Origin of the sequence: Pandoraea thiooxydans, from assembly GCF_001931675.1 — a bacterium.
Classification (GTDB): domain Bacteria; phylum Pseudomonadota; class Gammaproteobacteria; order Burkholderiales; family Burkholderiaceae; genus Pandoraea; species Pandoraea thiooxydans.
On the sequence record NZ_CP014839.1, the window covers coordinates 3,987,127 to 4,043,854 of the forward strand.

Here is a 56,728-nt window from a genome sequence, read left to right on the forward strand (position 1 = left end):
GCAAGGCGCTGGTGGCCAGCGGCGCGGTCAGCGTCGACGGCCATACGGAGACGCGCAAAACCTGCAAGATCCGCGCGCACCAGACCGTGGCACTGGGCGACGTGCGGATCCACGTGATTCCGGCGCGGCCATAATCTGCCCTGCCCCGACCGGCGCGAGAGACTCAGTCGGCGTTCAGGCAGGCGGCCGCACGCGCGGGCCGCGCCGGCCTGCGCGAGAGCTGCAGCATGCCCAGCGCGGCCAGCAGAAGCAGCATCGACGCCAACGGCAGTGCATGGGCGCCAGCCGCGCTATAAACGCGCCCGGCCACGGCCGACCCGGCCGACATGCCGATGTATAGCGCCGATGCGTTCAGTGCCAGCACTACGCCACGCGCGTGCGGCGCCAATTCGACCAGGCGCCGCTGCTGGGCGGGCACGAACACGTCATTGGCAACTGCCCACAGGATCAGCACGACAAAGGCGACAGCGCTCACGCCTGGCGCCACGTAAGCCAGCGCGAAAGTGCCAACCAGCACGCCCAGCGCGACCGCCAGCGAGCGCTCCGCACTCCAGCGGGTTGCCACCCAGCGCGCCGCCACGTTGCCCACGACGCTCGCGACGCCGAACACCAGCAGCGCGCTCGAGGCCTCGCCGCCCGACAGGCCGAAGCGCTCGCGCAGAAGCGGCACGATCAGCGTATAGCTGGCAAACAGTCCCGCCATTTGCAGGAACACCACGCTCACCCCGCTGGCGATCGCCGGCTGACGCAACAGCCCGACCAGTTCGCGCAGCGCCATGCGCTGACCTGCCTCGCGCACTTTGACGAACACCAGCACCGCGGCGATCACGCCGAGATTCAGTCCGGCCACCGCGACGAACAGCGGCCGCCAGCCGATATTGAGCGAGATCCAGGCCGATGCCGGCATACTGAGCACCGATGAGATCGTCATGCCCATAAAGACCGCGGCCAGCGCGCGTCCCTGCTGATGGCGCTCGACCAGGCCAGCGCCAAGCGCCGACGCCACCGGTCCGATCGCGGCCGCGCCCAGCGCGGTCAGCACGCGCGCGGCAAACAACACGCCGTAATTGGGCGCGGCGGCGGCAAGCAGCGCACCGAGCGCAGCCAGGCTCAAGCCCCCCAGCAACAGCGCGCGACGCTCCAGAAAGCCCAGCACCATCTGAATCAGCGGGGCCCCCACCGCGTAGGTCAGGGCAAACACCGAAATCAGATTCGCGACGGCGCCCCGACTCACGTGCAAGCCGTCGGCGATCGACGGCAACGCGCCGATCGCCGCCATGGTCGTGGTACCCATCACGAAATACGCGGCAGTCAATGTGGCGAGGGCATAAGCGCGTCGTCGGTCGTTCATGAGTCGTCTCCCGGACTGGCAGCTGTTGGCAAGTGCTTGTCACTGTAGAGAAGATCGACGTATATTAAAAATGGATTATTAATATACGACCCATAACTGAAATGGATTTACGCAGTCTCGACCTGAATCTGCTGGTGTCGCTCGACGCCCTGCTCGCCGAGCGCAACGTCACGCGCGCGGCCGCGCGCCTGCATGTCAGCCAGCCGGCACTCTCGGCTCAGCTCGCGCGGCTGCGCGCGATTTTCGACGATCCGTTGCTGATGCCCGCCGAGAGCGGGCGCGGCATGGTCGCGACGGCCCGCGCCGAGCGCCTGCAGACGGAGTTGCGCGGCGCGCTGCATCACCTGCAAATGGTCATCAGCCGCACGCCGAGTTTCGATCCGCGCAACGACATACGCAGCTTCACGCTGGCCTCCAGCGACAATGCCAGCATGCTGATCGGCCTGCCGCTGTTCGAGGCACTGCGCACGGCCGCCGGCGACGGTATCCGCATTGCCTGGCGCAGCGTCGACGGGGCACGCGTGGCCGCGCAGCTCGAGAGCGGTGAAATCGATTTTCTGATCGCCTCGCCCGACGTCATGCCGCCGGCCATGAAAGCCACCCGCGTCATCGAGGAGCACTTCGTCATGGCACAGCGCAAGGGGCATCCGCGCGGCACCGGACCGCTCGATCTGGCAAGTTACTGCGCACTGCGGCATGTGCTGGTCTCGATCAGCGGCGGCAATTTTCACGGCTTCATGGACGAGCATCTCGAAAGGCTCGGCGTACAGCGCACGGTTGCCGTTTCGGTTCAGCAGTTCGGCCTGGCCGCGGCAATCCTTCAGGTAACCGACTATGTATGTACGCTGCCGGTCCGACTGGTGCAGCGTTATGCCGACACACTCGATGCTTTCGAGCTGCCTTTCGCGGCCCAGGGGTTCTCGCTCTATCTCGGCTGGCATCCGCGCTTTCATGCCGATCCGGCCCATCGCTGGCTGCGCGACATGATCCTGCGCTGCGTGCGCTAAGCTCTCACCGGGCGATGCGCGCGCCGCGCTCAGGCGCGCCCAAGGCCCGTCTCGATCGATTCGCACTGGCATATATCGCATCGTCACCTAAAATATAGGCAGCTTCGCACTGCCAGAGCGCGCCACCCGCGTCGGGCAGTGAGGTCTGTGCGCCCTCTCTCAAGTGAGAGCATGCGTGCGGTCGATATGTGGGACACCGTCACTTCGAAGCAGCTTTCGCACAGCCCACCGGAACAATCTACCGAGCGACCTCACGCGTCAATTCAAAGGAGGTTGTATGGCTAACGCCACAGGGGTAAGCGTCACCGGCAAACTACGCCGGGATGCCGGGATCATCGGGCTGCTCTTTGCGAGTACCAGCAGCATTGTCGGCTCAGGCTGGTTGTTCGGGGCCTTCCACGCCTCGAAAATCGCCGGTCCGCTGAGCATCTGGAGCTGGATCATCGGCGCTTTCATCATCATGCTCATCGCCTTGTGCTTCGCCGAGCTGGCTGCCCTGTTCCCGCGTAGCGGCGCTCTGGTGCACATGAGTCACGCCAGCCACGGCGACGGCCTGGGGCGCATCTGGAGCTGGATGCTGTTTCTCGCCTATGTGCCCATACCGGCGGTCGAAGCTGAGGCGATCGTCACGTATGCCAACAACTACCTCCCGTATTTCATTCAGCCCGGCAGCCAAGGACTCCTAACTGTCGCGGGCTTTATCACCTGCGCCGCGTTGCTCGGTCTGATGGCGCTGCTCAACCTGATGACGGTGCGCTGGCTGCTCAACTTCAACTCCACCATTACCTGGTGGAAGATACTGGTGCCGGCCATCACCATCGTGGCGCTCATCGGCGCCAGCACGCACTGGGACGTGATGCACGCCGACCCGACCGGATACAAGTTCTCCGGCGTCTTCACCGCGCTGCCGGCGGCCGGCATCATTTTCAGCTACCTGGGGTTCCGCACCGCGATCGATCTTGGCGGCGAGAGCTCGAATCCGAACCGCAATATCCCGCTCGCGGTGATCGGCTCGGTGCTGCTTGCCGCCGTGCTCTACGTGCTGCTGCAGATCGCCTTCCTCAAGGCATTGGCGCCGGCCGATCTGGCGCGCGGCTGGGCCAACCTCAACTTCACCGGGCAGATGGGGCCGTTCGCCGGTCTGGCCGCGACCCTTGGCCTGGGCTGGATGGCAACGCTGCTCTACATCGACGCCTACATCTCGCCCGGCGGCACCGGTCTGATGTACATGACCGGCGGCTCGCGCGTGCTGTTCGCCGTCGGCGAACTCGACGCCGGTCCGCGTTGGCTGGCCAAGCTCAACAATAATCAAGTGCCGTGGGCCTCGGTGATCCTGATGTGGCTGGTGGGCGTGATCTTCCTGTTGCCGTTCCCGGCCTGGCAGCAAATGGTGAATTACATCACCTCGATTACCGTGCTGACCTATGGCCTGGGCCCCGTCGCACTGCTGGTCATGCGGCGCAGCCTGCCCAACCTGAAGCGCCCGTTCCATCTGAAAGGCGCGTGGCTCATCGCGCCCTTTGCCTTCGTGTGCAGCAACTGGGTCATCTATTGGACCGGCTATAAGACCAACACTTTCCTGTTCATACTGATCACCGTCGGCTTTATCCTGTATGCGCTGCACTACCACCTGGTTGCCAGAAAGCCCGCGCGCGACTTTGGCTGGCGCCATATTGCCTGGCTGCTGCCGTGGTTTGGCGGCCTGTGGGTTCTGTCGCTGCTGGGCGGCATCGGCGGCGGCAAGGACCTGCTTGGCTTCGGCTGGGAAGTCGTGTGCGTGGCCGTATGGAGTCTGATTGTGCTGTGGTTGGCGGTTGCCACCGCGCTGCCCAAACACGAAACGGCCGAGATCATGTCCCGCATGGAGAAAACCGTCTGACGGCTCGCGCGCCGCAAGCGTCGGTATCCGCTCGCCGTCCCCGGCGGGCGGGTACCCGGCGCCGGAGTACAATGCGCCCCTACGCCGTCAAGGACACATCGTGAAGAAAACCGATCTCGAGAAACTGAAAGGTCTGAAGCTGACCAATCAACTGAAGCAGAGCCAGACTCCGCGCGGCGGCAAGAGTGCGCGCACTCAGGCGGGGCAGCCGGTGCGCGCCAGCAAGTTGATGAACGCCCTGCTCAAAGCGCCGGAACCCGAAGCGGGCGACCGTCAGGCGGGCGACTGAGCGCCGCGCGCCGTCAAACACGGGTATCGGGTGAGGGCAGCGTCGAAATACCTTGCGCCCGCGCGGCCGCTTCCTGCGCCCGCAACGCGCGCGCGAATCCCTCCCGTTGCCGCAACCGTGACCAATAGGCCGCCACGGCGGGCGTGAAGTGCGACGCCAGGCCCAGGTGCTCGGCCAGCAGCAACGCATAGCCGACCGAGACATCGGCGGCGGTAAAGCGCCCGGCACACAAATAGTCCTGCTCCGCCAGCAGCGTCTGCAGGCTGCGCAAGCGCGCCAGAAACCACTTTTGATAATCGGCCGCGACCTGCGGCATGCGCCGCTCTTCAGGCTCGAAATGGGTGTAGCGCAACACCAGCGTCTGCGGAAAGGTCAGGGTCGCCTCGCCGAAATGCAGAAAATTCAGATAGCTGCCGAAGTCGGGCTCGTCGGCCTCGACCTGCAGCGTATTGGGCGTGTAACGCGCGGCCAGGTATTGGCAGATCGCGGACGACTCGGTCATGCGCGTCGCGCCGTCGAGCAGCAGCGGCACCGTGCCGAGCGGATTGACATCCAGATAGGAGCGCTCCCGCGCGCGCGGCGGGAACGGCAGCATGCGCAGTTCGTAGGGCAGGCCCAGCTCTTCGAGCATCCAGAGCGGACGAAACGATCGTGCGCTGACGCAATGAAAAAGCGTGATCATGGGCGAGCCGCCGCTCTCAGGTTTTGAGCCGATAGCCGGTCTTGAAAATCCACGCCACGACCGCCAGGAACACTGCCAGAAACACCAGCGTCATGCCCAAGCTGATGCCGATGCTCACATCGGCGATGCCGTAGAAGCTCCAGCGAAAGCCGCTGATCAGGTAGACCACCGGATTGAGCAGCGCCACGGCGCGCCAGAACGGCGGCAGGATGTGGATCGAATAGAAACTGCCGCCCAAAAAAGTCAGCGGCGTGATGATCAACAGGGGCACCACCTGCAGTTTCTCGAATCCGTCGGCCCAGATGCCGATGATGAAGCCCAGCAGGCTGAAGGTCACGGCAGTGAGCAGCAGAAACAGCACCATCCACACCGGATGATCGATGCGCAGCGGCACGAACAGCGTGGCGGTCGCCAGGATGATCAACCCCAGGATGATCGACTTGGTCGCGGCCGCCCCCACGTAACTCACGACGATCTCGAGATACGACACCGGCGCGGAGAGCAATTCATAGATCGTGCCGGTGAACTTGGGAAAATAAATGCCGAACGATGCGTTGGAGACGCTTTGCGTCAACAGCGACAGCATGATCAAACCCGGCACGATGAACGCGCCGTAACTGATACCGTCGATCTGCGCGATGCGCGAACCGATGGCCGCGCCGAACACCACGAAATACAGCGAGGTCGAAATCACCGGCGAAATCACGCTTTGCATCAGCGTGCGCCAGGTGCGCGCCATCTCGAACAAATAAATCGCGCGGACTGCGTACAGATTCATTGTCCGTCCCTCACTAAACTGACGAAAATATCTTCCAGCGAACTCTGCGTCGTTTGGAGGTCTCGGAACGGAATGCCAGCCTGATTCAGATCCCTGAGCAGCGCCGTGATGTCGTTACCCTCGGCGTGCTCGCCCTGGGTGTCGTAGGTATAGATCAGTTCGCGTCCATCGTTGGCCAGCTCCAGGTGATACCCGGCCAACGCCGCCGGAACCGCGTCGAGCGGTTGCTGCAGCTGCAGGATCAACTGCTTCTTGCCCAGCTTGTGCATCAGTTCGGTCTTGTCCTCGACCAGCATGATCTCGCCATTGCTGATCACGCCGATGCGATCGGCCATTTCCTCGGCTTCGTCGATATAGTGGGTGGTCAGGATGATCGTCACGCCGGAGGCCTGCAGCGTGCGCACCAATTCCCACATATCGCGCCGCAGCTCGACATCGACGCCGGCGGTCGGCTCGTCCAGGAACAGCACCCGCGGCTCGTGCGCCAGCGCCTTGGCGATCAGCACGCGCCGCTTCATGCCGCCCGAGAGCGCCATGATCATGTTGTCTTTTTTGTTCCACAGCGACAAATCGCGCAACACCTTTTCGATGTGCGCGGGATTGGCCGGCTTGCCGAACAGGCCGCGGCTGAACGACACCGTCGCCCATACCGTTTCGAACGCGTTGGAGGTCAGCTCCTGCGGCACCAGGCCAATGGTCGCACGCGCGGCACGATAATCGGTCACGATATCGTGCCCGTCCACCACGATGCTGCCTTCGGTCGCATTGACCAGGCCGCAGACGGTGCCGATCAGCGTGGTTTTGCCGGCGCCGTTGGGGCCCAGCAGCGCGAAAATCTCGCCCCGGCGAATCTCCAGATTGACATGCTTGAGCGCCTGGAAGCCGGTTGCGTAGGTTTTCGACAGATTCTTGATCGAGATGATTGGCTGCATGGACGCGACGATAGCACATGCCGGCGCATCGTTGGAAAACGCCCGCAAAGCCAGTCCTGGCCTGAAGATACGCCGCGTCCTGACTGATTCGGAGTGCGATCGCGCGCGCTTCGATCAGCGCCTGGACAGATCGACCACCACTTTGCCGAACGCGCCACGCGCCAGGTGCTCGAGCGCGGCGGGCAACTCGGTCAGCCCATACGAGCCGGCCACCACCGGCCGGATATTTGCCGCGTCGAGCGCACGCACCAGATCCGCCAGCGCGCGTCGATGACCGACGCCGATACCCTGCACGGTGGCGCGGCCGAGCATCAGCGGATACACGGAACTGCGCAGCTCCGTGCCCTGCAACATGCCGATGACCGAGATCCGCCCGCCCTGGGCTATTGCCTGCAGCGACTGCTCGAAATTGTCGCCGCCGGCGAGCTCCAGCACATGATCCGCGCCACGCCCGCCGGTCAGCTCGCGCACTGCGTCGGCCCACCGCGGCGACGTCGTACGATCGATGCACCAGGTCGCGCCCAGCGCCTTGACGCGCTCGAGCTTGTCCGCGCTACCCGAGATCACGGCCACGCGCGCGCCCTGCGCGCGCGCGAGCTGCAGGGCAAACAGCGCGACACCGCCCGTGCCCTGCACCACCACCGTATCGCCGGGCCGGGTCCGAGCCTGCTCGGCCAGCGCAAACCAGGCCGTTGTCCCGGCGCAGGTCAGCGTGCTGGCCTCGACGTGCGTGAGCGACTGCGGCGCGAGGACGAGTTGGGCCTCGTCGAACACAACATATTCGGCCAGCATGCCTGGCCCCGGGCCGCCAAAGGGATGAACCGGCACCGGCGCGATGCCGTCGCTCCAGTTCGTGAAGAATGCATTGACAACGCGATCCCCAGGCTGCAAACGCAGCACTTGCGGTCCGAGCGCCACGACTTCGCCGCTCATATCCGAGCCCGGGGTGAACGGCATATCGAGCGTCATGCCCATGCCATCCTCGATCATCAGCAAGTCGCGGTAATTCAGCGCCGCCGCCCCGATCTTGACCAGAACCTGGCCACGCCCGGGGGTCGGCACGGGCACCTCGGCCAACCGCAGGTGAGCGCGCCCAAAGGTTTCCATCTGCCAGCGCCGCATCAACGAATTCATCATGTCCTCCTGTGTGCATCGATCAGGAATACGAGCATAATGATTCTTCAATATACCCAGTGATGATTTTTGACTGACTATTTGGTGAAACAATGGAACCAATTGCCGGCGACCGCCTGACCGGTATCGAGACCTTTGTGGTGGCCGCCGAAGCAGGCAGCTTCGCGCTTGCCGCCGAACGGCTCAAAGTAACGCGCTCGGCCGTGAGCAAAACCATCGCGCGCCTGGAAACCCGGCTGGGCGTGCGGCTGCTGGTGCGCACCACCCGCAGTCAGACCCTGACCGAAGCCGGTCAGGCGTTCTACGAGCGCTGCATCAAGGCATTGCGCGAACTCGACGACGCGCAGGCCGCGCTCGAGGCGGGGCATCATGAGCCGGCGGGGCGCGTACGCGTGAGCGCGCCGGTGATTTTCGGCCGGCGCCATGTCGCCCCCGTGTTGCAGGAACTGATGAAGCGCCACGCGCGACTCGAATTCGAAATATCACTGACGGACCGGATCACCGATTTCGTCGACGATGGCATCGACCTCGCGATTCGCAGCGGCTCGATAGCCGACAGCAGTTCGCTCGTCGCGCGGCCGCTCGGCAGCCAAACGATGATCGTATGCGCCGCCCCGGCCTACCTTGCGGCGCGCGGCAAACCCGCCGGCCTTGACGATCTCGCCGCCCACGACGGTATTGTCTATGCGCGCCATGGCAAGGTCTTTCCCTGGTCGTTGCGCGACACGACCGGTCATGCGCGCGAGCTCCGCATCGCGCACCGGCTGCGCTATGACGATCTCGAAGCGATCGCCGCGGCCGCCGTCGACGGCATCGGGCTGGCGCGCCTGCCGATCTGGCTGGTCTACGATCATCTGCAGGCCGGACGGCTGGTACGCGCACTCGACGAGGCGGATCCGGTCGGCGCGGCAACGCATCTGGTCTGGCCGCACACCAGATATCTGCCGCTGAAAATGCGTCTGGTCATCGACGCGCTATTGGCAACGCTGCCGCCGCTGCTCGCGCGTCGCGCGCCATAAAATCGGCGCATCCGCCGGCGCGCCTCAGGCGAGCCGCGCCGCGCGCACCGCACGCTCCAGATAGTCGGCGAAACGCGCGACGGCCGGCTCGGCCTCGTCCGCGCGACGCAGCAACAGCACCTGCGACTCGAGCTGATTGCGCGCCAGCGGCCGGTAACACACGCGGTCGTTGCCCACACGCCGCAGGGTGCTGGGCACCAGCGCCACCCCGAGACCGAACTCGACCATGCTGACCACGCTCTGCCACAGGCGCGCCTCATGGCGAATCAACGGGCTGAAGCCGGCCTCGACACACATGGCGATGATCAGGTCGTGATAATGCGGCGACACGCTGCGCGGGAACAGAATGAAAGGCTCGTTGGCCAGCGCGCGCACTTCGATCGTGCGCCGCCTCGCCAGCCGGTGGGCGACCGGCAGGCAGCACACGAACGGCTCGGACAGAATCGGCGCCGACACGACGTCGGGCGGGAAATTGCCCCAATGCGCGTACCCCATGTCGATCTGCATGCGCTGGATCGCCTGAACCTGCTCGCTCGTATTCATTTCCTTCAGGATGATCTCGACGGCGGGATGGTCGGCCTCGAAGCGCTGCATCGCCTGCGGCAGGCCGCGATACAGCATGGCGTTGACGAAGCCGATGCGCAGGCGGCCCGCCAGTCCGTGCGCCGAGCGCACCGTCACGCGCCGCGCCTCGTCGGCCTGCTGCAGCAGTTTGCGCGCCTCGTCGAGCAACACCCGGCCGGCGTTGGTCAGCGCCACCGATTTGTTGGTCCGGCTCAGCAACTGCACGCCCAGCTGCTCCTCGAACTTGCGGATATCGAAGCTCAGCGCCGGCTGAGAAATAAAAAGCCGCTTGGCCGCGCGGCCGAAATGCAGCTCCTCGGCAACCGCCACGAAATAACGCAACTGCTTGAGATCCACGCTTCTCTCCGCCCGGGTTATCGATAAGTTCCATTTATCGTAACGCAAAAATCTTGTATTGGACGCCTATCGTCGCCCCTCCTATGCTGGGCCCACACAGGAGACAAGCGCATGAATTCAACTGACCTCGCGCCAGCGGCCGGCGCCGACAACATACCCGATAGCCGGGGTATCAATTTCTTCGCCAGCGACCCTGGCTTTGCCCGCCTGCTGCGGCACTACCTGGGCGAAGACACCTACCGGCGCGTCGAGCCCCAGCTCGCCGCGCTGGGCCAGCGCGCCTCGGACGAACTCGACAGGTGGGCTTCGAACGCCGACCGGCATCCGCCGCAACTGCTGCATCGCACCCGTCGCGGCGAGGCCCTGCAGCGCATCGACAAGCACCCCGACTACGTCGCGCTCGAGCGCGTGGCCTATGCCGAGCTGGGGCTCGCGGCGATGAGCCACGACGGCAGCGCACTGCCGCCGCTGGTCAAGTACGCGCTGACCTTCCTCTTCGTGCAGGCCGAGTTCGGCCTGTGTTGTCCGGTCAGCATGACTGACTCGCTCACCCGCACACTGCGCAAATTCGGTGCGCCGGCACTCGTCGAGCACTTCCTGCCGCGACTCGCCTCGCGCGACTTCGACACGCTGTACCAGGGCGCCATGTTCATGACCGAGCAGGCGGCCGGCTCCGACGTGGCGCAAATCGCCACGCGCGCCGCGCAAGCCGTCGGGCCGGACGGTCAGCCGCAATGGCGTCTGTATGGCGACAAATGGTTCTGCTCGAATGCCGACGCCGATCTCGCGATGGTCCTGGCGCGCCCCGACGACGCGCCGCCGGGCATCAAGGGCCTGGCGCTGTTTCTGCTGCCCAAAACGCTGCCGGACGGCTCGCGCAATCACTATCGCATCGTGCGCTTGAAGGACAAGCTCGGCAGCCGCTCGATGGCCAGCGGAGAAATCATTCTCGACGGCGCCGTGGCCCACCTGATCGGCGAAGTCGGCCGCGGCTTTCATCAGATGGCCGACATGATCAATATGTCGCGCCTGTCCAACGGCGTGCGGGCCGCCGGCCTGATGCGGCGCGCACTCACCGAGGCGCTGCACATCGCACGCCATCGCGAGGCGTTCGGCCGCAAGCTGGTCGACATGCCGCTGATGCAGCGGCAGCTCCTGAAAATGCAGTTGCCGGCCGAACAGGCGCGCTCGATGTTCCTGCAGATCGCCTCGATCCTGCCGCGTGCCGACCAGGGCGACACGGAGGCGGGCAAATGCCTGCGCATTCTCACGCCATTGATCAAATTCCGCGCTTGCCGCGATGCCCGGCGCGTCACCGGCGATGCGATGGAGGTGCGCGGCGGCACCGGCTACATCGAGGAATGGAGCGATCCGCGGCTGGTGCGTGACGCTCATCTGGGCTCGATCTGGGAAGGCACCAGCAATATCGTCGCGCTCGACATCGCGCGCGCGACCCAGCGCGACGGCGCGCTCGAACCCCTGCGGGCTCACCTGCTGCGCCTGCTGGACGATGCCGCTGTGCCGGCAGCCAGTGCCGAGCTGCTGCGCACCACCGTCGGGCGCGCCTGCGATGCCATGGCCCGCGTCGCGCAAGCCGGGCAGGACGAGCTGGTTCGGCAGGCCGGCTCGGCGCTGTACCATGCGAGCACCGCCGTGTTCATGGCGCATGAAGCGGTCCACCTGGCGCCCGACTGGCGCCGGCTCGCGCTCAGCCACCTGGTATTGCGCCACAAGCTGCTGCCGGCCGACCCGCTCGAGCCGACCTGCGCGGCGGACCCGGCGGACATACTCGCGGCCGTGGTGCAGGAGCGGGCCGTCACCCTCGCGCAGGCGATGCAATTGCTGCCGGCCAGGAGCGCGCCATGAATTGCGCCACCGCCGCATCCGTTACCGGTGCCCTGCAAGGCATCAAGGTCGTCGACCTGAGCCGCGTGCTGGGAGGCCCTTACTGCACCCAGGCGCTGGCCGACCACGGCGCGCAAGTGATCAAGCTCGAGCCGCCGGCGGGCGACGAAACACGCGGCTGGGGGCCGCCGTTCGTCGACGGCACCGCGTCGTACTTTCTCGGCGCCAACCGCAACAAGCAGGGCATCGCGCTCGACCTGTCGAGCGAAGCGGGGCGCGCCATCCTGTGGCGCCTGCTCGAAGATGCCGACGTGCTGATCGAAAATTTCAAGCCGGGAACGCTGGCACGCTGGCGCATGGACTATCAGCGCGACTTGCGGCCCCGCCTGCCGCGGCTGATTCATTGCGCGATCACCGGCTTCGGCGCCGACGGGCCGCTCGGCGGCCTGCCGGGCTACGACGCGGTGATTCAGGCGATGGCCGGCTTGATGAGCGTCAACGGCGAACGAGACGGCGGCGCGCTGCGCATCGGACTGCCAATCGTCGACATGGTCACCGGCCTGAACGCCATGGCCGGCATTTTGCTCGCGCTGGCCGAGCGCGAGCGCAGCGGGCAGGGGCAATCGGTGGACGTGACGCTGTACGACTGCGGCGTCTCGCTGCTGCATCCGCATCTGCCGAACTACTTCGGCTCGGGCCGGACGCCGCAGCGCAGCGGTAACGCGCATCCGAACATTGCGCCGTACGACAGCTACCGCTGCGCCGACGCGCCGATCTTCCTGGCGATCGGCAACGATCGCCAATTCGCCAAACTGTGCGATCACCTCGGCGCGCCCGAGCTCGCATGCGAGCCGCGCTTTCTCGACAATCGCAGCCGCTGCGCACACCGCGCCGAACTGAAGGCAGCGCTCGAGTCGCTGCTGAGCAGGCATGCGTGCGAGCCGCTGGCGCACGCGCTGATGGCCGCCGGCGTGCCGTGCGGGCCGGTGCGCACGGTCGACGCGGTGGCTCGGCATGCGCACACCGCGCACCGCGACATGGTGGTCGAGATCGGCGCCTATCGCGGCACCGGCTCGCCGATCAAGCTCTCTCGCACGCCCGCGACCTATCGCAGCGCGCCGCCGGCACTCGGCGGCGACACCCGCGCCGTGCTCGATGCCCTGGGCATCGATGCATCGACCCAGCAACGCCTGCGTGAGGCCGGCGTGCTCAAGGACTGATAGCCCCACCGCGGCGAGTCCGGCACGCAGAGGCCGCGCCGTCCACTTACTTCAGGAAGGAGACACCCATGACACATCCACAACCGCTTCACCGCACGGGCCGCCAGCCGGCTCGCGCGGCGGCCGCCGCGTTCGTCGGCACCACCATCGAGTGGTACGACTTCTATATCTACGCCGCGGCTTCCGCGCTGATTTTCGGCAAACTGTTTTTTCCATCGCACGAACCGTTCTTCAGCACGCTGGCATCGTTCGGCACCTTTGCCGTGGGCTTTTTCGCGCGCCCGTTCGGCGGGCTCGTCTTCGGCCACCTGGGCGACCGCATCGGACGCAAGCGGGCCCTCGTCGCCACGCTGCTGATCATGGGCCTGGGCACGGTCGGCATCGGCTTTTTGCCGACCTATGCGAGCGCCGGCGTGCTCGCGCCGGTGCTATTGGTGGTCATGCGCGTCGTGCAGGGCATCGCGATCGGTGGCGAGTGGGGCGGGGCGGTCCTGATGGCTGGTGAGCACGCCCCCGGGCAGCGGCGCACTTTCCTCGCATCGTTCGCGCAGTTGGGCAGCCCGGCCGGGCTGATCCTGTCATTGCTGGCGTTTCGCGCCGTCACGGCGATGGACAAGACGGCGTTTCTCGACTGGGGCTGGCGCCTGCCGTTTCTCGCCAGCGCGGTGCTGCTGATCGTCGGCCTGCTGGTGCGCCTGGGTGTGAACGAATCGCCCGAGTTCGAGGCGGTACGCCGCGAGCGGCGCACCGCCACACTGCCGATCGCCGAAGTCGTGCGCAACGCGTGGGGCACCGTGCTGTTGTGCCTGGGTGCCAATGTCATTGGTGTGGCCGGCGCATGGTTCGTCAATGCGTTCATGCTCAATTACACGACGCAAACGCTCGGGCTCGACCGCACCCTGATTCTCGACTGCCTGTTCATCGTCGCCTTCATTCAATTCTTTACCCAGCTCGCCTCGGGCTGGCTGGGCCAGCGCATCGGGCCGGTGCGCTTTCTCAAGGCAGCAGCCGCGCTCGCCATGCTCTCGCCCTATCCGATGTTTCTGCTGGTCTCGACCGGCCGGCCGGCGGCCATCGTGGCCGGCATCGCCATCGCGGTGATGTGCATGTCGAGTTCCTACGCGGTGATGGCGGGCTTCATGACCAATGCATTCCCGGTGCGCGTGCGCTATTCGGCGATCTCGCTGTCGTACCAGCTGTGCGCCGCGCTGGCGGGCGGCCTGACGCCGCTGATCGGCACGCTGCTGGTGCATCAATATCCTGGCCAATGGTGGCCGCTGGCGCTTTTCTACAGCACGCTGGCGGCGATCTCGCTGCTGTGCATCAGCGCGCTGGCCATGAAGCAGTCCGCGGCGTCGTTGACCGCGGGCGCGGCGATGGCCGAGTAACAGCGGCATGCCGCGGGCCTGATCCGGCTCGCGGCGGCTCGGCTTGCCAGACCCGGGGCGTTAGTCCCCGCTTACGTGCACCAGCGGCAAGGCCGTGGTGTGCTTGACCACCTCCATCGCAAAGCCCGCGCTGACGTCGAGCAATTCCGTGACCTTGATCAGCCGCTTGTAGACGTCGTCATAGCCGGCGATATCGGAGACGACCACCTTGAGCAGGTAATCGGTCTCGCCGGTCATCCGGTAGATCTCGACGATCTCCGGAATCGCGCGCACTCCCTTGAGAAAGCGCTGTGTCCACGCGTCATTGTGCTGGCTGGCGCGAATGCTGACGAAAGCGGTCAGGCCCAGGTTCAGCTTGGCCGCGTCGCACAACACCACCTGCTGCCGGATCACCCCCTCGTCGCGCAGCTTCTGCACGCGGCGCCAGCAGGGCGTAGGCGAGAGGTTGACAGCCTTGGCGAGCTCGTTCAGGCCGATCGACGCATCGGCCTGCAACAGCGCCAATATCTGGATGTCTTTCTTATCCATATCTCATTTATTAGAAAAATTTTCTAATTATATGGCGATTCGTGGAGAATTTTGAAAGCCTTTTTCTCAGGCCAATCCCTATCATTGGTCTTCAGAGACATCTCGCAACGCGTCCGGGCAACCGCCGGCGCCGAGCGAGAGACGGCCTGCCGCGGGTAGGGCGGCCCCGACGACAACCCAGCATTCCCGGCATTCGTTCATGAACAAACTATCCAGGCTATTCAAAGAGCACCCGGCATCGGTCGGCGAAAACTATTGGCAGCACATGGGCGCGTCGTTCTCGTTCTGCTGGCCGATGCTGCTTGCCTCGCTCGCGGCCATCGTGCATGGCATCTTCCCGTTTCTGTTCGTCAAGACCGGCAGCAACACCGTGGCGCGTCTGCACGAGCGCATGGTCGTCAACCGCGCGCGCACGACGCTGCGCCGGCCCTGAAACCATCACCCACTTTCCCTGATATGACAACTCCCTTCGAGCATGCGTCGCGCCCGCTGGCGACCGATACGTATCTGCTGCATGGCATCGGCGACGCCGCTGAATTCGGCGGCATCGTCAACCCGCCGGTATATCACGCCTCGACCGTGACATTCCGCAATCTTGCCGACATGGAGGCGCGCGGGCGCGCCATCGATGCGGCCGACACCGACGTCATGTGGTACGGCCGCAAAGGCACGCCGACCACCTTCGCGCTGCAGAACGCGCTGGCTCACCTCGAGGGCGGCTACCGCTCGCTGTTGGTGTCGTCCGGCTTGGCCGCCTGCACCAGCGCCATCATGGCGTTCGTCAAGGCGGGCGATCACATCCTCGTGAGCGACAGCGTCTACGGGCCCACGCGCCATTTCGTCGACACCGTGCTGGCCCGCTGCAATATCTCGGCGACCTACTACGACCCATGCATCGGTGCCGGCATCGGCTCGCTGTTCCGCCCGAACACGACGCTCGTATTCACCGAGTCGCCGGGCTCGCAGACTTTCGAGATTCAGGACATTCCGGCCATCGCACAGGCCGCGCACGCGCGCGGCGCGGTGGTGGTGATGGACAACACGTGGGCCACGCCGCTGTACTTCAAGCCGTTCGAACACGGCGTCGACGTCTCGGTGCAGGCAGCGACCAAATACATCGTCGGCCACTCCGACGCGCTGATGGGCGTCATCACCACCAACCAGGCCACCTGGCGCACGGTGCGCGAGTACGTGTTCGCCGCCGGCCAGCATGCCGGCCCCGACGACGTCTACCTGGCGCTGCGCGGGCTGCGCACGATGGCCGTGCGTCTGGAGCGGCATCAGCGCAACGGGCTGGCGCTCGCCCAATGGCTGGCGCAGCGGCCCGAAGTCGCGCAGGTACTGCACCCGGGCCTGCCCGACGCGCCCGGGCATGCGCTCTGGAAGCGCGATTTCACGGGCGCCTCGGGCCTGTTCAGCGTGGTGCTGGCGCCCGGCTTTTCGGATCACGCGTTCCGCGCCTTTATCGATCATCTGGCGCTGTTCCGTCTCGGGTTCTCCTGGGGCGGCTTCGAGAGCCTGGTGATGCCGTTCGACTTGCGGGGCGAGCGCACCGCGGCGCCACCGCCTGCCGCAGCGGCCGTCGGTCAGGCATTCCGATTACATGTAGGACTCGAAGCAAAGGAGGATCTGATCGACGACCTGGCAATGGCAATGCGGCAGCTCGCAAGGCAGTGACAGCGCTGTACAAAAAATAAATCTTTGATTCAACAGGAGACACCCCCCATGAAGTCCTCGAAAATCTGGTTCAAAGGCCTGCTGTTGGCAGTCGCCCTGAATTTCACCGGCGCGGCCGCCGTGCATGCCGAAGACCTGCTGCAATCGGTCAAGGCCAGCGGCGTGCTGAAAATCGGCCTGGAAGGCACTTATCCCCCGTTCGGCTATCGCGACAGCGCGGGCAAGCTCGACGGCTTCGACGTCGCGGTGGCCAAAGCGGTCGCCACGCGCATGGGCCTCAAGCCGGTGTTCGTCACCACCGAATGGAGCGGCATCATCGCCGGCCTGCAGGCAGGCAAGTTCGACGTCATCGTCAACCAGGTCTCGATCACACCGCAGCGTCAACAGGTGCTCGACTTCACGCCGCCTTATGCCTACTCGTCCGCGCAATTGATCGAGCGCACCAGCGACAAGCGCAACTTCAAATCGCTGGCCGATCTCAAGGGCAAGAAAGTCGGCGTCTCGCTGGGCAGCAACTTCGCCGATCTGGCCCATTCTGAGCCGGGCGTGATCGTCAAGACCTATCCCGGCGCGCCCGAGACCCTGAGCGACCTGGCCGACGGGCGCATCGACGCCAGCATCAACGACCGGCTGATGCTGCCCTATCTGATCAAGACTTCGCACCTGCCGCTGCGCACCGGCGCGCTGCTCAATGGCGCCAAGTTCGAGATGGGCATACCGTTTCGCAAGGGCAACCCGGCTTTTGCCAAAGCCATCGACGATGCGGTGAGCTCGCTGCGCCAGGACGGCACGCTGCGTAAATTGTCGATGCAGTGGTTCGGCACCGACGTCAGCCGGCCCATCGCGCAGTAATCGCCCCCCAGCCCGCTGTACCGCAGGCCCGACGCGCCCCCTTGCGGCGGCCGGCGCGCCTGCGCTCGCCAGAGATCACATCATGGAACCTGCTGCTCTGCTCGCTCACGCGCTGCCCCTGCTGCTCAAGGGCGCCGCGCTCACCATTGAATTCGCCGTGGCCTCGATGGTGCTCGGCCTGCTGGTCGGCGTCGCGGTCGCCATCGTTGGCATCAGCGGCCAGCCGATCGCCGTCGCGATAGCGCGCGGCTACGTCAGCATCATGCGCGGCACGCCGCTGCTGGTGCAGATATTCGTCGTCTACTACGGTTTGCCCAATATCGGCATCTCGCTGGACCCAACCACGGCCGGCATCCTGACGCTCACCGCCAACGCCGGCGCGTATCTGTCGGAGAGCATGCGCGGTGCGATCCTGGGCATCGGCAAAGGCCAATGGGCGGCCGCTCACAGCCTGGGCCTCAATCACCTGCAGACGCTGCGCTACGTGATTTGCCCGCAAGCGCTGCGGCTCGCGGTGCCGAGCCTGGGCAACACGCTGATCAGCCTGATCAAGGACACCTCGCTGGTGTCGGTCATCACGGTCACCGAGTTGCTGCGCTCGGCGCAGGAAGTCATCGCCGCGACCTTCCAGCCGCTGCCGCTGTATCTCGCGGTCGCCCTGATCTATTGGATTCTCAGCACCGGCCTGGCCTGGCTGCAGCGCCGCGTCGAGTCGCGCCTGGCGCTGCCGGCCCTGCGCTAGACGGGCGCGGCACAACACAACTCGGGAGAGCGCGCAATGATTGCGATGGAAAATGTATCGAAGTGGTACGGGCAGTTCAAGGTGCTCGACAATTGCACCGCCCAGGTCGGCAAGGGCGAAGTGGTCGTGGTGTGCGGCCCGTCCGGCTCCGGCAAATCGACGCTGATCAAAACCGTGAACGGCCTGGAGCAGTATCAACAGGGCCGCATCACCGTCGACGGGGTGGAGCTCGGCGCGCCGTCGATCAAATTGACCCAGTTGCGCGCGCGCGTGGGCATGGTGTTCCAGCATTTCGAGCTGTTTCCCCATCTGTCGATTCTCGACAACCTGACGCTGGCGCAGATCAAGGTGCTCAAGCGCGGCAAGGAAGAGGCGCGTCTCAAGGGGCTCGCGCTGCTCGAGCGCGTCGGCCTGCGGGAACACGCGCCCAAGTACCCGGCGCAACTGTCGGGCGGCCAGCAGCAGCGTGTGGCGATCGCTCGCGCGCTATCGATGGACCCCATCGCGATGCTGTTCGACGAGCCGACCTCGGCTCTCGATCCGGAAATGATCAACGAGGTGCTCGACGTGATGGTCGAGCTCGCGCGCGAGGGCATGACCATGATTTGCGTGACGCACGAAATGGGGTTCGCAAAAAAGGTCGCTCACCGCGTCATTTTCATGGACGGCGGCGCGATCGTCGAAGATGCGTGCAAGGATGCCTTCTTCGGCACCCCGAATTCGCCGCGCGCGCGCGAGTTCCTGGCCAAGATCCTGCATTGATTTGCCGGCGCGGGGACGGCGCGCCGCATCACGGCGCGCCAAACAGCGCGGCCACGCCTTCGGGCGAACTCAGCATGGCCGCGCCGTCGTGGCCCACGCCCGGTACGACCAGGCCGCGATGCGCCAGCGCGGCGCCGTGACGGGCCTGGAGATAGCGGAAGTACGCCTGCCCGCGCGCCAGCCGCTGGGGCCCCTGGGCCTGCGCCGCGCACGACACGTCGAGCGCCGGGTGACGCGGATCGCAATCGTTCTCTCCCCACAGATACACCACGTCGCGCCGCACATAGCGCGCTTCGAGGACATCGAAAGAGGTCTCGCCGACGTAGGCCGGCGCGTCGCGCGGGCCATATTTCCATCGATCGAAATCAGCGCAGCGGGCGCGCTCGAAGGGGCCGAAGCCACCATGCCCATCGGGCCGCCGATCGTCGAAATAGACGTAGCTCGACGGATTGGCAATCACGAAGCGCGTCGCCACGCGCGGCGCATCGGCACGGTGGGGCGCGACCACCGCGTAGCGATGCACGACCTGTGCGCCGCCCGAGTGTCCGGCCAGCACCACCCGCGACAGGGCGGGAAAGCGTCCGGCCTGGGCGCAGCGCGCGACGATCGCGTCGAGCACCTCGAAGGAACTGCGCGGATGCGGAGCCAGCCCCGCGTCGCCGCCCATCCAACCGGTCCAGTCCCAATGCAGCGTATCGGCTGGCAACCGGTGCGCGGCGACATCGGCCTGCGCGAGGAACTGCGGCACGATCAGCACGGTGTCGTCCAGCGAGCGGCGCGCCGCGCGCAGGGCCGCCTCGGCGAACGCATAGTAAGCGTCGGCGTTGCGCAGGCGACCGTGAATCAGTATCAGCGCCGCGGTGACATGCGCGCCGCCGCTCTCCCAGGCGGGCGAGACGAAGGCGGGCAGCCGGCCGCCGCCCGGCAGGCCGAACCAGCTGGCGCCCACCGCGCGCACCGGCCGCTCGTTGCCGGCCCGTTCGTCGTTGATATCGGCCGCATCGATCGGGGAGGGGGCTGCGCCAAGCGTGTCAATCATGTCTTGCGTCATTCAATGCGTGGTATGCGAAGTCGTCACGCCCACCGGCTGTGGCACGCCCCGCCCGTAGTCGCGCTCGGCGTACGCGGCGCGCCCGGTGCGCGTGAAAAAGACCAAGGCGAGCGAAATCAGCGCCGCCGCGATCAAGTAGAACGCGGGCATCAGGTTGTTGCCGGTGAGGTGGGTGAGCCAGGTGACGGTGACCGGTGCCAGACCGCCGAACAGCGTCACCGCCAGGTTGTAGGACAGCGCCACGCCGGCCGAGCGTGCCTGCACCGGGAAGATCGTCGCCAGCATGCCCGGGTGCGGCCCCGACATGGCCGCCATGAAGACGGTGGCGATGATCTGCGCGCTCAGCAGCCGCGCCGGCGACGGGTCGGCGACCACATACCAGAACAGCGGATAGACGCTCAGCAGCCACAGGATCACGATCGGATAGAAAAGGCGGTAAGCGCCGTAACGATCGGCCAATTTCCCGGAGACCGGAAACAGGAAGAAATTGATCGCGCCCGAGACCAGCGTGGTGAGCAACGCCGCCTTCAGCGGCATGTGCAATTGCCGCTGCACGTAGATCGGCAAGTACGAATGCCACAGGTAGTTGGCGGCGGCGCCGACGATGATCACGCCCATCGCGCACAGGGCCGCATCGCCGTTGTCGCGCACGAAGCTGCGCAGGCTGGTGCGCGGCGCATGGCCCAGGCGCTGCTTGAGCGCTTCGAACTCCGGCGACTCGTCGACACGGTGGCGGATGTAGAAACCGAGCGGCCCGATCAGCGAGCCCAACAGGAACGGCACCCGCCAGCCCCAGCTATGCAACTGCTCGGGCGAGAGCCAGGTGGTCAATAAATATCCGCACCCCGACGACAGGATCAGCGCAAAAGCCTGCGACGACATATTGAAGCTGCCGTAGAACATCTTCTTGCCCGGCGGCGCGTACTCTACCAGCATGGCCGAGGCCGTGCCGAACTGGCCGCCGACGGCCAGCCCCTGGATCAACCGGGCCAGCACGACGATGCACGGCGCGGCGATGCCGATCGTCGCATAACCGGGCGTGAGCCCGATCATCAGGGTGCTGGCGGCCATCATCAGGATCAGCAGCGACAGTACGCGCGGACGGCCGACCCGATCCGCGTAGGCGCCGAGCAGGACCCCGCCCAGCGGCCGCACGAAAAAGCCAATGGCGAAAGTGGCCAGCGTCAGTGAAATCGAAAGATAGCTGCTGTGAGTCGGAAAGAACACCTTGGCGATGGTCTTGGCGAAGTAGCCGTACGCCAGGAAGTCGAACCATTCGAGACCGTTGCCTACCACCGAGGCGACGATCGCGCGGCGAACCTGTTGTGGCGTGAGCCGGGGGGAGGGTGACGTGTTCATTGGCTTTTTGTCTCCTGCAGTCGATGGCACCCCGGCACGCCGAACAGCGCACTTTGCGCGCATGGCGTAGTCAGCACGCGTGCCTCGTTGTGGCCGGCACCCGGCACGACGATCATCGGCTGTGCCAGGTTCGGGTGACGTTGCCTCAAATAGGCGTAATACGCAGTGGCCCGGGCGAGGCGCTGGCTGCCTTGCGCCTCGGCCGGGCAACTCTTGTCGAGCGCGCGTTGCGCCGGGTCGTTGTCGTCGCCGCCCACGAAGTAGGTGATGTCGCGCCGGACGTAACGTTGCTCAAGTCTTTGCGGCGTGCTGCCGGCCAAATAGGGCGGCAGGTTTTCCAGGCCATATTTCCAGTCGTCGTAGCCCGGGCATTGCGCCGCATCGTAGCGGGCGAACGTGACGCGCCCGTCGCGCGGGTCGCCCACCGGCCGCAGCTTGTCGAAATAGGCATACGACGACGGGCTCGCCACCACGAAGCTCACCCGTATGCCGCGCCGCGCCAATGCGCGCAGGCCGTGGACAGCCAGGGCGTAGCGCTGCGCCACTTGCGCGCCGCCCGAGAACCCGGCCAACACGACGTCGCGCAGTTGCGGAAAATTCGCGCGCTCGGCCAGACGCGCGAGCAGTGCGTCGAGCGCGGCGTACGAGCTCAGCGGCTGCGGGCCGGCGGCGGGCTCACCCCCCATCCAGCCGGTGCCGTGCCAGTGCAGCACGTCGGCCGGCACATGGTTCGGCGCCATATCGATGGTGGCCAGAAACTGCGGGGCGATCAGCAGCGCGCGCTGTCCCGCCGCGCCGGCCGCCTCGGCCGCGCGCCGCAATGTGGCGTAGTACGTGTCGGCGTTGCGCAGCTTGCCGTGCACGACAATCACGGCGCGCGTCACGCCAGGCTGGGGCCGCGCAAGGTCGGCCGACGCAATCAGCGGCAGCAGCGCCGGATGGCCGGGGCGCCCGATGTCGATCATCGAGCTCGCCACCACCTTGACCGGCCGCAGATGCGCCCGATACACGTGCGCGGGCGCGGCGCCAGCCGGCCGCGCGGCGACGCCCAGCGCGCCACCAGCGAGCCCCATCAGCAGGGCCGGCGCGATCCGGCGCGCGCGTCGGGTCAACGAAATCAGGCGGCGCAATGCGAGGTTGTCTTTCATGGTCGGGTCCTCACCTCAGAAGCGATGCCGGATGCCGAGCGTGGCCGCGGTTTGCACGGCCATGAACGCGGTGGACTTGGTCACGCCCACGGCGGTATAACTGCCGTCGCCGTTGTGTGTCGCGCCGGCATAAGCCAGCGTCGCGTACAGGTCGGTGCGACGCGACAAATGATATTGCCCGCTGAGCACGCCCATCAAGGCGTTCGACACTCCAGACTGGCCTGCTTGCTGGTAATAGGCGGCGGCCGTGAGCTTGACGCGCGGCGACACCGCGTAACGCACGCCGCCGAACCACAACCCCGCAGTAACCGAGGCGCCCTTGACCGGTTCGCTCAAGTAATGCTCGTAGCCGCCCATGAGCACGGCCGGGCCGATCGCCTGACGAGCCGAAGCGCTCCAGTTGCTGGTCTTCGTATGCAGGCCGGCCGCATTGATCGCACCATTGCGGTAATCATAGGCGAGCCCCACGCCGAAGCCCCGATATCGATACTCGAGCCCTGCGCCATAGGCCGCGCTGCTTTGAAACGACGCCGGATCGTTGCCGAAGCTGTAGTCGCCGATTACCGTCAAGCCGCCCACGTGTCCGAAGTACTTGACCGAATTGTTCACGCGGGCCTTGAATGCCATGCTGTCGCTCGAACCGGTCGAGGGCAGCCAGGTGTACTGCGGCGAGAAGCTCATCGGGTCGTAATGCAGCAGGATGTCGTACATTGCGGTGTACTGCAGGCCTGCCGACAGCGCGCCCCAGCGGCTCGCCAGTCCGACTTCGGCGGTACGATTGAACAGCGTGCCCTGGCTGGTCTGCGTGCCGTCGTTCAAGTCGAACCCAGCCTCCAGCGCGAAGAACGCCGCCAACCCGCCGCCCAGGTCTTCACGGCCCTTGAAGCCGAAGCGATCATTCGACAGCCCGCCGCTTTTCTCGCGCGTGAGGCGATCACCCGCCGCATCGGCGTGGGTCACGGTTTCCACGTTGACGTCGAGCACCCCATACAGCGAGGTAAAACTCGAACCCGGCGTGTTGATGTCGGAAAACGTTTCGGCCGACGCCGTGCCCGCCAGCGCCATGGCCAACAGCGCCGCGCCGACGGCGCTGCCTGGAAGTGAAATGCGCATCGTGTCTCCTTATCGGTTTTATCGTTGTGCGATGCCGAGCGAGCGACGGTGCGATTGGCACTGCGCCGCTCCAGACCCGACATGTGATGCCATGCTAGGAATTCACATGCCGGATGTAAAATACATAATTCCGACCCATGCCATATGCAAAACATATGGCAATTCGCGCGAGGCACTGGCGACGATGGAATTACGGCATCTGAAATATTTCCTGGCAGTGGCCGAGGAGCGCCAGTTCACGCGCGCCGCGGCGCGGCTATTCATCGAGCAGCCGCCGCTGTCGCAACAGATCCGCGCGCTGGAGAATGAGCTGGGTTTCGCGCTGTTCTCGCGGCTGCCGCGCGGGGTCGAGCCCACGCCGGCCGGCGAGTCGTTCGCCGACGACGTCCGGCAGGCGCTTTCCCTGCTCGATCTGGCGGTACGCAAGGCCGCGCGCATCGCGCGCGGAGAACTGGGCGCGGTAGCCGTGGGCATGACCAGCTCCGCGGCATTTCATCCGCTGCCGCTGACCCTGGTGCGCGAGTTTCGCGAACGCTACCACGACGTCGCGATCGACCTGGTCGAGCTCAACGCCGCGGAAATCATCGAACGGATGTCGCGCGGGGCGATCCAGGTGGCCATTCTTCGCAAGCCGATCGACACGCCGGACGGGCTCGCCTTCGAGCCGCTGTTCGACGAAGAGATGGTGGTGGTGCTGCCCGATGGACATCGCCTGGCCCAACCCAAGCGGGGCCGTGCCGGCATTCGACTGAAGGATCTGGCCGGCGAGGACTTCGTGCTGGTGCGACGCCCCGGCGCGCCCGGTATCTACGCGGACTTTCTCGCCGCCTGCCGCGCCAGCGGTTTCGAGCCGCGCGTGGTGCAGGAAGTCCCGCGCATGGCGGCCGGCATCAATCTGGTGGCCGCCGGGCTCGGCATCACGGTAGTGCCGGCCTCGATGCAGCGCTACGGCCAGCACAGCGTCGTATTCCGGCGCCTCGCGCACAGCACGCGGGTCTCGGCGCCGCTGCATCTGGCTTACCGCGCCGCCGAGCCCAACAGCGCCGCGCGGCAACTCACGCAGCTGATCCTGGCGCGCGCGCACGGCAAGCCGGGCGACGCGGGCCAGCCGAATCCTCACCCCGCGGCGTGGTGATAGCGGTACTCCTGGGTCTTTCCGCCATAGCCATATGACGCGGCGCGCACGTCCTGCACGTAGATGTAGCTCTCTTCATGCAGATTGCCCAGCAAGCGCGAGAAGGCACCGAATGCCTCGCTGATGTATTGCGCCTTCTCCTGCTTGGTGTTGGTCTCGTCGGTGACCTTGATGTCGAAATAGATGCTGCTCTTGCCCTGCTCGGTGAGCGAGCGGCCGCCGACGATCCAATGATCCGGATCGACGTAATCGATCGCGATCGACGTGACCTCGGGCTTTTTCCCGAGAATCCGCGAGGTGAGATCGAGCAGGATGCCGGAGACCTCGCGGGTCAACTCCTTCGATGGTTTGGCGCTGATTTTGACGTTCAGGATAGGCATGACGACGGCTCCTTATAGTTAGCTATGCAACTATCTATCGAAAAAAAATCACTCGATCGCCGAGCGGGTGTCGCGCACCTTATCGACCACCGCGGCAAACTCGTTCGCTCCCAATACCTTCTTCAAGCGTGCCGTGACCCTGCCGCTGGCCTCGTTGAGCGCTCGCTTGATCGCCAGCGCCTGCGCGGTGGGGTGAATCTCCAATTCGCGCCCGTCGCGCTGCAGGCAGCGGCGCTCGATCAACTGCTTGGCCGCAAGCCCGTCGAGCGCGCGGGTGGCGGTTGGCCGCGCAATCGCCAGGGTCTGGGCCAGCTCCCGCTGCAGCATGCCCGGCTGTTCGAGGATCGCCCGCAGCATGAATGCCTGCGGCGGCGTCAGCCCGAACGGCTGGAACGCGGCCGCCCACTCGCGCTCGAGCTGGCGCGCCAGTGCCGACGTATTGAAGTAAAGGCAGTGATCGAACATGAAACGCAGTTTAGGCCGACATAGTTAGCTATGCAACTACAATTTTCGCAGCCGCTCGCGAGGCGAGCAGCAAACGCCACATCGAAGGCGGTTCTCGATTATGCTGGACGCCTGGCGCGATGCCAGCCATCCCCTCGACTCGTTACCGACACCGACCATGTCCTCCAAATACTTCGTGCGCCTGTCCGACGTGCCCGGCTATCACCCGGCCAACCACCACGGCACCACCAACCGCCGCCTGATCTCGCCCGACACCGTCGGCGCGCGGCACATGGAAATCCTGCACGGCACCATCGAAAAGAACCAGGGCGCGCTGCCGCATGCCCACCCCGATCTGGAGCAGGCCTGCTACGTGCTGGCCGGGCGCGCGCTGGTTCAGGTGGGCGACGAGCCGCAGCGCGAAGTCGTGCCGGGCGATGCGGTGTTCTTCCCGGCCGGCGTGCCGCATGTGGTCACGGCCGTCAGCGACGAACCGCTGCAATTGCTGGTGATCTACGCGCCGCCATACGGCGAGAATCCGGCCCAGGTGGTGCGCTAGCGCGGCGCGGCCGGCGTCACGGCAGCAGCGTGTCGAGCTCGCACGTCGAGCGCGAGCCAAGACGGGCGAAATTGCGCGTCAGCCATTGGCCGGCGCTGCGTCGTCCCTCGTCGCGCAACGCGGCGATAAATGCGGCGTCGGTGTTGGCCTTGCTCAGCGTATGCAAGCGACTCATGAAGGCCGGCGAGTCGATCAGATGCAAATAGAAATGCCGCAAGCGCCGATCGAGGCGGCCAAATGAAAAGAACGCGCGCTCGGCGGCCCATTTCGCCTGCACCAGCGCGCGCAGTTCGGTCGAGAATGCCGTGTTGAAACTGATCTCGGTCAGGCGCCGCGAAATCTCGTCGGCCGAGGCGGGCGTCTCGCGGTTGGGCGAGGGCTGCAGCAGCACCAGCACCAAATCGTTGGCGGCGCACTGGTGCAACAGCGGCGCGATCGGCGGATTGGCGCTCAGCCCGCCGTCCCAATAGGCCTCGCCGTCGATCTCGATGCTGTGATGCAGGGTCGGCAGGCAGGCCGAGGCCAGCAGCACGTCGAGCGTAAGCTCGCGGGTGCCGAACAGCCTGAGCGTGCCGGTACTGACGCGCGTGGTGGCGATGAAAAGCGCGACTGCACACTCGGCGCGCATGCGTTCGAAATCGATCTGCCGGCTCAGGATGTCGCGCAGCGGATTCATTCCCAGCGGATTGAGCTGATACGGCGAAAAAAAACGCGTCATGAACAAATACGCCTTCATCGCCGCCGCCGCGCCGCCCTGGGTGCCGTCGCCCAGCGGCATGGTGCCGGGCGAGGCGATGCCGCCAGGCAGCGCGCCGGTCGCCACACTTTCCCAGAAATCCTTCAGCGCCTGACGCGCGCCGTCGCGCCCGCCAAGCATAAGGCCATGCGCGAGCACCACCGCGTTCATCGCGCCGGCGCTCGCGCCGCTGATGCCCTCGATGTCGATGCGCCCGTCCTCCAGCAGACGGTCGAGCACACCCCATGTAAACGCGCCGTGCGAGCCGCCGCCTTGCAAGCCGATCGTTACCGTTTTATTGCGCATGCGCCACCCTCGTGAGGTGCTGCGGGAAGTCGGTGGCCGCGCCGGGATACCGGCGGCAGCGAATGTTGCGCCGCAGCAATTCCTCAGTCTATTGGCTAACGCGGCGCCGGTCAAACCTCCCGGGCGGGCCGCCCAGGGCGCGCCCGATTCAGCGTCCGACCGCGTATGCCTGCATCAGGCGCGGCGTGGCCGCGGCGCGCAGCAAGCCGCCACGCACGCCGACCGCGCACAGGCGCCCGAGCGCCCAGTCGTCCATCACCTGCAGGTCGTGGCCGCGTTCGCGCAACGCCGCCAGCGTGGCGGGGGAGTAGCGCCCCTCGATCGCGAGATGGCCGAGCTGCATCGCGCGCGGGTAGAACGACGCCGGAAAATGCGCGGTCTGGAAGGTCGGCGCATCGATCGCCAGCTGAAAGTTCATGCCGTGGTGCACGTGCTTGACGAACATCTGCAGCGACCATTGGTCCTGCTGGTCGCCGCCGGGCGAGCCGAACGCGGCATAAGGCTTGCCCTCGCGCGTGACCAATGTCGGCGTGAGCGTGGTGCGCGGGCGCCGCCCGGGTCCGAGACTGGACGGCAAGCCCGGCGCCATCCAGAACATCTGGCCGCGCGTGGTGATGCAAAAGCCCAGCTCGGGCACCGCCGGCGAGGCCTGCAGCCAGCCGCCCGAGGGCGTGGCCGACACCATGTTGCCCCAGCGGTCGACCACGTCCAGGTGCACGGTGTCGCCCTTGAGCTCGGGCAGCGGCGCGAAGGTCGGCTCGCCCTGGCCGAAGCCGCCGGTCTGCGCGCGTCCGGCGTTGGCCAGGATGGTCGCGAGCCGCGCGTCGCTATCGCCCAGCTGGCCCGGGCGCAGCTCGCGCGACGCGTGGCGCGCATCGACCAGACGGCTGCGCGCGTCGTTGTATGCGTCGCTGAGCAAGGTCTGCAACGGCACTTCGCAAAAGTCCGGATCGCCGTAAAAGATATCGCGATCGGCGAACGCAAGCTTCGCGCATTCGACCACCGTGTGGACGAACTCGGGTCCGGCCGGGTCCATCGCCGCCAGGTCGAAGCGCTTGAGCAAGGCCAACTGCTGCAGGAATACCGGCCCCTGCCCCCACGGGCCTGTCTTGTGCACGCGCAGTCCCGCGTACTCATAGCTCGCCGGCTCCTCATAGGTCGGCGCCCACCGCGCGAGATCGTCGGCGGTAAGCAAGCCCGCGTTACGCCGCCCGGAGGTATCGAGCACCGCGGTGGTGCGGAAGAACGTGTCGATCGCCTCGGCCACGAAGCCCTGGTAGAACGCCAGGCGCGCGCGCTCGCATTGCTCGGCGCGATCGCTCACCGCGCCGGCCTCGGCCAGCAGGCGCCGATAAGTCGCGGCGATGCCGGGATTGCGCATCAGGGTGTGCGGCGCGGGCGCCTTGCCATCGCGCAGCCAGACCTCGGCCGAGGTGGGCCATTCGTTTTGAAAAAATGTTTCGGCCGCGAGAATCGACGATGCCACGCGCGGCAGCACCGGATAGCCGTTTTCGGCGTAGTCGATCGCATAGCCGAGCACCTCGGCCAGCGGCAGCTGGCCGTAGTCGCGCAGCAACGCCATCCAGCCGCCGAAGGCGCCGGGGACCACCGCCGGCAGGAGCCCCGTGCCCGGCACCACGTCCAGGCCCAGCGCGTGCATGCGCTCGATGGTCATGGCCGCCGGCGTGACGCCCTGTGCGCACAGCACGCGTACGCGGTCTTGCGCCGCACTGTAGAACACCACCGGCAACTCACCGCCGGGGCCATTCAGATGAGGCTCGACGATTTGCAGTACGAAACCTGCGGCGGCGGCCGCATCGAAGGCGTTGCCGCCTTTTTCCAAAACCGCCATGCCGACGCTGCTGGCCAGCCAGTGCGTCGACGCAACCATGCCGAAAGTCCCGATCAATTCCGGGCGCGTGGTGAACTGCATGCTGATTTCTCCCCGCCGGCGGCCGCTGGCCCGCCGGCAATGACTATGAACGCACCATCCGGGCCAGCCCGATCGCGCGCTCCATGACCAGCACGATGAGCAGGATCATCGCAATCTGCAGCGCCGAGGCCGCGGCAATCACGAGTTGTCCGCCGTCGAACTGCAGGAAACCGAAGATCTCGATCGGCAGAGTGGTGACACCGGGGCCGGTCAGGAAGAGTGCCGTGTTCAACTCGCCGAACGAGACGATGAAGGCAAACAGCCAGCCCGAGAGCACGCCCGGCCAGATCAGCGGCAGCGTCACCAGCAGGAAGCACGTCAGCGGCGAGGCGCCCAGGCTCTGGCCGGCCTCGTCGAGCGATGTGTCGAAGCTCTGCAGGCTGGCGTACGTGGCACGGAAACAGTAGGGCATGCCGACCAGGACGTGGGCGATCGCCAGGCCCGCCAGCACCGGCATGCCGATGTAGCGGTAGCACATCAGCAGCGACAGGCCGAGGATGATGGTCGGGAAGACCAGCGGCGCCATGTACAGCGCCTGGAAGAACCCGCTCGCGCGCCGGCCGCTGCGCACGGTCGCCAGCGCCGCCATCACGCCGAGCACGGTCGCCACGCTCGAGGCGAACAGCGCCAGCTCCACGCTGAGCGTGAAGGCGCCGCGCATTTGCTCGCGGGAGAAGAAATCGGCGAACCAGCGCAGCGAGAAGCCGGTCGGCGGAAATTGAAAAAAATCGGATGGCGAGAACGCCGTGACGATCACCACCAGGAGCGGCCCGAGCAGCAGCACGAAGACCGATGCGGTGACCACCGCGGACAGAAGATTGCCGAATCGTTTCATTGGGCGCGCCCCTTGCCTTGCACCCGATGCGGCCGCAGCAGCAGTTGGATCACCGCGCCGGCGGCCAGTGCCAGCGCCAGCAAAATGAATGACAGCGCCGCCGCCTGCGGCCACTGCAGCGTGCTCACCGCATCGAACACGGCGCTGACCAGCAGCTTGTATTGCACACCGCCCAGCAGCGCGATGGTCACGTAGGCGCTGAGCGTCAGGAAGAACACCAGCATCATGCCCGAGGCCACGCCCGGGCTCGACAGCGGCCAGGTCACCTGCCAGAAGGCGCGCCACGGATTGGCGCCGAGCGACTCCGCCGCCTCGTGCAGCGAAGCATCGATCGCGGTGAGCGAGTTGGCAATCGAAATGATCATATAGGGCAGCAATATCGTCAGCAGTGCGATCACCACGGCTTCGAAGCTATCGACGATGCGCAGCGGCACGCGGATCCAGCCGAGCTTGACGAGCACCAGATTGACCACGCCGTTGCGCCCCAGAATCTCCAGCCAGCCATAGGCGCGCACCACGTTGCTGATCATCAGCGGGAACAGCAGCACCATCATCGTGACAAGCCTGCGGCGCGGCTGCATGCGCGCGAGCACCAGCGCCACCGGGTAGCCGAGCAGCAGGCACACGCCCAGCACCGCGGCGGTCACGCCGAGCGTGCGCCGAATCAGCAGCAGCATGTAACGGTCGCTCAGCGATTGCACGTAGTTGGCGAGCGTCGCATGGTGGCTGAACAGTTGCGTGCTCGACGGCGCCATGAAGCTCACATAGAACAGCAGCAGCAGCGGCGCGACGAAGCACACCAGCGTCGCCAATAGCGGCGGCGCGGCCACGGCCCAGAAAAACGGCCGGCGATAGAACGGGCGGGCAACTCGCATCAGGGCTCCCGCAGCATGACCATGCTCGAGGCGGCCCAGGCGCAGCGCACTTCCTGCCCCGGCGCGAGCCCGCTCGCGTCGCGCACATAAGCCTGCATGGGCGCGCCGCGGCGCTCGAGATACACGTGCGTGGCGGCGCCCCGATAGATGATCTCGCGCACCGTGGCCGTCACGCTCTCGCGGCCGCCGACCTCGGCGTCGGGAACGATGTCGATTTTCTCCGGACGCAGCGCCAGCTTGACGCGCGCGCCGAGGCGGGCGGTGCAGTCGGCGACCCGAATCTGCGCGTCGCCGATATCGATGCGCGCGCCGTCGCCGCCGGCGTTGACCACCACACCGTCGACAAAATTGCTGTTGCCAAGAAATCCGGCGACGAACTCGGTGCGCGGGCGCTCGTAGATTTCGCCCGGCGTGCCGGCCTGCTCGACCACGCCGGCGCGCATCACCGCGACGTGATCGGACATCGTCAACGCTTCCTCCTGATCGTGCGTGACGAATATCGCGGTAATGCCGAGCTTCCTCTGCAGTTGGCGCAACTCGACCTGCATCTGCTCGCGCAGCAGTTTGTCGAGCGCGCTGAGCGATTCGTCGAGCAGCAGCACGGTCGGCTGGATCACCAGCGCGCGGGCCAGCGCCACACGCTGCTGCTGGCCGCCCGAGAGCTGTTTGGGATAACGGTCCTCAAAGCCGGCGAGCTTGACCAGATCGAGCGTCTCGCGCACGCGCCGCGCGGTTTCGTCGCGCGAGAGCTTGCGCATCTTCAGGCCAAAGGCCACGTTCTGCGCCACCGACATATGCGGAAACAGCGCGTAGTTCTGAAACACCATGCCGAAGTTGCGCCGGTACGGCGCGATGTCGGTGACGCGTTGGCCGCGAATGTACACGTCGCCTTCGGTCGGCTGTTCGAAGCCGGCAATCATGCGCAGCGTAGTGGTCTTGCCGCAGCCGCTGGGCCCCAGCAACGAGAAGAAAGCGCCGCGGGGAATGTCGAGATTCAGCGCCTTGATGGCGACGACGTTCTGGTAATGCTTGGTGACGTTTTCAAAGCGCACGTCGGCTTCTGCCGTGAGATCCATGCTAGGAGTCCGATGAATTCGATAGCTAGTCAACACCCAGGGTGAGCCCGGCGTCGCAGCGCGTCTGGCGCGCGAGCGCCTCGAGAAACCTCAGCGGCAGTTCGACGGCGAGCAGCCCCTGGGCCAGCGCGCGAGTGTCGGTGCCCGGCGGCCCCGCGGCCGCCAGCCCGGCGCCGGCGTCCTCGAGCACACGCAATGCGCCGCCGGCCCCGCTCGGCGGTGCGGCAGCCTCGGCCAACGAGAGCGCCAGTGCACGCAGGCGCGTGATTTCCCGCCGCAGCAAACGACCCATGGCATCGTCGGCGGGCACGAGCCGCTCGAGCGCCTCGTGGGCCGCAGTCAGCAGCCGCCGGCGCGCATCCGGCCACCCGCTCGGCTCGGACGACTCGCCGGCTGTCGTATCTGGCTGCGGCGCGGCCGGCGCGCGGCCCGTGCAAAGCAGCTGGACCGCGTTGAGAATCAGGCGAAACGACGGCGAATCGTTGGGTTCGTAGAAATCGAGCGTCTGCGTCATCACCGCCTCGCCGCGAATCGGCAAATAGGCGCTCACGTAACGCTCGAGTGCGATGTATTTGCGCACCACGTCGCCCATTTCCGGATGCGGCGAAAACAGCACCGCGCGCGGCGCGCCGTCGGACTGCGCGCCACCGAGCAGGATGGCGGCCTTGCCGGCCATCTCGGCGGCAAAGCGGGCCGCATCCAGCGGATTGTCGATCGGCAGGCGCGCGGGCAGCGTCAGCGCGCAAAAACGCGCGGCACTGCGCGTCGGCGAGCGCACGGCCTCGTAGATCGGACCGTGGTAATAGGGCATCTCGACCAACGGGGCGCAGCCGCGCGCGAGCGGCCCGGGCTCGAGCTCGATGGAAACCAGCCCCGCGCCGCTGCGCAGATACTCGTGCGAATAACGCGGGCTGGCCTGCGCCACGCCGAGCCAGTGAGGCCGCCCCTCGGACAGATAGAAGGCGCCGCCGCACGAGGCAATGCAGGCGCCGCCGCGCGCGATAAAGCGGCGGATCGCGCGGTCGATGCCCGGCGTGTCTTCATTGCGGTCGAGCCCCCAGGTCTCGAAGCCGCCGGGCAGCATCAGCAGATCGTAAGCGTCGAGCGCGCCGGCGGCCACCGGCGCGCCGTCGAGCACGTCGAACGGCAGGCCGAGACTGGCCAGGCTGTGCGCATAGTAGCCAAGGTAGGGATAGGCGCATGCCGCGCCGCCGAAAATGGCAATGCGCGGCACATGCACGGCGTCGGCCTTATCGAGAAGCTCGCGCGCCCGGTCGCCGGCCAAATCGACCGATTCGATGCCGCTCGCGGCGATCGCACGACGCACCGGCCCGGATGCCGCGACGACGTAGTCGCCGGCACGCAAGCCCGCGACGTCCTCGCGCATCACATGCACCGCGCAGCCGCGCGCGGCCAGGCGGTGCGCCAGCACGGCAAGCACACAGCCTTGCGCGTTGTCGCCCCAGCGCAAGGCAAGCATGTCGGCAGGCATGACGAACGTGCGGCGCGCGTCCTCAGGCCCCCGCGACAATGCGGTTCCAGCGGCTCATCCAGCTCACGCGCTGCTCGCTCATGTATTGCTGATCGAGGTCGACCAGCCGGGAGCGCTCCGCATCGCTCAGCACGATGCTCTTTTGCAGCGCGGGCGGCAGCAGGGCCTGGGTCTTGCGGTTGGTGCCCGGATAGTTGAAAGCCTCGGCGAAACCGATCTGCCCCTGCGGGTCGAGCGTCAGATTGAGGAACCGTTCGGCATAGTCCAGGCTCGGCGCATTCTTGGCGATGCCGGTACCCCACGAAATGGAAATCGCGCCCTCTTCCGGAAACACCCATTTGACGTCCGGATTGCGTTTGGCAACGGTCTCGGTCTGGGCGTTGTACAGCACTCCGATGGTTGCCTCGCCGCTGACCAGGTCGGCCATGATGGTATCGGTGTCGGGCTCGAAGATCGGCTGCAGCTTGACCATCTTTTCGAACATCTCGAAACCGGCGTCGCCGTCCTTGGGCGACTTGCCGGCGGCCATCGCGCCGATCGGAATGATGTACAGGCCGATCGAATGCGACGAGGCGGGCAGCACGATCTTGCCGCGAAACTCGGGGCGCCACAGATCGGCCCACGAGCGCGGCGGCTTCTTGATCGCCTTGGCGTTATAGGCGATGCCGATCGCCGAGTAGATCTGCGCGACCCAATACTCGTGCTTGAACTGCGGATAGACGTCCGGCAGATTGGTCAGGCGCGGCGAGTGAGGATTGATCTTCTGCAGGACGCCCTGGCTGACCGCCAGCGGGAACAGCCCGTCGTGCAATTGCACCAGATCGTAGGTCTGGTGCGCGAGCCCCACTTTCAATTTGGTGATGCGCTGGTCGGGCGTCGAGCCGCGATCCTCGATCACCGGCACCCCGGTCTGCGCGGTCAGGCGCTGGCCGACCCCTTTTTGCAATGCATCGCCCCACAGGCCACCCCAGGTCAGCACCGTCACGCTCGCGGGCTTGGCTTGCCCGAATGCGTCGACCGCGCCCAGCGAACCCAATGACAGCAAGGGCAACGCCCCGCCGATTTTCAGAACACTGCGTCTTTTCATAAGAAACCTCGCGTTCTCGCATGCCCCGCGCATGCCGGCAACCCAGGGCGGGTTGCAACGCGATCGATTTTAGAACCCATTAAGTTTTGGTGTCAAACTAAAACACTTGTATTTTCTTTATTTAATGCACCATAACGAGGAAAACCGCTATAGAATATTGAACCAATAATTAATTGGTTCAATATTCGCCATGCCTCAACACGAACCCGAAGCCCTTGCCGCCTTGCTCGCCTATGTCGCCGCGCAGCAACTCAACGAAGGCGACCCTTTGCCGGCCGAACGCCAGCTCGCGCTCACATTGGGGGTGAGCCGGCGCAAGCTGCGCGAGGCGCTGTCGCACCTCGAACTCGAGGGGCGCGTCTGGCGCGGCGTGGGGCGCGGCACCTTCCTCGGCTCGCGGCCGCAAAAATTCGTTTCGGGTTTCGACGCGCTGTTTCGCGACACCAGCCCCGCCGACGTGATGGAGGCGCGCTTCATCATCGAACCGGCGGTAGCGGCCCTGGCGGCCACCAAGGCCAGCGCCGAAGATCTTCAGGAAATCGAAAAATGCGTGCGCAAGAATGCCAGTGCACGCAACGACAGCGAATGGCAGCAATGGGACCACCGCTTCCACCACCTGATCGCGCAGGCCACACGCAATCAGGCAATGATCGCCCTGATCGGCGCGATGAACAGCGCACGCGCGCAATCCGGCTGGCGCTCGCGCCGGATCGCCACGGTCGACGACGAAGGCCGGCGCCGCTCGGCCGCGCAGCACCGCGAAGTCTATGACGCGCTCGAAGCGCGCGACCCGGAGGCGGCCAGCGCCGCGATGCGCCGGCACCTGGTACAAGTGCAGACGATCCTGCTGATGTGAGCGCGGGCACGGCGTACGGACGCAGGGCGTAACATAACAACCTTTTCCCACTCATCGAGGTTGCCGTTATGTTGATGAAAGCCCTGCGTGTCGGTCTGGGTCAGTTGGTCGTGCTGGGCGATGCGCTCAGCCGGCCGCGTGCGCAGCGCCGCTCGGCCGAAGCCCAGGCGCGCGTGGCCGCCGAGGCCGCGCATCTGTCGCTGTATCAGTTTCACGCCTGTCCGTTTTGCGTCAAGACGCGGCGCGCGCTGCATCGCCTGAACGTGCCGATGACGTTGCACGACGTCAAAAAAGACCCGGCCGCGCGCGAGCGCCTGATGGCCGGCGGCGGCAAGGTGAAGGTACCCTGCCTGCATATTCAGGACAACGGCGAATCGCGCTGGCTGTACGAATCGAACGCGATCATCGCCTATCTGGACCAGCGCTTCGGCTCGATTGCCTGAGCCCGCCGGGGCCGCGCGGCCAGCGCGCCGCCGCCTCAATGCGGCTGCGCCGATGGCGTCGGCCGTGGCGATTGCACCGAAGCGCCCTGCAACGCGTCGGCCGACCAGCCGCCGCCCAGGTCGCCGATCAGCGACGCGGTACTGAGCAGGCGCTGCGCCTGCACGCTCAGGGCACTTTGCTGCGCGCTCAACTGCGTGGCCTGCGCGGTCGCCACGGTGGTGTAGTCGACCGTGCCGGCTTCGTATTCGCGCCGCGCGATCTCGGTGCCGCGCGTCGCATCGCGCACCGCCGCATCGAGCACCTCGGCCTGCCGGGCAAGCACGTGCAGACCCGAGAGGTCGTTCTCGACATTCTGAAACGCACTGAGCACGGTGCCCCGGTAGTTGGCCTCGGCCGCGTCATAAGCGGCCCGGGCCGCATCCACCTGCGCGCTGCGCTGACCGCCGTCGAACAGTGTCTGCCCGACATCGGCGCCCAGCGACCAGACGCGATTGGCCGCGTGCAGCAATCCGGCCAGCGGCGACTGCGTGAAGCCCGCCACGGCCGATAGCGAGATAGTCGGGTAATAGGCCGCCACGGCCACGCCGATGGCCGCATTCTGCGCGGCCATCTTGCGCTCGGCCACGGCGATGTCGGGGCGCCGCTGCAGCAGCGTCGAGGGCACGCCGACTGGGATCTCGGGCAGCGTCGGCAGCGCGGTGCCGGGCGCAATGTCGAGGTCTTGCGGATTCTTGCCGACCAGCACGGCAATCGCATGTGCGTACTGGGCCCGCGCCACGCCCAGCCCGATCAGGCTGGCCTGGGCGTTTTCGAGTTGCGTGCGCGCGGCGATCAGGTCGGACGGCGGCACCGTGCCGGCACGGTCCTTCTCAGTGACCACGCGCAGATATTGTTCGTCGGACGCCACCGTCTGCCGCAGCAGTTCGGCGCTGGCATCGTTGATGCGCAGCTCGATGACCGTGGTGGCCAGCGCGATCTGCTCGGACAGCGTGGCGTTGGCCAGCGTCGCTTCGCTGGCCTGGGCCGTGGCGGTGTTTTGCTCGATGCCGCGCCGCACTTCGCCCCACAGGTCGGGCGCCCAGCTGATATTGCCTTCGAGCGATCCCGAGTCGCTCACCGAGCGGCCGAACCCGGCGCTGCTCGAGACGTTGCCGCTCGCGCTGTGCTGGCGGGTCGCCGAGCCGGTGAGGCCCAGCACCGGAAACAGGCCGCTGCGCGCCAGGCGCACTTCGGCCAGCGCTTGCCGGTAGTTGGCATAGGCCTGCCGCACACTCTGGTTGGAGACCGACACCATCGGCTCGAGGCGATCGAGCAACGGGTCATGAAAGGCGGTCCACCAATCGCCCTTGGGGCCGGCCGCGGCACCGGGCGAGGCCGGCGTCCAGCCGGGCAGCGGTTGGTAGTGCGCGGGCACGGCCACCGCCGGACGATGGTAGTCGGGGCCGACCATGCAGCCGGCGAGCCCCAGCGAGAGCGCCACGGCCAGCGTTGCCGGAAGCGGGGAGGGAAGCCTGGTTTTCATGCGTTGGTGTCCGATTGTCTGTTCCATGGCAAGCCCGCCGACCACTTGATGAACTTGCCGCGCAAACGGTCGAGATACAGGTAGATCACCGGTGTCGTGTACAGGGTGAACATCTGGCTGAGAATCAGCCCGCCCATCACCGTGATGCCCAGCGGCTGGCGCAGCGCCGAGCCCTGGCCGAGCCCGATGGCCAGCGGCGCGGCGCCCAGCACGGCCGCCGCGGTGGTCATCATGATCGGCCGCAGCCGGATCACGGCGGCGTCGTGAATCGCCTGCTTGGCGTCCATGCCCTGATCGCGCTGCAGGCGAATCGCGACGTCGACCATCATGATGCCGTTCTTCTTGACGATGCCGATCAGCAAAATGATGCCGATCATCGCAATCACCGAGAACGGCGTGCCGAAAATCAGCAGCGCCAGGGTCGCGCCGATGCCGGCCGAGGGCAGGGTCGACAGGATCGTGATCGGGTGAATGGTGTTCTCGTAGAGAATGCCGAGCACCAGGTAGACCACCCCCAGCGCGGCCAGGATCAGCAACGGGATGGTGCCCATCGACTGCGCGTAGGCCTGCGCGGCGCCGGCGAAGGCGCCGTGGATGCTGGCCGGCATTTCGATGTCCTGCTCGGCCTGGTTGATGGCCACCGCCGCCTGGCTGAGCGAGCCGCCCACCGGCAGGTTGAAGGAGATCGTCCCGGCCACCAGCCCGCCCTGGTGATTGACCTGGGTTGCGGTGTGGCTGGTGGAGTACGTCATCAGCGCTGTCAGCGGCACCATGGTCTCGCCGGCGGTGCTCAGCGCGCTGCCGCTGGAGGCGCCGCCCTTGCTGTTGGAAATGCTGTTGGTGCGCTGGTTGGCCTCGGCGTCGGCGTTGAGCGCGTTGGTCGAGGTCGACGCGGCGCCCGCGCTGGCGACCGATACCAGCGCGCTCGACATCTGCGACTGGGCGGTGCCGCTGGGGTTGCCGGCCGCCTTGCTCAGGTGGATCCGCTCGAGCGCCTGAGGGTACTGCGCGTACTTGGGCGCGACTTCCATCACCACGAAATACTGGTTGAGCGGGTTGTAGATGGTCGAGACGGTGCGCTGGCCAAACGCGTCGTACAGCGTGTTGTCGATCTGGTTCGGTTCGAAGCCGTAACGCGCCGCGGTGGCCCGGTCGATATGGATCTCGGTCTGCAGGCCGTGCTGCTGCAAATCGGTGTTGACGTCACGCACCTGGCCCGGATACTTGCCCAGCGCGCTCACCAGTTTGGGCACCCAGGTGAAGAGCGCGTCGGCATCGTCGCCGGTGAGCGTGTATTGATATTCGGCGGCCGACTGCCGGCCGCCCACGCGCAAGTCCTGCTGCGCCTGCAGGAACAGCCGCGCGCCCGAGACGCGGTCGAGCTTGGGCCGCAGGCGGCTGACCACCTGCGCGGCCGAGACGTGCCGCTGGGCCAGCGGCTTGAGCTCGATGAAAACCACCGCGGTATTGAGCGCGCGCCCGCCGGTAAAGCCGGCTACCGATTCGACCGCCGGGTCCTGCTGCACGATCGATTGCAGCTGGGCGAGCTTTTTCTTCATGGCGGGGAACGAAATGCTCTGGTCGGCGATGATCTGTCCGATCAGGATGCCGGTGTCCTGCTCCGGGAAAAACGTCGAGGGCAGCAGCTTGAACAGGAACACGTTGAGCACCAGCAGCGCGATCAGCAGCAGGCCGACCAGGCGCGCATGGTCGAGCGCGACGGTGAGCGAGCGCGCATAGGCCGCCTTGAAGCGCTCGAACTGCCGCTCGACCCAGGCGCCCCAGCGGGTGCGCGAATGCGCGGCACTCTTGCGGGTGAGCAAATAGGCGCACATCATCGGCGTGATGGTCAGCGAGATCACCAGCGAGATCAGGATGGCGATCGACAGCGTGACCGCGAATTCGTGGAACAGCATGCCGACGATGCCCGGCATCAGCAGAATCGGCAGGAACACCGCGATCAGCGACAGGCTCATCGCGAGCACCGTGAAGCTGACCTCGGCGCTGCCCTGCAAGGCCGCCTCGCGCGGGCTCAGGCCCGCCTCGAGGTGGCGCATGATGTTCTCGAGCACCACCACCGCATCGTCGACCACGAAGCCGGTGCCGACCGTCAGGGCCATCAGCGAGAGGTTGTCGATGCTGTAGCCGAGCAGATACATCGGCCCGAAGGTGCCGATGATCGACAGCGGCAAGGCCACCGCCGGAATCAGCAGCGCGCGCGGCGAGCGCAGGAACACGAACACCACGCCGACCACCAGCAGCACGGCGAGAAACAGCGAGCGCTCGGTGTCGTCCACCGATGCCTTGACCGACTGCGAATGATCGAGCGCCACGCCCACGCGAATCCCGCTGGGCAGGCTCGCCTCGACGCTCGGCAGCACCTTGCGGATCTGGTCGACGGTCTGCACCACATTGCTGCCCGGGCGCGGATAAACGATCACCAGCACCGCCGACTTGCCGTTGTAGAGGCCGGCGTTGCGAATGTTTTCATTCGAATCGACCACCTCGGCGACGTCGCGCAGCAGTACCGGCGCGCCGTTGCGATAGGCGATCACGAGATCGCGGTAGGGCGCCGCCTCGTTGATCTGGTCGTTCGAGAGCACCATGAACCGCTGCCCGGCCTGGTCGAGATAACCCTTGGCGCTATTGGCGTTGGCCGCGGCCAGCGCGGCCCGCACATCTTCCAGGCCGATGCCGTAGCTGTTGAGCTTGTCCGGCTCGAGCTCGACCCGCACGCTGGGCAATGCGCCGCCGCCCAGCGTGATCTCGCCGACCCCGTCGACCTGCGAGAGCTGCTGCAGGATCACCGAGCTGGCGGAGTCGTAGAGCTGCGCCTTGGTCAGCGTGTCGGAGGTCAGCGCCAGCACCATCACCGGCGAGTCGGCCGGGTTGAACTCGCGGTAGCTGGGGTTGCCGCGCAGGGTGGTCGGCAAATCGGCGCGCGCGGCCTGGATCGCCGCCTCGACGTCGCGCGCGGCGCCGTTGATGTCGCGCTTGAGCCCGAACACGGTGATGATGCGCGTCGAGCCGACACTGCTCGTCGAGGTCATCTCGTTGACGTCGGCGATGGTGCCCAGCCGCCGCTCGAGCGGCGCGGCCACCGTCGCGGCCATGGTCTCGGGGCTGGCGCCGGCCATGTTGGCCTGCACCACCACCACCGGGTAAGCGACGTTGGGCAGCGGCGCGACCGGCAGCTGAAAATAGGCCAGCACGCCCGACAGAAGAATCGCGATGGCCAGCAGCGTGGTCGCCACCGGCCGCCGGATAAAGAGCGCCGAGAGATTCACGGCGCACCCTCGGCGGGCTGCTCGCGCGGCTTACCGCGCACGCGCCGCGCGAGCCGGTCGAAGAACAGGTAAATCACCGGCGTGGTGAACAGCGTCAGCAATTGGCTCAGCAGCAGGCCGCCGATGATCGCCAGGCCCAGCGGGCGGCGCAGCTCGGAGCCGGTGCCCGTGCCCAGCAGCATCGGCAGGGCGCCCAGCATGGCCGCCAGGGTGGTCATCAGAATCGGCCTGAACCGCAGCAGCGACGCCTCGAAGATCGCCTCGCGCGGCGCCTTGCCGCGCTGGCGCTCGGCGTCGAGCGCGAAGTCGACGATCATGATGGCGTTCTTCTTGACGATGCCGATCAGCAAGACGATACCGATGATGCCGATCACGTCCAGGTCGCTGCCGGCAAGCATCAGCGCGAGCAGCGCGCCGATGCCCGCCGAGGGCAGCGTCGAGAGGATCGTCACCGGATGGATGAAGCTCTCGTAGAGCACGCCCAGCACGATATACACGGCGACCAGCGCCGCCGCCAACAGGTACACCTCGCTGGAGAGCGACTCCTGGAACGCCTGCGCGGCGCCCTGGAAGGCGCTGGTGATCGAGCGCGGCAAATGGCTGGCCTGCTCGGCCTGCCCGATCGCCTTGACCGCCGTGCTCAGCGAAGCGCCCTGGGCCAGGTTGAACGAGATGGTGACCGCCGGGAACTGCGCCAGATGGTTGATCACCAGCGGCGACTTGACGATCTGCAGGTTGGCGATCTGCTTGAGCGGCACCTGGCCGGTGCCCGCCGTCTGGCTCGGCAGGTACAGGTCGCCCAACGCCTGCAGATTCGGCAACGACTGCGGCTTGGCCACCAGAATCACGCGATATTGGTTGGCCTGCTGAAAGATGGTCGAGACGATGCGCTGGCCCAGCGCGTCGTACAGCGCGTTGTCGACGGTCGCCGCGGTAATGCCGTAGCGCGCGGCCAGCTGCCGATTGAGCTCGACGTTCACGCTCAGGCCCTGGTTGTCGAGATCGCTGGTCACGTCGGTAATCGACGGGATCTGCTTCATGCGCTCGAGCAGCCCCGGCACGTATTGCTCGAAGGTCTGCTGGTTGGGCCCGCGCAGCACCAGCTTGTACTGGTTGGGCGAGACCGTGGTGTCGAGCGTGAGATCCTGCTCGGGCTGGAGGTACAGCTTGATGCCCGGCACGCCGGCGACTTCCTGCCCCAGGCGGCGGGCAATCTGGCGGGCGGTGAGCGAGCGCTGGTCGTGCGGGCGCAGGTTGATCAGGAAGCGGCCGTTGTTGAGCGTGGCGTTGGTGCCGTCGATGCCCACGTAGGAAGTCAGCGAGGTGACGTCGGGGTCTTTCAGGATCGCCTCGGCCAGCGCGCTCTGGCGCTCGGCCATTACCTTGTAGGAGACCGAATTGTCGGCCACGCTGATGCCCTGGATCACGCCGACGTCCTGTACCGGAAACAAGCCCTTGGGAATCGCCACGTACAAAAACACCGTGAGCGCCAGCGTGCCGAGCGCCACCGCCAGCGTCAGGCCCTGGTGATCGAGCACCCAGTGCAGGCCGCGCTCGTAGGCGGCCAGCGTCTTGTCGAAGGCGCGCTCGCTGATGCGCTCGAAACGGCTCGGATGGCGCTGCGCCCGCGCGCGCAGCAGGCGCGCGCACAGCATCGGCACCAGCGTGAGCGAGACCACCGCCGAGATGACGATGGTGACGGCCAGCGTCACGGCGAATTCGCTGAACAGGCGCCCGATCACGCCGCCCATGAACAGCAGCGGGATCAGCACGGCGATCAGGGAGACCGTCAGCGACAGAATCGTGAAGCCGATCTGGCCGGCGCCTTCGAGCGCCGCCTGCAACGGCGTCTTGCCCTCTTCGAGATAACGCACGATGTTCTCGATCATCACGATCGAGTCGTCGACCACGAAGCCGGTGGCGATGATCAGTGCCATCAGCGACAGATTGTCGATCGAGTAATTGAGCTCGTACATCATTGCCAGCGTGCCGATCAGCGAGACCGGCACCGAGATGCTGGGGATGATGGTGGCCGGCAGATTGCGCAGGAACACGAAGATCACCAGCACCACCAGCGCCACGGCCAGCACCAGCTCGAGCGCCGCGTCGGACACCGAAGCGCGGATCACGCCGGTGCTGTCGGAGACCACCGCGACGTGCATGCCGGCCGGCAGCGCCGCCTCGAGCCGGGGCAGGGCTTTCGTGATCTGGTCGACAGTGGCGATCACGTTCGCCCCCGGCTGGCGCCGCACGTTGAGAATGATCGCCGGCGTGCGGTTGTACCAGGCGCCCTGCTCGACGTTCTGCGCGGCCTGGCTGACGTGGGCGACGTCGCGCAGGTACACCGGTGCGCCGTTGCGATAAGCGATCACCGTGTCGAGATAGCCGGCCGGGTCCTTGATCTGGTCGTTGGCGTTGATCGTGTAGTCGAGCTCGGGGCCGTCGAAATTGCCCTTGGGCTGGCTGACGTTGACGGTGTTGAGCAGCGTGCGCAGATCGTCGATATTCAGGCCGTAGGCGGCCAGCTTCTGCGGATCGGCCTCGACCCGCACCGCCGGCACGTTGCCGCCGGCGGCGGTGACCTGGCCCACGCCGGGCACTTCGGCGATTTTCGCGGCGAGCCGGTTATTGGCGACATCCTGCAGCTGGGTCAGCGACATCGACTTGGAAGTCAGCGCCAGCGTCAGGATCGGCTGGTCGGCCGGATTGACCTTGGCGTAGGTCGGCGGCGCCGGCAACCCGCTGGGCAGCAGGCTGTTGGCCGCGTTGATGGCCTGCTGGACGTTTTGCTGGGCGACGTCGAGATTGAGCGCGAGGTTGAATTGCAGCGTGATGACCGAGGCGCCCTCGGAGCTGTACGACACCATCTGCTGCAGGCCGGGGATCTCGCCGAGCTGCACCTCCAGCGGCGCGGTCACGGTGGTGGCCATCACGTCGGGGCTGGCGCCCGGGTAGAAGGTCGTCACCTGGATGGTCGGGTAATCGACGTCGGGCAGCGACGAGACCGGCAAAAAGCGAATCGCCACCAGCCCCACCAGCACGAAGGCGATCATCAGCAGCAGCGTGGCCACCGGCCGCAGAATGAACAGGCGGGAGATATTCATCGGCGCGCGACCCGCTGGCTACGACGCGCGCGCGGCACTGCCCGGGGCCGCCGGGGTTGCGGCCGGCGCGCTCGCCGGCGAACCCGGCGCGGGCCGCTGCGCCGGGGCGAGCCGAATCCTGGCGCCGTCGCTCAGGCGGTCGAGACCGTCGGTAACAACCGTCTGGCCGGCGTTCAGGCCCGCGACGATGACCGTATGCCGGCCGTCGCTGGGGCCCACGGTGACCTTGCGCACCGAAACCGTCTGGTTGGGATTGACCAGAAACACATAGTCGCCCGGCGCGCCGCTTTGCACCGCCGCGGTCGGCACCAGCACGACATGCCGCAGCGTATCGACCAGCAGCCTGACGTTGACGAACTCATTCGGGAACAGCGCCTCGTCGGCGTTGGCGAACATCGCGCGCAGCGGCACGGTGCCGGTACTGGTGGCCATCTGATTGCCGACCGCGTACAGCGTGCCGGAGGCCAGCTGTTTGGTGTTGTCGCTGTTATAGACCGTCACCGGCAATTTGGCACCGGCGTTCACGCGCTGCAACACGCTGCCCAGCGCGTTTTGCGGCACGGCGAACTCGACCGTGGTGGGTTTGATGGTGGTGATCACCACCAGCTGGCTCGAGGTGGTCACGTAATTGCCCGGATCGACCAGGCGCAGGCCGACGCGGCCGGCCACCGGCGCGGTGATGTGGGCATAGGCCAGATCGAGCTCGAACTGCGCGATGCTGGCCCGGTCGGCCTTGACGGCCGCCTCTTGCTGCCGCACGGTGAACTGCTGGTCGGCGTAGGTCTGCTCGGCAATCGCCTGATGCTGGTGCAACTGCGCATAGCGCGCCAGATCGGCCCGGGCCTGGGCCAGCGCGGCCTGGTCCTTGGCCAGCTGGGCCTCGGCCTGCTGCTTGCTGATTTCGTACTGCCGGGGATCGATCTGCGCGAGAAACTGGCCCTTGGCGACGTCCTGGCCTTCCTGGTAGCCGACCGCCGTCAGGTACCCGCTCAACTGCGGCAGCACGGTGACGGTGGTGATCGGCGTGACGGTGCCCAGCGCGCTCAAGGTCTGCGGCATGTCGCCCACCGTGGCGGCGGCGACCGTGACCACCTGCGCCGGCATGCCGCGCTGGACTTTCTTGCGGCCCAACAGGTGGTACAGCACCAGCGCGACGAGCACCAGCAACACCACCAGGATGATCAGGCGCCCGCGGCGCCCCTGCTTGACTTGCGTGGACGGGGCCTCGCTCATATCACTCTTGTATGGATGCCTCCCGGCGATAGGTAGTAACCCGCATCGTGTTGTGAAGAAGTCGGCTGCTGCCTTGTATCCGGCCTAGTGTGTGGATCGATGGGTTGCCCCGCTCGGCCACTGGCCCCGATGTAATCCGCTGACGAACACCTCATCTCCAAAACGGACTGTTGAAGTCCGGAATGACATTCAGGTTTAGCTCGTCCCGGTCTGACCTGTTTCACATCACTTCGCTTCGTGCTGCCTGTGCGCCTTCAAAGGCTCACCATATCCTTCTAAAGGTGATGGATGATTGGTTACCGAGTTAGGCCGCAAGCGGCTTGGTGCTCTGGTAACCCCGTTGGTACTCTTGCTGCTTGGCGGTGATGGCCCAGATCGTGCGTGCCATCTTCGCGGCTTGTGCCACGATGACCACGTTCGCTGGGCGCCGCACCTTGATCTGTTCAAGCCATGGTCCCGGCTCCTTGGCGTTCGTGAGTACCGACCGCGCCCCGTGAATCAGCAACGTGCGCAAATAGGTGTCTCCTCGCTTGGAGATGCCCAGCAGATTGACCTTGCCCCCTGTGCCGCGTTGCTTTGGCACCAAGCCCAGCCACGCGCAGAATTCGCGGGCGGACTTAAAGGCGCGAGCCTCGCCCATCGTGGCGATCGCTGCCGTCGCGGTGAGCAGACCCACGCCCGGAATCTCGGCCACGCGCTTCATGTCAACGTTCTCACGCAGGCGCTGCGCCAGCCGCTGTTCGATCGCCCTAATGTCGGCTTCGGTTTGCTTGATCCGTTGAGTTTGCTCTCGCAGGCTGTCAGCTACGTACTGCGGGATGTCCTTGGCCAACGATTCAAGCGCCGTCTCCATCTCACTGAGCAGGGCCCTCGCTCCCTTGGCGAAGATCGTGCCGAACTCATAGAGCAGGCCTCGCAGTGAGTTCATCTGCATGATTTTCATCTTCATGAGCAGCTCTCTCTGGCGGTGCAGCGTCAGCGTCGCCTGCTGCTCCAACGTCTTCATGCCCACGAACTTCGTTCCAGGTTGCTGAATAGCCAGCCAGATCGCACGTGCGTCCGTCGCGTCGGTCTTGTTGCCGCAGACAAACGGCCTTACTGCCTTGGCGTGGATGAGTCGTACGCTGTGACCCAGCGCCTTGAACTTGCGTGCCCAGTAGTGCGCACCACCGCACGCCTCAATGCCGATCAAGCAGGACTGACGGTTTGCGAAATACTCCAGCACCTTCGCACGCTTGATCTGCTGGTTAATGATTTCGCCAGTGTCCATGTCCACCGTGTGTAGCTGGAAAACGCTCTTGGCAATGTCCACCCCAAAGACCTGCTGGCCGTCGATCAAGCCGATGATTTGCCCAGCTCCCATGCTTGCTTTACGATTCATGTCGGACCCTCGATGGTGTTTGTGAAGACCTCGGTCTATCACACCCTGGGCACCTTGATGCCGTATCCATTCGAGGGTCCACCTTGCGATCGCCGCAAGACAACTCCACAGAACAGCCACGTTCTTCATCTCCGTACTCCAGTCCCAGTTTCAATCCCCGTAGGGAGGGAGGCATCCATTACATCTCCGAAAGCTATTGCCATCCGGCGCAATGGGCTCGCCACGGCTGCGCGCGGCGGCCCCGCCAAGCATAGCAGGGGCGCAGCCTGGCGGGTAAAGCGCGCGCGCCAATGCGCCGGCCCCCTGCGCGGCAAGACAGCGGCGGGTGCATTGACGGAGCAAGGCGGCGTCAAGATGAATCCGAATGGCCATGCCGTGCAGTCTAGCGGAGGAAGCCCGGAATTTTTGTTACACGGCCTTGGCGAGAAATTACGAACCGTTACAGCGAAGCTGCCGTGTCACGGCGTATCGGTGGTGCGGGGATGCGACGGGGAGTGGCGAGGAGTGGCGAGGAGTGGCGAGGGGCAAAGCGCGGCCGCGCCGCCCCCGGGTGCGGCAGGGCCGTGTCAGGCCTTGCGGTGCGCGTCGGCGTCGAGCGCCTGTTCGGCCGCCGCGCCGACCAGGCCGCGGTAATACAGATGCGCGCCGATCGCGAGCGAATCGTTGCGGATTTCCTGGAACGCTTTCCACGCCTTGACCGGGTCCTTGAACAGCAGGTAATGCGCCTCGCGCGCGATCAGCGTGGCGACTTCGTGCAGGCCGTGCCCGTGCAGCACGTTGACGAGCGCATCGAGGCTGTGGTGGGTGCGCGCGTCGGTGCGCGGATACAGCATATGCAGCACGGCGACCTGCTGCGTGGCCAGCGCGGCGGACAACGCCATGACGATGTCCTGGTGGTTCAGGGCGGTAACGACGCTGTCGGTGGCGTGGTCATGCTCGGGGAACAGCGTTTCAAGGGAGGCATTCATCGGGGATCTTCCTGCGTATCGCGTAAGCGTAATGATGGGAAGGCACCGGCCGCCGACAAACTGCGGCGGGCGAGCCAAGCGATGGAAAACACTCAACGGCGCCCAACCGTGCGATGCAGGGCATTTGCCCCCCTGACATCCGGCCCTGGCGCATCACATCGAACCTGCGCCGGCACGCGTCGAGCTCGAATTATATCGGCTGAAGAGAATTTTCGTGCGGTGCAGCATCGCGCCCCTCGTGGCGGCGCCACTCGCCCGGGGTCATGCCGGTGCGTTGCGTGAAGGCGCGCCGGAATGCCGCCACCGATTGGTAGCCGACGATTTCCGCCACCGCCTCGGTGGACAGCGCCGGCTTTTTCAGCGCGTTGGCGGCCAGGCTCATGCGCAAGTCGGTCAACAGATCGCTGGCCGAGCGGCCGACCTTGTCCTGGAAATGGCGGGCGAGCGTGGCGCGCGACATGTGACAGCGTTGCGCCAGTTCGGGCAGGGTCCATGGATGCGCGGGGTCGTCGAACATCGCCGTGAGCGCGGGCGCCAGGCGCGGCTGGCCGGCCAGCGCCAGCAGCCCGAGCGCGGGCGTCTGCGCTTCGCTGGCCAGGCGCAGCGTGAGGGCGAACAGGGCCGCCGACAACGCATTGAGCAGCGCATGCCCGCCCAGTTGGTCGCCCAACGATTCGGCCCGCATCAAGCCCAGCAGGCCGGCGAGCTGCGCGGCGGTGGTCTGCGGCGGCGTCTCGCCAGCGGGCGCCGCGCGCACCACCAGCCGCTGCGGCAGGTAATCGCGCATCAGGCGGTCGTGCGGCGCGGCCAGCCGAAAGCGCCCGCACAGCATGTCGAGCCGGTCGCCGCCGCCGGCGTTTTCGCTGAGCGTGACGCGGCTCAGCGCAGCGCGCTCGACGGTGGGCAGCGGCGGCGCGCCGCTGCCGTCGTGCAGCACGTGCGTCGAGCCGTGCGGCAGCAGCACGATATCGCCGGGCCCCAGGCGTTGCGGCGCGTCGCCGCCCGGCGCCTCGAGGATCGCGGTGCCCTTGAGCACCACGTGATAGGGCATGTCGCCAGGCAAGATATCTTCATACACCGTGCGCCACGGCGCGCCATAGCTGCAGCGATATTCGAGCTCGCCGGTCACGGTCATCATCGCGAGCAGGCGGCTCAACCAATCCATCGGGGGTGACATCGCAATCCTTAACGTGAGACGTATGAGCATTTTATTGAGCGATTACGGACTCATCAAGCTCATTTTTCGCCGTTACAGTGGAGGCTCCTTACATCACTCAACCAAGGAGTCCGACCATGAGCCGCATTGCCATCCCCGCTATCGAATCCGCCACCGGCGCCACCGCCGAAGCCTATGCCCTGGCCAAAAAGGCTGCCGGCGGCGTGCCCAACCTGTTTGCCGCGCTGGGCCACTTGACCCCCGAAGGGCTGAAGGCCTATCTGAACGCCGAAGGCGTGGTGGCCGCGGGCACCCTGAGCCGGCAAGACCGCGAAACGATCAAGCTGCTGGTCAGCGAAGTGGCGGGCTGCGACTATTGCGTGGCCGCGCACTCGCTGCTGGGCAAAATGGCCGGCCTGAAGCCCGACACGCTGCGCCAGATCCGCGCCGGCGAGGCCACCGGCGAGCCCCAGCGCGACGCACTGGCGCGATTCGTGCGCACCCTGGTGCAAACGCGCGGCACGGTGAGCGCCGACGCGGTCGAGGCGATTCGCGCGGCCGGCTACAGCGAGGTGCAACTGGCGGAGATCTCGCTGGTGATCGCGCTGACCGTGTTCACCAACCTGTTCAACCGCATCAACGACACCGAGGTGGATTTTCCACCGGTCGAATAAGGGCCGCGATCGGGCCGGGCGAGGTATAGTCGGGCGTGTGTGCCCCCTCGCCTCGTCGCCCTATCGATGGATCCCGCCAAAGCCCAGGAATTGAGCCGGAGCAAGCGCCAGGCGCTGCTCCTGCTGCTGCTTGCCGCCGCCGTGTTCGTCGGCACCGCGCTCGCGCCCAGGGGCCCGTGGGTCGACGGCGTGAAGGCGGTGGCCGAAGCGGCGATGGTCGGCGCACTGGCCGACTGGTTCGCGGTGGTCGCGCTGTTCCGGCGCGTGCCGCTGCCGGTGGTCGCCAGGCACACCGCCATCATCCCCCGCAACAAAGACCGCATCGCCGACAACCTCGCGCAGTTCGTGCGCGACAAATTTCTCGACGCGCCGTCGATCGTCGGGCTGATCCGCAGGCACGACCCGGCGCAGCGCATCGCGCAATGGCTGACGGCCCCCGCCAATACCGAATTGCTGGGCGGCTACGTGGCCACCCTCACCGCCGGCCTGCTGGAGCTGACCGACGACGCGCGCATCCAGCGCTTTATCCGGGATGCGCTGCACGCGCTGCTGGGCAAGCTCGATCTGTCGCAATCGATGGGCACGCTGCTCGACACGCTCACGCAGGACGGCCGGCACCAGAAGCTGCTCGACGCGGGCATCGCGCAATTCGTCGCACTGCTCGACAAACCCGAGACGCGCGCCTTCATCGCCGCGCGCATCGTCGAATGGCTCAAGCGCGAACATCCCAAAAAGGAACGCGTGCTGCCCACCGAATGGCTCGGCGAAAACGGCGCGGCAATGGTGGCCAAGGCGGTCAACTCGGTGCTCTCCGACATCAGCGCCAACCCGCGCCACGTACTGCGCGAACGCTTCGACGCGGCGGCCGCCACGCTGATCGACAAGCTCAAGACCGACCCGGCGTTTCTCGCCAAGGGCGAGCAGATCAAGCGCTACATCCAGGACGACCCGGCGCTCAATCGCTACATCGCGGAGCTGTGGGGCCAACTGCGCCGCTGGCTCAAGGACGACATCACGCGCGGCGACTCGGTGCTGCACGCCAGAGTCGCCGCCGCCGGCCAATGGCTCGGCAAGGAGCTGGCCACCAACGCGGCCCTGCGCGAAGCGCTCAACGAACACATGGAAACCGCCGCGCGCGCCATGGCGCCGGACTTCTCGGCTTTTCTCACCCGGCACATCAGCGACACCGTCAAAAACTGGGACGCCGCCGACATGTCGCGGCAGATCGAACTGCACATCGGCAAGGACCTGCAATTCATCCGCATCAACGGCACGCTGGTCGGCGGGTGCATCGGCCTGTTGCTGTATTTGAGCAGTTATGCGATCGAGGCGGTGCGGGCGCATTTGATGTAGGGTAGGCGCGCGGCGCCGGCACATGCCGATGCGCGCGCACCCCGACATTTCCGGCTATCACTAAAGTTTGCATGCCGCGTGCCGTTATCGTGTGTGTCGCACTACGCAACGGGCGCCAACCGCTCGCGGCAGCACCGTCGCCCCAACATCCAGCAAATCGGCCTGTCGCGCTCGTTTCACTGTAAAGAACTTCGCTGGCCGATGGGCCGGCAAAGGCGCTGACCAAGGCATGACAAACATCGATTACGGATTCGAGACCATAGGCATTGCGCAGCTGGCCGCGCTGGACGCCGACCGGCTCGACGAACTGCCCTACGGCGTGATCGGCTTCGCGCCGGACTTTTTGGTGACGCACTACAACGCCACCGAATCGCGCAACGCGGGGCTTTCCGCGGCGCGCATTCTGGCCCGCCATATTTTCGAGGAAGTCGCGCCGTGCATGAACAACTTCATGGTCGCGCAACGGTTTCTCGACGCCCAGACGCTCGATGAAATCATCCCCTACGTGCTCACCCTGCGCATGCGCCCCACCCCCGTGCGGCTGCGCCTGCTGATGTCGCCCGAGATCGCCACGCGGTATCTGCTGATCGAGCGCAAGGTGGCCGCATGAACGGCCCCGACCTCGGGCCGGACGAACTCGCCGCCGAGCACGAAGCGCTGCTCTCGTTCATGTATCTCTCGCCGGTGGGCATCGTGCGCAGCGACCTGGCGGGCAACGTCGACATGATGAACCCGATGGCCGCGCAGTTGCTGATGCCGCTGGCGCAGGGCGGCGAGCTCGCCAATATTTTCGAGACGCTCGCCCCGGTCGCCCCGGAGTTGCGCCGCCTGGTGGCCGAGTTCACGCGCGAGCGCGGCCCGGTTTGCGAGAATCGCCGGCTGTACGTGAACCCGGCCAGGCACCACCCGGCCGTGCTTAGCTGCTCAATCATCAGGATCGGCGCCGGCTTCCTGATGACCGTATTGACCGACATCTCGCGCCAGGTCGCCGCCGAGCGGCAAGTGCGCCAAACCGAATCGTGGCTGGCCGGCATCTACACCAGCGTGCACGACTTCGCCTTCTTCACGCTCGACGCGCAGGAGCGCGTGGAGACCTGGCATCCGTCGATCGAACGGCTCACGGGTTTTCAGGCAGACGACATCGTCGGCAGGCCGCTCGACATTTTCTATGCCCCGGGCGAGGCGTGCCCGGGGCGCCTGGCGGAACACGTGGCGCTAGCGCGCGACGACGGCTGGCACATCGAGGAATGCTGGTGCGCGACCCGCTCGGGCGAGCGCTTCTGGGGGCAGATTCTCGTCTCGGTGCTGCACGAAGACGGCGACGCGCCGAGCGGGTATTCCGTGGTGATTCGCGACGCCTCGCAGCGCAAGGTCACCAGCGACAACCTCGAGCGGCTGCTGACCACCGACCACCTGACCGGCGCCTCGAACCGCGCGCACTTCTTCCAGGTGGCCGAGGCCGAATTCACCCGCGCGCGGCGGCACCGGCGCCCGCTCTCGCTGGTGATGCTCGACGCCGACCACTTCAAGCGCATCAACGACACGGCCGGGCACACGGCGGGCGACGAAGTGCTGCAGCAGATCGTGCGCGAAGCCAAGCGCACGCTGCGCGCGGCCGACCTGATCGGCCGGCTCGGCGGCGAGGAATTCGCGCTGCTGCTGCCGGCCACCACGCGGCAGGAAGCCGCCGCCATCGCAGAGCGCCTGCGCGCGGCGATCGAACAGCTGCCCATCGAGACCGGCGGGCAAGTGCTGCACGCCACCGTGAGCCTCGGCGTAGCGGCACTCGACGAATCGGAGGCGGAACTCGACGACCTGCTGGCCGCCGCGGATCGCGCGCTGTACGAAGCCAAGCGCGCGGGACGCAACTGCGTGCGCGTCGAAGACGTCGTCAAATCGGAACAAGGCGCCACGGAATCAACGAAGGGGGATGGTGAGGCGCGGCCCCCGTCCCCATCGGCAGGAGAGGCCCAATGAAGTCTTCCACCCAACCCGGCGTCGACATCACGCCGCTTGCCCCGCAAGGCTGTGTCGGCTGCAAGGATGCCACGCCGCTGCCGATCGAGATCGACTTCGCGTTTCAGCCGATCGTCGACGTGCGCAGCAAGGCGGTTTTCGCGTGCGAGGCGCTGGTGCGCGGCGCCGGGGGCGAATCGGCCGCCACCGTGCTCGCGCAAATCGACGAAGGCAACCGATACCACTTCGACCAGCGCTGCCGGCAAGTGGCGATCGCCACGGCCGCCGCGCTCGCGCTCGACGCGCATCTGTCGATCAACTTCATGCCCAATGCCGTGTACCGGCCCGAGGTGTGCATCAGAACGACGCTGGAGGCCGCGCAGACGCACGGCTTTCCGCTCGAAAAAATCATCTTCGAAACCGTCGAGGGCGAGCACATCGCCGACCGCGCGCACCTGGTCGACATTTTCAAGGCCTACAAAAGCTACGGCTTTCGCACCGCCATCGACGACTTCGGCGCCGGCTACTCCGGGCTCTCGCTACTCGTCGACTTCCAGCCCGACCTCGTCAAGCTCGACATGAGCCTGCTGCGCGGCATCGACACCGACAGCGTGCGCCAGCGCATCGTCAAGGGCATCCTCTCGATCGCCCGCGACCTGGGCATCGAAGTCATCGCCGAAGGCATCGAAACCCAAGGCGAGCGCGACTTCTTCGTCGCGCACGGCGTCAGCCTGATGCAAGGCTACTTCTTCGCCAAACCGGCATTTCGCGCGATACCGCACCTCGATCCGCACGTCTTCGCCTGAGGCGGCGCAGACCGCTCCCGGCCCGTTCACTGCCCATTCACTGCCCGCTCGCCGCTCGGCGGGCGGGGCAACGGCGGACCGCTACACCATCTGCCGCACCGGCCCGCAGGCCGCTTCCAACTGTTGCTGCAACGGCTGCGCCAGCGCCCACAAACCGCTGGGCGCCACCGCACGCTCGTCGGCCTGCTTGAGCAGCGCGAGGAATGCGGTAAAGGCGTCGCTGTGTAGTGGTCAAGAAATTTCGGACAGGCCAATAGGTTTTTTGACGGTCAGTTTTGCCTCGTAGGCCGCGGGCGACAGATAGCCCAAAGTCGAATGCAAGCGCACAGGATTGTAGAAGCCGACGATGTACTGATTAATATCCCGTCTGGCTTCATCGTGATTGGCGTAGCGACGTCGCCACACGCGCTCCATCTTCAAGTTCAGGAAGAATCGTTCCATCACTGAATTGTCCCAGCAATTTCCCTTGCGACTCATGCTACAAACCACATGATGTTGCTTTAGCAGGGCTTGGTATTCAGCGCTCGCATACTGACTGCCTCGATCCGAATGCAAAATGAGTCCCGGTGCCGGACGGCGTTGTTGCAGCGCCATGTTCAAGGCTGACATCACTAACTCCGCGGGCATCGTCGGTGCCATCGCACCAGCCGATGACCTTGCGCGAGTAAAGTTCGAGCACCACCGCCAAGTAGAGCCAGCCTTGCGCCGTGCGGATATAACTGATGTCAGAAACCCAGGCCCGATTAGGCTCACATACGTCAAAGCGCCGCTCCAACACGTTCGGCGCCACGGGCAGCGCGTGTTTGCTATTGGTCGTGGCAACGAACTTTCGTTTCCAGAGCACATGCAAGCCAGCTTCGCGCATGAGCGTGCGTACGCGGTATCTGCCCATGCGCAAACCTTGTGCTCGCACGGCGTGCATCACTCGCCGGCTACCATAGCTCGCACCACTGGCGGCAAATACCGCCTTGACGTGGGTTTGCTCACGCAGGTGCCGGGGACCGGGCTGGGCGCGCTGGTGCGCGTAATAGCCGGAGCGGCTGACCTGCAGTACTCGGCAGGCGGCACTGACCGATATGGCCTTCTGTTGCAAGTGCGCTACCACGCGGTAGGTCACTTCAGTTCTCGTGCAAAGAAGGCCGACGCTTTTTTTAACAGACTATTATCTTCGCGCAGTTGTCGATTCTCCGCCTCGAGTTGCCGAATGCGCTGCTGCTCGGCCGTCAATGGCTGACCGATGCCGGGACCGCCAGCGCGCTCCGCGTCGTATTGCGTCAGCCAGCGTCGAACCGCGCTCTCTCCGAGCCCCATCGAGCGACAAACCTCGCTCGCTGTCAACCCTTGGTCTCAGACCATACGCACCGTTCTTTTGTCATCTGCTTTCCTCGTCGATAGAGATTATCTTCCTATCGACCTGTCCGAGGAAATTAGACCATTACATACCACGTAGCCCGTTCGCTCAATGAGATTACTTCTATGCTTACGATCAATACCGCAAGCGCTGGAGTTCCTTAAATATACAGTCCAAAATGCTGGCGCTCCCCTTTCCCAAGGGAAGTAGCGTTTGCCTGTTACCTCTCGCTTCCTTTGCAGCGTAATAAGCTTGGTGCTTACTGCTCTTCCAGGCAAACACAAATATGTCGGCATTCGCTGCCAAATGTTTCAACCGGTCGGTAGCCGCGTAGTCTGCATTCACTTCTACCCGTGACTGAGGCAAGAGTTTTTGAAGGAATTCTCGTGCACGTTGACCGGCAGGCTCAGTTAGTGTGTAAATACCGATCAAGCCAGCGAAATCAATTGATGCGACAGCTGCGGCATGCTCGTCTACCTGAGGGGGGAAACTTTCGAGCAACTCAACAGCGCCATAATCTTTTGCCAACAGCGATAAGACTGCAAGCCGCGCCGGATTTAGTCGATGGGCGTGAACTCGAGCCACGCCCACAACTGCAGTGAAAAAGCGCAGTCTTGATTCGTGATCTGGCGACGCGTACAGTGCCAGCATCTCCGCTGCATTAAGCGCCCAGTCGATATTGCCCGGCGCACTGTTTGCGGAAAGGACCTCGGCGAACGCTTCCAGTGCTTCAACATAGTCACCTTTCGTTGGGCCGAGACCGATCAGTGCTTGCATCAGAACAGACGCCAACTCCAGTTCATTAGCCGACACCGTGCCGCTCCAAGCCACGATTCGAATTAGCATGCTGTAAAGCGGCATGAAGCCCCGCATTGGATTGGCCTGACGGTCAACAAAGAATTCCACCAACGCGGGAAAGGCGTCACGGAAGACAGCCTCAGCGTCTCCCCTTGCGTTGCCGATTCTCTCTGCCAGTTCGCGGCAGGCTCTCGGATCGGAGACAAACGACTCGATATCCCAGCGCGTGGAGGCGTCCGCTAAAATTTGCAGAGGGTGTCGGTCGTAGTTGCCTGCCAGTACATAGTTGGCCCAAGACAACCAGTCAGAGCCAGGGCGAATGTGCGAGTTCGAAGTCACAGTGCCTGCGTCGGATGACTCCTCTTCTAACTGCCGCAATCGTGCCAAATCACGCTTTGACCATTTGCTTTGTATGTCTTCCGGGGCCGATCGAACTGCTTCGAGGACTCGAAGAGTAACTTGCTTGTCCTCCAACTCAACGGCACAGCGCAGCATCGCCCCGTAGGTCCATGCCTCGGGACGACTTTCGAGCGACAATTGAAGAGCTAGTTCATAGTCCTCGTCGCCCAAAGCTTGGCGTGCCAGGACGGCTTTGTCCTCATCCGATGACGATGCCGACGTCAATCTGCCGATCCAACGATCAATCAGGCTGTGCTCAGCGTGTTCCGGATAGGACTCGGCAATGGATTCGCAACGTGCCACATTAGGCTTATCCTGTGTCAATTCAAAGAGCAGGAAGGCCTTCAGTACGTTGGGTTGACGGATGCCTTTTCGCTCTTGGAAGAGCGGGCCGAACGGACGTGCGATATTGCTTCGGAACGCGTTGAGCACCTTGTCAACATTCAGGTCACGCTCAATGTCCGCGACGTAGGTTGAATATAGTGCTTCAACCAGGTCCGCTATAATTTGGGCGGGCAGTGAAAGACCCAGAACGCTCTTGACCAGCGAGTAGTCGTGTGCAAGTTGATGCTGACGGCCAAGCCCGGCCAGCATGCGAATCTCTAAATACTTTTGCTGCTCCGAATCGACTCGGCCGCTCGCAATCAATTCGTCGCGCAAACGATATGCATCCGCTTCATTACCAGCCAGCAGTGCGTTATCGAATTCCGCTCGGATTCGGCCGAATGGGCGTTGCGTGCGATCGGGAATCACCGGGCGGCGACGCAGCATGCCAAGATACAACAGTAATGCTTGGGAGACTTCGTCGCGGGCCGCCGCATCTACCGGTCCGAAGCGGAAGATAAAGCGGCCAAATCGAGCGCGCAAACTGCGTTCGATCTCATCGTCATCTTCCTTCTCAAGCG

General features: G+C 65.6%; 50 protein-coding genes and 1 pseudogene (2 of these 51 running past the window's edge). 22 read left to right on the forward strand and 29 right to left on the reverse strand.

What is annotated here, in order from left to right:
- Positions 1-134 carry the 3' portion of an RNA-binding S4 domain-containing protein gene (locus PATSB16_RS18450; RefSeq protein WP_047215488.1) on the forward strand. The gene continues 91 nt to the left of window position 1, outside the view, so only the last 134 of its 225 coding nucleotides appear in the window; the start codon falls outside the window, past its left edge; the stop codon is at positions 132-134.
- A 29-nt stretch (positions 135-163) separates the two neighbouring features.
- On the opposite strand, the gene PATSB16_RS18455 is transcribed toward PATSB16_RS18450, so the two are convergent.
- Positions 164-1,351, reverse strand: coding sequence for an MFS transporter (locus PATSB16_RS18455; protein WP_047215489.1), 1,188 nt, complete (start codon positions 1,349-1,351; stop codon positions 164-166).
- Between the two features lie 101 nt (positions 1,352-1,452).
- Here PATSB16_RS18455 and PATSB16_RS18460 point away from each other — a divergent pair, with 101 nt between their 5' ends.
- From PATSB16_RS18460 to PATSB16_RS18470, 3 genes are all read left to right on the forward strand, one after another.
- Positions 1,453-2,358, forward strand: coding sequence for a LysR family transcriptional regulator (locus PATSB16_RS18460; protein ID WP_047215490.1), 906 nt, complete (start codon positions 1,453-1,455; stop codon positions 2,356-2,358).
- A gap of 277 nt (positions 2,359-2,635) precedes the next feature.
- On the forward strand, positions 2,636-4,237 hold the full coding sequence (locus PATSB16_RS18465) for an APC family permease (protein WP_047215491.1): 1,602 nt from the start codon (positions 2,636-2,638) through the stop codon (positions 4,235-4,237).
- Between the two features lie 100 nt (positions 4,238-4,337).
- Positions 4,338-4,526, forward strand: coding sequence for a hypothetical protein (locus tag PATSB16_RS18470; RefSeq protein ID WP_047215492.1), 189 nt, complete (start codon positions 4,338-4,340; stop codon positions 4,524-4,526).
- A gap of 13 nt (positions 4,527-4,539) precedes the next feature.
- Here the strand turns inward: PATSB16_RS18470 and PATSB16_RS18475 are convergent, their stop codons facing one another.
- From PATSB16_RS18475 to PATSB16_RS18490, 4 genes are all read right to left on the reverse strand, one after another.
- Positions 4,540-5,208 carry a glutathione S-transferase family protein gene (locus PATSB16_RS18475; RefSeq protein WP_047215493.1) on the reverse strand — a complete coding sequence of 223 codons (669 nt, stop codon included), beginning with the start codon at positions 5,206-5,208 and terminating at the stop codon, positions 4,540-4,542.
- A gap of 16 nt (positions 5,209-5,224) precedes the next feature.
- Positions 5,225-5,986, reverse strand: a complete 762-nt coding sequence (locus tag PATSB16_RS18480) for an ABC transporter permease (RefSeq protein WP_047215494.1) — start codon at positions 5,984-5,986, stop codon at positions 5,225-5,227.
- Entirely contained in the window at positions 5,983-6,918 is a 936-nt protein-coding gene (locus PATSB16_RS18485; protein WP_047215495.1) for an ABC transporter ATP-binding protein, read from the reverse strand. Before PATSB16_RS18485 ends, PATSB16_RS18480 begins: the two co-directional genes overlap by 4 nt.
- A gap of 114 nt (positions 6,919-7,032) precedes the next feature.
- Positions 7,033-8,052, reverse strand: a complete 1,020-nt coding sequence (locus PATSB16_RS18490; protein ID WP_156884882.1) for a zinc-dependent alcohol dehydrogenase family protein — start codon at positions 8,050-8,052, stop codon at positions 7,033-7,035.
- 92 nt (positions 8,053-8,144) lie between these two features.
- Here PATSB16_RS18490 and PATSB16_RS18495 point away from each other — a divergent pair, with 92 nt between their 5' ends.
- Entirely contained in the window at positions 8,145-9,071 is a 927-nt protein-coding gene (locus tag PATSB16_RS18495) for a LysR family transcriptional regulator (protein ID WP_047215496.1), read from the forward strand.
- A gap of 24 nt (positions 9,072-9,095) precedes the next feature.
- Here PATSB16_RS18495 and PATSB16_RS18500 read toward each other — a convergent pair whose 3' ends face one another.
- Entirely contained in the window at positions 9,096-9,992 is an 897-nt protein-coding gene (locus PATSB16_RS18500) for a LysR family transcriptional regulator (protein ID WP_047215497.1), read from the reverse strand.
- Between the two features lie 111 nt (positions 9,993-10,103).
- Here PATSB16_RS18500 and PATSB16_RS18505 point away from each other — a divergent pair, with 111 nt between their 5' ends.
- The 3 genes from PATSB16_RS18505 to PATSB16_RS18515 all read left to right on the forward strand — a co-directional run bounded on the left by PATSB16_RS18505 (position 10,104) and on the right by PATSB16_RS18515 (position 14,445).
- Positions 10,104-11,858 (forward strand): acyl-CoA dehydrogenase family protein, encoded by a 1,755-nt coding sequence (locus PATSB16_RS18505; protein WP_047215498.1) that lies wholly within the window; start codon positions 10,104-10,106, stop codon positions 11,856-11,858.
- On the forward strand, positions 11,855-13,057 hold the full coding sequence (locus PATSB16_RS18510) for a CaiB/BaiF CoA transferase family protein (protein ID WP_047215499.1): 1,203 nt from the start codon (positions 11,855-11,857) through the stop codon (positions 13,055-13,057). The genes PATSB16_RS18505 and PATSB16_RS18510 overlap by 4 nt, the downstream gene beginning before the upstream one ends.
- A 68-nt stretch (positions 13,058-13,125) precedes the next feature.
- A complete protein-coding gene (locus PATSB16_RS18515; RefSeq protein ID WP_047215500.1) occupies positions 13,126-14,445 on the forward strand; it encodes an MFS transporter in 1,320 nt (439 codons plus the stop codon).
- A gap of 60 nt (positions 14,446-14,505) precedes the next feature.
- Here the strand turns inward: PATSB16_RS18515 and PATSB16_RS18520 are convergent, their stop codons facing one another.
- The gene (locus PATSB16_RS18520; protein ID WP_047215501.1) at positions 14,506-14,973 is read right to left on the reverse strand and encodes an Lrp/AsnC family transcriptional regulator; all 468 of its coding nucleotides are present in this window, start codon (positions 14,971-14,973) and stop codon (positions 14,506-14,508) included.
- Positions 14,974-15,172: 199 nt separating this feature from the next.
- Between PATSB16_RS18520 and PATSB16_RS18525 the strand changes: the two genes are divergently transcribed.
- The 5 genes from PATSB16_RS18525 to PATSB16_RS18545 all read left to right on the forward strand — a co-directional run bounded on the left by PATSB16_RS18525 (position 15,173) and on the right by PATSB16_RS18545 (position 19,006).
- A complete protein-coding gene (locus tag PATSB16_RS18525; protein ID WP_047215502.1) occupies positions 15,173-15,406 on the forward strand; it encodes a DUF6356 family protein in 234 nt (77 codons plus the stop codon).
- A 23-nt stretch (positions 15,407-15,429) separates the two neighbouring features.
- Positions 15,430-16,650, forward strand: coding sequence for a cystathionine beta-lyase (metC, locus tag PATSB16_RS18530; protein ID WP_047215503.1), 1,221 nt, complete (start codon positions 15,430-15,432; stop codon positions 16,648-16,650).
- A gap of 48 nt (positions 16,651-16,698) precedes the next feature.
- Complete coding sequence (locus tag PATSB16_RS18535; RefSeq protein ID WP_047215504.1) at positions 16,699-17,502, forward strand: transporter substrate-binding domain-containing protein; 804 nt, start codon at positions 16,699-16,701, stop codon at positions 17,500-17,502.
- An 82-nt stretch (positions 17,503-17,584) separates the two neighbouring features.
- Positions 17,585-18,244: an amino acid ABC transporter permease gene (locus PATSB16_RS18540; RefSeq protein WP_047215505.1), complete on the forward strand. Its 660-nt coding sequence runs from the start codon at positions 17,585-17,587 to the stop codon at positions 18,242-18,244.
- A gap of 36 nt (positions 18,245-18,280) precedes the next feature.
- Positions 18,281-19,006: an amino acid ABC transporter ATP-binding protein gene (locus PATSB16_RS18545; protein ID WP_047215506.1), complete on the forward strand. Its 726-nt coding sequence runs from the start codon at positions 18,281-18,283 to the stop codon at positions 19,004-19,006.
- 28 nt (positions 19,007-19,034) lie between these two features.
- Here PATSB16_RS18545 and PATSB16_RS18550 read toward each other — a convergent pair whose 3' ends face one another.
- The 4 genes from PATSB16_RS18550 to PATSB16_RS18565 are packed head-to-tail and all read right to left on the reverse strand — an operon-like array spanning position 19,035 to position 23,677.
- Entirely contained in the window at positions 19,035-20,045 is a 1,011-nt protein-coding gene (locus tag PATSB16_RS18550; RefSeq protein WP_047216743.1) for a lipoprotein, read from the reverse strand.
- A gap of 12 nt (positions 20,046-20,057) precedes the next feature.
- Positions 20,058-21,416, reverse strand: a complete 1,359-nt coding sequence (locus tag PATSB16_RS18555; RefSeq protein WP_083566840.1) for an MFS transporter — start codon at positions 21,414-21,416, stop codon at positions 20,058-20,060.
- A complete protein-coding gene (locus tag PATSB16_RS18560; protein ID WP_237170261.1) occupies positions 21,413-22,564 on the reverse strand; it encodes an alpha/beta hydrolase in 1,152 nt (383 codons plus the stop codon). Before PATSB16_RS18560 ends, PATSB16_RS18555 begins: the two co-directional genes overlap by 4 nt.
- A gap of 15 nt (positions 22,565-22,579) precedes the next feature.
- Entirely contained in the window at positions 22,580-23,677 is a 1,098-nt protein-coding gene (locus PATSB16_RS18565; RefSeq protein WP_052892746.1) for a porin, read from the reverse strand.
- Between the two features lie 184 nt (positions 23,678-23,861).
- Here PATSB16_RS18565 and PATSB16_RS18570 point away from each other — a divergent pair, with 184 nt between their 5' ends.
- Complete coding sequence (locus PATSB16_RS18570; protein ID WP_047216747.1) at positions 23,862-24,812, forward strand: LysR family transcriptional regulator; 951 nt, start codon at positions 23,862-23,864, stop codon at positions 24,810-24,812.
- On the opposite strand, the gene PATSB16_RS18575 is transcribed toward PATSB16_RS18570, so the two are convergent.
- Positions 24,794-25,192 (reverse strand): tautomerase family protein, encoded by a 399-nt coding sequence (locus PATSB16_RS18575; RefSeq protein WP_047215507.1) that lies wholly within the window; start codon positions 25,190-25,192, stop codon positions 24,794-24,796. The two genes, PATSB16_RS18570 and PATSB16_RS18575, sit on opposite strands and share 19 nt — an antisense overlap.
- A 48-nt stretch (positions 25,193-25,240) precedes the next feature.
- Positions 25,241-25,657 (reverse strand): MarR family winged helix-turn-helix transcriptional regulator, encoded by a 417-nt coding sequence (locus PATSB16_RS18580; protein ID WP_047215508.1) that lies wholly within the window; start codon positions 25,655-25,657, stop codon positions 25,241-25,243.
- 157 nt (positions 25,658-25,814) lie between these two features.
- On the opposite strand from PATSB16_RS18580, the gene PATSB16_RS18585 reads away from it, so the two are divergent.
- Positions 25,815-26,195, forward strand: coding sequence for a cupin domain-containing protein (locus tag PATSB16_RS18585; protein ID WP_047216748.1), 381 nt, complete (start codon positions 25,815-25,817; stop codon positions 26,193-26,195).
- 16 nt (positions 26,196-26,211) lie between these two features.
- On the opposite strand, the gene PATSB16_RS18590 is transcribed toward PATSB16_RS18585, so the two are convergent.
- The 7 genes from PATSB16_RS18590 to PATSB16_RS18620 form a co-directional block, all read right to left on the reverse strand.
- Positions 26,212-27,237, reverse strand: a complete 1,026-nt coding sequence (locus PATSB16_RS18590) for a patatin-like phospholipase family protein (protein WP_047215509.1) — start codon at positions 27,235-27,237, stop codon at positions 26,212-26,214.
- 148 nt (positions 27,238-27,385) lie between these two features.
- On the reverse strand, positions 27,386-29,170 hold the full coding sequence (locus PATSB16_RS18595) for a gamma-glutamyltransferase family protein (RefSeq protein WP_047215510.1): 1,785 nt from the start codon (positions 29,168-29,170) through the stop codon (positions 27,386-27,388).
- A 43-nt stretch (positions 29,171-29,213) separates the two neighbouring features.
- On the reverse strand, positions 29,214-30,005 hold the full coding sequence (locus PATSB16_RS18600) for an ABC transporter permease (protein ID WP_047215511.1): 792 nt from the start codon (positions 30,003-30,005) through the stop codon (positions 29,214-29,216).
- Positions 30,002-30,880, reverse strand: a complete 879-nt coding sequence (locus tag PATSB16_RS18605) for an ABC transporter permease (protein WP_047215512.1) — start codon at positions 30,878-30,880, stop codon at positions 30,002-30,004. The genes PATSB16_RS18600 and PATSB16_RS18605 overlap by 4 nt, the downstream gene beginning before the upstream one ends.
- On the reverse strand, positions 30,880-31,956 hold the full coding sequence (locus tag PATSB16_RS18610) for an ABC transporter ATP-binding protein (protein WP_047215513.1): 1,077 nt from the start codon (positions 31,954-31,956) through the stop codon (positions 30,880-30,882). Before PATSB16_RS18610 ends, PATSB16_RS18605 begins: the two co-directional genes overlap by 1 nt.
- Before the next feature lie 25 nt (positions 31,957-31,981).
- A complete protein-coding gene (locus PATSB16_RS18615; protein WP_156884809.1) occupies positions 31,982-33,448 on the reverse strand; it encodes a type 1 glutamine amidotransferase family protein in 1,467 nt (488 codons plus the stop codon).
- Positions 33,449-33,470: 22 nt separating this feature from the next.
- Positions 33,471-34,535 (reverse strand): ABC transporter substrate-binding protein, encoded by a 1,065-nt coding sequence (locus PATSB16_RS18620; protein ID WP_047215515.1) that lies wholly within the window; start codon positions 34,533-34,535, stop codon positions 33,471-33,473.
- Between the two features lie 190 nt (positions 34,536-34,725).
- On the opposite strand from PATSB16_RS18620, the gene PATSB16_RS18625 reads away from it, so the two are divergent.
- Both PATSB16_RS18625 and PATSB16_RS18630 read left to right on the forward strand, forming a co-directional pair.
- Entirely contained in the window at positions 34,726-35,391 is a 666-nt protein-coding gene (locus tag PATSB16_RS18625; RefSeq protein WP_047215516.1) for a FadR/GntR family transcriptional regulator, read from the forward strand.
- A gap of 68 nt (positions 35,392-35,459) precedes the next feature.
- Positions 35,460-35,834, forward strand: coding sequence for a glutaredoxin family protein (locus PATSB16_RS18630; protein WP_047215517.1), 375 nt, complete (start codon positions 35,460-35,462; stop codon positions 35,832-35,834).
- Between the two features lie 35 nt (positions 35,835-35,869).
- Here PATSB16_RS18630 and PATSB16_RS18635 read toward each other — a convergent pair whose 3' ends face one another.
- The 7 genes from PATSB16_RS18635 to PATSB16_RS18665 all read right to left on the reverse strand — a co-directional run bounded on the left by PATSB16_RS18635 (position 35,870) and on the right by PATSB16_RS18665 (position 48,507).
- Positions 35,870-37,357, reverse strand: coding sequence for an efflux transporter outer membrane subunit (locus tag PATSB16_RS18635; protein ID WP_052892747.1), 1,488 nt, complete (start codon positions 37,355-37,357; stop codon positions 35,870-35,872).
- The gene (locus PATSB16_RS18640) at positions 37,354-40,644 is read right to left on the reverse strand and encodes an efflux RND transporter permease subunit (RefSeq protein ID WP_047215519.1); all 3,291 of its coding nucleotides are present in this window, start codon (positions 40,642-40,644) and stop codon (positions 37,354-37,356) included. The genes PATSB16_RS18635 and PATSB16_RS18640 overlap by 4 nt, the downstream gene beginning before the upstream one ends.
- Complete coding sequence (locus tag PATSB16_RS18645) at positions 40,641-43,748, reverse strand: efflux RND transporter permease subunit (protein ID WP_047215520.1); 3,108 nt, start codon at positions 43,746-43,748, stop codon at positions 40,641-40,643. Before PATSB16_RS18645 ends, PATSB16_RS18640 begins: the two co-directional genes overlap by 4 nt.
- A gap of 18 nt (positions 43,749-43,766) precedes the next feature.
- A complete protein-coding gene (locus PATSB16_RS18650) occupies positions 43,767-44,981 on the reverse strand; it encodes an efflux RND transporter periplasmic adaptor subunit (protein ID WP_047215521.1) in 1,215 nt (404 codons plus the stop codon).
- Positions 44,982-45,285: 304 nt separating this feature from the next.
- Positions 45,286-46,344 carry an IS110 family RNA-guided transposase gene (locus PATSB16_RS18655; protein WP_047216322.1) on the reverse strand — a complete coding sequence of 353 codons (1,059 nt, stop codon included), beginning with the start codon at positions 46,342-46,344 and terminating at the stop codon, positions 45,286-45,288.
- Positions 46,345-46,928: 584 nt separating this feature from the next.
- Positions 46,929-47,330 (reverse strand): hypothetical protein, encoded by a 402-nt coding sequence (locus tag PATSB16_RS18660; RefSeq protein ID WP_047215522.1) that lies wholly within the window; start codon positions 47,328-47,330, stop codon positions 46,929-46,931.
- Between the two features lie 190 nt (positions 47,331-47,520).
- A complete protein-coding gene (locus tag PATSB16_RS18665) occupies positions 47,521-48,507 on the reverse strand; it encodes a cupin domain-containing protein (RefSeq protein WP_047215523.1) in 987 nt (328 codons plus the stop codon).
- Positions 48,508-48,623: 116 nt separating this feature from the next.
- Between PATSB16_RS18665 and PATSB16_RS18670 the strand changes: the two genes are divergently transcribed.
- The 5 genes from PATSB16_RS18670 to PATSB16_RS18690 all read left to right on the forward strand — a co-directional run bounded on the left by PATSB16_RS18670 (position 48,624) and on the right by PATSB16_RS18690 (position 53,275).
- A complete protein-coding gene (locus tag PATSB16_RS18670) occupies positions 48,624-49,160 on the forward strand; it encodes a carboxymuconolactone decarboxylase family protein (protein WP_047215524.1) in 537 nt (178 codons plus the stop codon).
- A gap of 66 nt (positions 49,161-49,226) precedes the next feature.
- Positions 49,227-50,513, forward strand: a complete 1,287-nt coding sequence (locus tag PATSB16_RS18675) for a DUF445 domain-containing protein (RefSeq protein WP_047215525.1) — start codon at positions 49,227-49,229, stop codon at positions 50,511-50,513.
- A 229-nt stretch (positions 50,514-50,742) separates the two neighbouring features.
- On the forward strand, positions 50,743-51,123 hold the full coding sequence (locus tag PATSB16_RS18680; protein WP_047215526.1) for a phosphonate transporter: 381 nt from the start codon (positions 50,743-50,745) through the stop codon (positions 51,121-51,123).
- Positions 51,120-52,490 (forward strand): sensor domain-containing diguanylate cyclase, encoded by a 1,371-nt coding sequence (locus tag PATSB16_RS18685; protein WP_052892748.1) that lies wholly within the window; start codon positions 51,120-51,122, stop codon positions 52,488-52,490. Before PATSB16_RS18680 ends, PATSB16_RS18685 begins: the two co-directional genes overlap by 4 nt.
- The gene (locus PATSB16_RS18690) at positions 52,487-53,275 is read left to right on the forward strand and encodes an EAL domain-containing protein (protein WP_052892749.1); all 789 of its coding nucleotides are present in this window, start codon (positions 52,487-52,489) and stop codon (positions 53,273-53,275) included. The genes PATSB16_RS18685 and PATSB16_RS18690 overlap by 4 nt, the downstream gene beginning before the upstream one ends.
- 231 nt (positions 53,276-53,506) lie before the next feature.
- Here PATSB16_RS18690 and PATSB16_RS18695 read toward each other — a convergent pair.
- Together PATSB16_RS18695 and dpdD are read right to left on the reverse strand one after the other, a co-directional pair.
- A pseudogene (locus tag PATSB16_RS18695) lies at positions 53,507-54,622 on the reverse strand (IS3 family transposase); the annotation flags it as partial.
- A 139-nt stretch (positions 54,623-54,761) separates the two neighbouring features.
- Positions 54,762-56,728, reverse strand: the 3' portion of a protein-coding gene (dpdD, locus tag PATSB16_RS18700) for a protein DpdD (RefSeq protein WP_156884810.1). 304 nt of this gene lie beyond the right edge of the window; the window shows 1,967 of its 2,271 coding nt (coding positions 305-2,271); its start codon lies beyond the right edge, outside the window — the gene reads right to left on this strand; it ends in the stop codon at positions 54,762-54,764.

Bases quoted from the DNA above. Each gene is read 5' to 3' on its own strand.
- PATSB16_RS18455 (WP_047215489.1), bottom strand. From the start codon at position 1,351: ATGAACGACCGACGACGCGCTTATGCCCTCGCCACATTGACTGCCGCG.
- PATSB16_RS18460 (WP_047215490.1), top strand. From the start codon at position 1,453: ATGGATTTACGCAGTCTCGACCTGAATCTGCTGGTGTCGCTCGACGCC.
- PATSB16_RS18465 (WP_047215491.1), top strand. From the start codon at position 2,636: ATGGCTAACGCCACAGGGGTAAGCGTCACCGGCAAACTACGCCGGGAT.
- PATSB16_RS18475 (WP_047215493.1), bottom strand. From the start codon at position 5,208: ATGATCACGCTTTTTCATTGCGTCAGCGCACGATCGTTTCGTCCGCTC.
- PATSB16_RS18480 (WP_047215494.1), bottom strand. From the start codon at position 5,986: ATGAATCTGTACGCAGTCCGCGCGATTTATTTGTTCGAGATGGCGCGC.
- PATSB16_RS18485 (WP_047215495.1), bottom strand. From the start codon at position 6,918: ATGCAGCCAATCATCTCGATCAAGAATCTGTCGAAAACCTACGCAACC.
- PATSB16_RS18490 (WP_156884882.1), bottom strand. From the start codon at position 8,052: ATGAATTCGTTGATGCGGCGCTGGCAGATGGAAACCTTTGGGCGCGCT.
- PATSB16_RS18495 (WP_047215496.1), top strand. From the start codon at position 8,145: ATGGAACCAATTGCCGGCGACCGCCTGACCGGTATCGAGACCTTTGTG.
- PATSB16_RS18505 (WP_047215498.1), top strand. From the start codon at position 10,104: ATGAATTCAACTGACCTCGCGCCAGCGGCCGGCGCCGACAACATACCC.
- PATSB16_RS18510 (WP_047215499.1), top strand. From the start codon at position 11,855: ATGAATTGCGCCACCGCCGCATCCGTTACCGGTGCCCTGCAAGGCATC.
- PATSB16_RS18515 (WP_047215500.1), top strand. From the start codon at position 13,126: ATGACACATCCACAACCGCTTCACCGCACGGGCCGCCAGCCGGCTCGC.
- PATSB16_RS18520 (WP_047215501.1), bottom strand. From the start codon at position 14,973: ATGGATAAGAAAGACATCCAGATATTGGCGCTGTTGCAGGCCGATGCG.
- PATSB16_RS18525 (WP_047215502.1), top strand. From the start codon at position 15,173: ATGAACAAACTATCCAGGCTATTCAAAGAGCACCCGGCATCGGTCGGC.
- metC (WP_047215503.1), top strand. From the start codon at position 15,430: ATGACAACTCCCTTCGAGCATGCGTCGCGCCCGCTGGCGACCGATACG.
- PATSB16_RS18535 (WP_047215504.1), top strand. From the start codon at position 16,699: ATGAAGTCCTCGAAAATCTGGTTCAAAGGCCTGCTGTTGGCAGTCGCC.
- PATSB16_RS18540 (WP_047215505.1), top strand. From the start codon at position 17,585: ATGGAACCTGCTGCTCTGCTCGCTCACGCGCTGCCCCTGCTGCTCAAG.
- PATSB16_RS18545 (WP_047215506.1), top strand. From the start codon at position 18,281: ATGATTGCGATGGAAAATGTATCGAAGTGGTACGGGCAGTTCAAGGTG.
- PATSB16_RS18550 (WP_047216743.1), bottom strand. From the start codon at position 20,045: ATGATTGACACGCTTGGCGCAGCCCCCTCCCCGATCGATGCGGCCGAT.
- PATSB16_RS18555 (WP_083566840.1), bottom strand. From the start codon at position 21,416: ATGAACACGTCACCCTCCCCCCGGCTCACGCCACAACAGGTTCGCCGC.
- PATSB16_RS18560 (WP_237170261.1), bottom strand. From the start codon at position 22,564: ATGAAAGACAACCTCGCATTGCGCCGCCTGATTTCGTTGACCCGACGC.
- PATSB16_RS18565 (WP_052892746.1), bottom strand. From the start codon at position 23,677: ATGCGCATTTCACTTCCAGGCAGCGCCGTCGGCGCGGCGCTGTTGGCC.
- PATSB16_RS18570 (WP_047216747.1), top strand. From the start codon at position 23,862: ATGGAATTACGGCATCTGAAATATTTCCTGGCAGTGGCCGAGGAGCGC.
- PATSB16_RS18575 (WP_047215507.1), bottom strand. From the start codon at position 25,192: ATGCCTATCCTGAACGTCAAAATCAGCGCCAAACCATCGAAGGAGTTG.
- PATSB16_RS18580 (WP_047215508.1), bottom strand. From the start codon at position 25,657: ATGTTCGATCACTGCCTTTACTTCAATACGTCGGCACTGGCGCGCCAG.
- PATSB16_RS18585 (WP_047216748.1), top strand. From the start codon at position 25,815: ATGTCCTCCAAATACTTCGTGCGCCTGTCCGACGTGCCCGGCTATCAC.
- PATSB16_RS18590 (WP_047215509.1), bottom strand. From the start codon at position 27,237: ATGCGCAATAAAACGGTAACGATCGGCTTGCAAGGCGGCGGCTCGCAC.
- PATSB16_RS18595 (WP_047215510.1), bottom strand. From the start codon at position 29,170: ATGCAGTTCACCACGCGCCCGGAATTGATCGGGACTTTCGGCATGGTT.
- PATSB16_RS18600 (WP_047215511.1), bottom strand. From the start codon at position 30,005: ATGAAACGATTCGGCAATCTTCTGTCCGCGGTGGTCACCGCATCGGTC.
- PATSB16_RS18605 (WP_047215512.1), bottom strand. From the start codon at position 30,880: ATGCGAGTTGCCCGCCCGTTCTATCGCCGGCCGTTTTTCTGGGCCGTG.
- PATSB16_RS18610 (WP_047215513.1), bottom strand. From the start codon at position 31,956: ATGGATCTCACGGCAGAAGCCGACGTGCGCTTTGAAAACGTCACCAAG.
- PATSB16_RS18615 (WP_156884809.1), bottom strand. From the start codon at position 33,448: ATGCCTGCCGACATGCTTGCCTTGCGCTGGGGCGACAACGCGCAAGGC.
- PATSB16_RS18620 (WP_047215515.1), bottom strand. From the start codon at position 34,535: ATGAAAAGACGCAGTGTTCTGAAAATCGGCGGGGCGTTGCCCTTGCTG.
- PATSB16_RS18625 (WP_047215516.1), top strand. From the start codon at position 34,726: ATGCCTCAACACGAACCCGAAGCCCTTGCCGCCTTGCTCGCCTATGTC.
- PATSB16_RS18630 (WP_047215517.1), top strand. From the start codon at position 35,460: ATGTTGATGAAAGCCCTGCGTGTCGGTCTGGGTCAGTTGGTCGTGCTG.
- PATSB16_RS18635 (WP_052892747.1), bottom strand. From the start codon at position 37,357: ATGAAAACCAGGCTTCCCTCCCCGCTTCCGGCAACGCTGGCCGTGGCG.
- PATSB16_RS18645 (WP_047215520.1), bottom strand. From the start codon at position 43,748: ATGAATATCTCCCGCCTGTTCATTCTGCGGCCGGTGGCCACGCTGCTG.
- PATSB16_RS18650 (WP_047215521.1), bottom strand. From the start codon at position 44,981: ATGAGCGAGGCCCCGTCCACGCAAGTCAAGCAGGGGCGCCGCGGGCGC.
- PATSB16_RS18655 (WP_047216322.1), bottom strand. From the start codon at position 46,344: ATGGGAGCTGGGCAAATCATCGGCTTGATCGACGGCCAGCAGGTCTTT.
- PATSB16_RS18660 (WP_047215522.1), bottom strand. From the start codon at position 47,330: ATGAATGCCTCCCTTGAAACGCTGTTCCCCGAGCATGACCACGCCACC.
- PATSB16_RS18665 (WP_047215523.1), bottom strand. From the start codon at position 48,507: ATGTCACCCCCGATGGATTGGTTGAGCCGCCTGCTCGCGATGATGACC.
- PATSB16_RS18670 (WP_047215524.1), top strand. From the start codon at position 48,624: ATGAGCCGCATTGCCATCCCCGCTATCGAATCCGCCACCGGCGCCACC.
- PATSB16_RS18675 (WP_047215525.1), top strand. From the start codon at position 49,227: ATGGATCCCGCCAAAGCCCAGGAATTGAGCCGGAGCAAGCGCCAGGCG.
- PATSB16_RS18680 (WP_047215526.1), top strand. From the start codon at position 50,743: ATGACAAACATCGATTACGGATTCGAGACCATAGGCATTGCGCAGCTG.
- PATSB16_RS18685 (WP_052892748.1), top strand. From the start codon at position 51,120: ATGAACGGCCCCGACCTCGGGCCGGACGAACTCGCCGCCGAGCACGAA.
- PATSB16_RS18690 (WP_052892749.1), top strand. From the start codon at position 52,487: ATGAAGTCTTCCACCCAACCCGGCGTCGACATCACGCCGCTTGCCCCG.